The organism is Anabaena cylindrica UHCC 0172 (genome assembly GCF_034931625.1).
In the GTDB taxonomy this organism is placed as follows: Bacteria; Cyanobacteriota; Cyanobacteriia; order Cyanobacteriales; family Nostocaceae; genus Anabaena; species Anabaena cylindrica_A.
This window is the reverse complement of sequence record NZ_JAYGGY010000015.1, coordinates 1-57,396: the sequence shown is the minus strand read 5'-3', so window position 1 is coordinate 57,396 and position 57,396 is coordinate 1. Positions and strand designations below refer to the sequence as shown.

59 protein-coding genes and 6 pseudogenes (1 of these 65 only partly in view) are annotated in these 57,396 nt (G+C 38.4%); 45 read left to right on the top strand and 20 right to left on the bottom strand.

The genetic code is table 11. The features are described 5' to 3' along the window. The 5 genes in view from VB713_RS06640 to VB713_RS06620 are tightly spaced (at most 52 nt apart) and all read left to right on the top strand, a layout consistent with a single transcriptional unit that may run on beyond the window. On the top strand, nt 1-1,319 hold the 3' portion of the coding sequence (locus tag VB713_RS06640; RefSeq protein ID WP_323310785.1) for an ABC transporter ATP-binding protein. 457 nt of this gene lie to the left of the window's left edge; only the last 1,319 of its 1,776 coding nucleotides appear in the window; its start codon lies off the left edge, out of view; its stop codon occupies nt 1,317-1,319. Nucleotides 1,320-1,371: 52 nt separating this feature from the next. Then, nucleotides 1,372-2,715, top strand: a complete 1,344-nt coding sequence (locus tag VB713_RS06635) for a nucleotidyltransferase family protein (RefSeq protein WP_323310784.1) — start codon at nt 1,372-1,374, stop codon at nt 2,713-2,715. Then, a complete protein-coding gene (locus tag VB713_RS06630) occupies nt 2,687-4,108 on the top strand; it encodes a tetratricopeptide repeat protein (protein WP_323310783.1) in 1,422 nt (473 codons plus the stop codon). Before VB713_RS06635 ends, VB713_RS06630 begins: the two co-directional genes overlap by 29 nt. Beyond that, a complete protein-coding gene (locus VB713_RS06625; protein ID WP_323310782.1) occupies nt 4,108-4,809 on the top strand; it encodes a glycosyltransferase family A protein in 702 nt (233 codons plus the stop codon). Before VB713_RS06630 ends, VB713_RS06625 begins: the two co-directional genes overlap by 1 nt. 17 nt (nt 4,810-4,826) lie before the next feature. Next, on the top strand, nt 4,827-5,609 hold the full coding sequence (locus VB713_RS06620) for an NAD(P)-dependent oxidoreductase (protein WP_323310781.1): 783 nt from the start codon (nt 4,827-4,829) through the stop codon (nt 5,607-5,609). Here VB713_RS06620 and VB713_RS06615 read toward each other — a convergent pair. The 9 genes and pseudogenes from VB713_RS06615 to VB713_RS06575 all read right to left on the bottom strand — a co-directional run. After that, nucleotides 5,569-6,261, bottom strand: coding sequence for a glycosyltransferase family A protein (locus VB713_RS06615; protein ID WP_323310780.1), 693 nt, complete (start codon nt 6,259-6,261; stop codon nt 5,569-5,571). The genes VB713_RS06620 and VB713_RS06615 overlap by 41 nt on opposite strands. Nucleotides 6,262-6,383: 122 nt before the next feature. Beyond that, nucleotides 6,384-7,094 carry a class I SAM-dependent methyltransferase gene (locus VB713_RS06610; protein ID WP_323310779.1) on the bottom strand — a complete coding sequence of 237 codons (711 nt, stop codon included), beginning with the start codon at nt 7,092-7,094 and terminating at the stop codon, nt 6,384-6,386. A 161-nt stretch (nt 7,095-7,255) separates the two neighbouring features. Then, nucleotides 7,256-7,894: a hypothetical protein gene (locus VB713_RS06605; RefSeq protein WP_323310778.1), complete on the bottom strand. Its 639-nt coding sequence runs from the start codon at nt 7,892-7,894 to the stop codon at nt 7,256-7,258. Between the two features lie 132 nt (nt 7,895-8,026). Beyond that, on the bottom strand, nt 8,027-9,490 hold the full coding sequence (locus tag VB713_RS06600; RefSeq protein WP_323310777.1) for a tetratricopeptide repeat-containing sulfotransferase family protein: 1,464 nt from the start codon (nt 9,488-9,490) through the stop codon (nt 8,027-8,029). Between the two features lie 158 nt (nt 9,491-9,648). Further along, nucleotides 9,649-10,365 carry an FkbM family methyltransferase gene (locus tag VB713_RS06595; RefSeq protein WP_323310776.1) on the bottom strand — a complete coding sequence of 239 codons (717 nt, stop codon included), beginning with the start codon at nt 10,363-10,365 and terminating at the stop codon, nt 9,649-9,651. 31 nt (nt 10,366-10,396) lie between these two features. Beyond that, nucleotides 10,397-11,512, bottom strand: coding sequence for a serine kinase (locus VB713_RS06590; RefSeq protein WP_323310775.1), 1,116 nt, complete (start codon nt 11,510-11,512; stop codon nt 10,397-10,399). Nucleotides 11,513-11,539: 27 nt separating this feature from the next. Continuing rightward, nucleotides 11,540-12,556, bottom strand: coding sequence for a nucleotidyltransferase family protein (locus VB713_RS06585; RefSeq protein ID WP_323310774.1), 1,017 nt, complete (start codon nt 12,554-12,556; stop codon nt 11,540-11,542). Nucleotides 12,557-12,672: 116 nt separating this feature from the next. After that, entirely contained in the window at nt 12,673-13,122 is a 450-nt protein-coding gene (locus VB713_RS06580; protein WP_323310773.1) for a PqqD family protein, read from the bottom strand. Between the two features lie 140 nt (nt 13,123-13,262). Continuing rightward, nucleotides 13,263-13,490 (bottom strand): annotated as a pseudogene (locus tag VB713_RS06575) (hypothetical protein); the annotation flags it as partial. A gap of 71 nt (nt 13,491-13,561) precedes the next feature. On the opposite strand from VB713_RS06575, the gene VB713_RS06570 reads away from it, so the two are divergent. The 11 genes from VB713_RS06570 (at nt 13,562) to VB713_RS06520 (ending at nt 23,808) form a co-directional block, all read left to right on the top strand. Further along, on the top strand, nt 13,562-14,875 hold the full coding sequence (locus VB713_RS06570) for an FAD-binding oxidoreductase (RefSeq protein WP_323310772.1): 1,314 nt from the start codon (nt 13,562-13,564) through the stop codon (nt 14,873-14,875). A 95-nt stretch (nt 14,876-14,970) separates the two neighbouring features. Next, nucleotides 14,971-16,323: a (Fe-S)-binding protein gene (locus VB713_RS06565; RefSeq protein WP_323310771.1), complete on the top strand. Its 1,353-nt coding sequence runs from the start codon at nt 14,971-14,973 to the stop codon at nt 16,321-16,323. A gap of 389 nt (nt 16,324-16,712) precedes the next feature. Beyond that, entirely contained in the window at nt 16,713-16,940 is a 228-nt protein-coding gene (locus tag VB713_RS06560) for a hypothetical protein (RefSeq protein ID WP_323310770.1), read from the top strand. A 345-nt stretch (nt 16,941-17,285) separates the two neighbouring features. Continuing rightward, complete coding sequence (locus VB713_RS06555; protein ID WP_323310769.1) at nt 17,286-18,503, top strand: acetate kinase; 1,218 nt, start codon at nt 17,286-17,288, stop codon at nt 18,501-18,503. 26 nt (nt 18,504-18,529) lie between these two features. Next, a complete protein-coding gene (locus tag VB713_RS06550) occupies nt 18,530-19,315 on the top strand; it encodes a hypothetical protein (RefSeq protein ID WP_323310768.1) in 786 nt (261 codons plus the stop codon). A gap of 67 nt (nt 19,316-19,382) precedes the next feature. Next, nucleotides 19,383-20,174 carry an aminotransferase class IV gene (locus tag VB713_RS06545; protein WP_323310767.1) on the top strand — a complete coding sequence of 264 codons (792 nt, stop codon included), beginning with the start codon at nt 19,383-19,385 and terminating at the stop codon, nt 20,172-20,174. A gap of 127 nt (nt 20,175-20,301) precedes the next feature. Beyond that, complete coding sequence (gene ftsH3, locus VB713_RS06540; protein WP_323310766.1) at nt 20,302-22,143, top strand: ATP-dependent zinc metalloprotease FtsH3; 1,842 nt, start codon at nt 20,302-20,304, stop codon at nt 22,141-22,143. A 130-nt stretch (nt 22,144-22,273) separates the two neighbouring features. Continuing rightward, complete coding sequence (locus tag VB713_RS06535) at nt 22,274-22,519, top strand: AbrB/MazE/SpoVT family DNA-binding domain-containing protein (protein WP_323310765.1); 246 nt, start codon at nt 22,274-22,276, stop codon at nt 22,517-22,519. After that, nucleotides 22,506-22,892 (top strand): type II toxin-antitoxin system VapC family toxin, encoded by a 387-nt coding sequence (locus VB713_RS06530; RefSeq protein ID WP_323310764.1) that lies wholly within the window; start codon nt 22,506-22,508, stop codon nt 22,890-22,892. Before VB713_RS06535 ends, VB713_RS06530 begins: the two co-directional genes overlap by 14 nt. A 141-nt stretch (nt 22,893-23,033) precedes the next feature. Further along, nucleotides 23,034-23,348, top strand: a complete 315-nt coding sequence (locus VB713_RS06525; protein ID WP_323310763.1) for a hypothetical protein — start codon at nt 23,034-23,036, stop codon at nt 23,346-23,348. 13 nt (nt 23,349-23,361) lie between these two features. Further along, on the top strand, nt 23,362-23,808 hold the full coding sequence (locus VB713_RS06520; RefSeq protein ID WP_323310762.1) for a hypothetical protein: 447 nt from the start codon (nt 23,362-23,364) through the stop codon (nt 23,806-23,808). Between the two features lie 680 nt (nt 23,809-24,488). Here the strand turns inward: VB713_RS06520 and VB713_RS06515 are convergent. Then, on the bottom strand, nt 24,489-25,460 hold the full coding sequence (locus VB713_RS06515; protein ID WP_323310761.1) for an NAD(P)-dependent alcohol dehydrogenase: 972 nt from the start codon (nt 25,458-25,460) through the stop codon (nt 24,489-24,491). A gap of 1,107 nt (nt 25,461-26,567) precedes the next feature. On the opposite strand from VB713_RS06515, the gene nifB reads away from it, so the two are divergent. The 10 genes and pseudogenes from nifB (at nt 26,568) to VB713_RS06465 (ending at nt 34,422) form a co-directional block, all read left to right on the top strand. Beyond that, nucleotides 26,568-28,007 (top strand): nitrogenase cofactor biosynthesis protein NifB, encoded by a 1,440-nt coding sequence (gene nifB, locus VB713_RS06510; RefSeq protein ID WP_323310760.1) that lies wholly within the window; start codon nt 26,568-26,570, stop codon nt 28,005-28,007. A gap of 102 nt (nt 28,008-28,109) precedes the next feature. Further along, the gene (locus VB713_RS06505) at nt 28,110-28,448 is read left to right on the top strand and encodes a DUF362 domain-containing protein (protein ID WP_323310759.1); all 339 of its coding nucleotides are present in this window, start codon (nt 28,110-28,112) and stop codon (nt 28,446-28,448) included. Between the two features lie 270 nt (nt 28,449-28,718). After that, nucleotides 28,719-29,924: a cysteine desulfurase NifS gene (gene nifS / locus VB713_RS06500; protein ID WP_323310796.1), complete on the top strand. Its 1,206-nt coding sequence runs from the start codon at nt 28,719-28,721 to the stop codon at nt 29,922-29,924. 94 nt (nt 29,925-30,018) lie between these two features. Then, nucleotides 30,019-30,921 (top strand): Fe-S cluster assembly protein NifU, encoded by a 903-nt coding sequence (nifU, locus tag VB713_RS06495; protein ID WP_323310758.1) that lies wholly within the window; start codon nt 30,019-30,021, stop codon nt 30,919-30,921. A 237-nt stretch (nt 30,922-31,158) separates the two neighbouring features. Then, nucleotides 31,159-31,596: pseudogene (locus tag VB713_RS06490) on the top strand (AAA family ATPase); the annotation flags it as partial. 289 nt (nt 31,597-31,885) lie between these two features. Then, nucleotides 31,886-32,413, top strand: coding sequence for a hypothetical protein (locus VB713_RS06485; RefSeq protein ID WP_323310757.1), 528 nt, complete (start codon nt 31,886-31,888; stop codon nt 32,411-32,413). After that, complete coding sequence (locus VB713_RS06480) at nt 32,400-32,999, top strand: hypothetical protein (protein ID WP_323310756.1); 600 nt, start codon at nt 32,400-32,402, stop codon at nt 32,997-32,999. Before VB713_RS06485 ends, VB713_RS06480 begins: the two co-directional genes overlap by 14 nt. A 359-nt stretch (nt 33,000-33,358) precedes the next feature. Further along, nucleotides 33,359-33,619, top strand: a complete 261-nt coding sequence (locus VB713_RS06475; RefSeq protein ID WP_323310755.1) for a hypothetical protein — start codon at nt 33,359-33,361, stop codon at nt 33,617-33,619. Continuing rightward, the gene (locus VB713_RS06470) at nt 33,612-34,031 is read left to right on the top strand and encodes a retroviral-like aspartic protease (protein ID WP_323310754.1); all 420 of its coding nucleotides are present in this window, start codon (nt 33,612-33,614) and stop codon (nt 34,029-34,031) included. The genes VB713_RS06475 and VB713_RS06470 overlap by 8 nt, the downstream gene beginning before the upstream one ends. Nucleotides 34,032-34,179: 148 nt before the next feature. Beyond that, nucleotides 34,180-34,422, top strand: a complete 243-nt coding sequence (locus tag VB713_RS06465; protein ID WP_015214234.1) for a type II toxin-antitoxin system ParD family antitoxin — start codon at nt 34,180-34,182, stop codon at nt 34,420-34,422. On the opposite strand, the gene VB713_RS06460 is transcribed toward VB713_RS06465, so the two are convergent. Further along, on the bottom strand, nt 34,415-35,842 hold the full coding sequence (locus tag VB713_RS06460) for an integrase (RefSeq protein ID WP_323310753.1): 1,428 nt from the start codon (nt 35,840-35,842) through the stop codon (nt 34,415-34,417). The genes VB713_RS06465 and VB713_RS06460 overlap by 8 nt on opposite strands. A gap of 110 nt (nt 35,843-35,952) precedes the next feature. Here VB713_RS06460 and nifH point away from each other — a divergent pair. From nifH to VB713_RS06435, 5 genes and pseudogenes are all read left to right on the top strand, one after another. Continuing rightward, nucleotides 35,953-36,414, top strand: a pseudogene (nifH, locus tag VB713_RS06455) (nitrogenase reductase); the annotation flags it as partial. A 158-nt stretch (nt 36,415-36,572) separates the two neighbouring features. Then, a pseudogene (locus tag VB713_RS06450) lies at nt 36,573-37,487 on the top strand (nitrogenase component 1); the annotation flags it as partial. Between the two features lie 97 nt (nt 37,488-37,584). Beyond that, a complete protein-coding gene (locus VB713_RS06445) occupies nt 37,585-38,994 on the top strand; it encodes a site-specific integrase (RefSeq protein WP_323310752.1) in 1,410 nt (469 codons plus the stop codon). A gap of 262 nt (nt 38,995-39,256) precedes the next feature. Further along, nucleotides 39,257-39,745 (top strand): annotated as a pseudogene (locus tag VB713_RS06440) (nitrogenase component 1); the annotation flags it as partial. Between the two features lie 249 nt (nt 39,746-39,994). Next, nucleotides 39,995-40,570: a Uma2 family endonuclease gene (locus tag VB713_RS06435; RefSeq protein WP_323310751.1), complete on the top strand. Its 576-nt coding sequence runs from the start codon at nt 39,995-39,997 to the stop codon at nt 40,568-40,570. Nucleotides 40,571-40,716: 146 nt separating this feature from the next. Here VB713_RS06435 and VB713_RS06430 read toward each other — a convergent pair whose 3' ends face one another. The 5 genes from VB713_RS06430 to VB713_RS06410 form a co-directional block, all read right to left on the bottom strand. Then, nucleotides 40,717-41,136: a retroviral-like aspartic protease gene (locus tag VB713_RS06430; RefSeq protein ID WP_323310750.1), complete on the bottom strand. Its 420-nt coding sequence runs from the start codon at nt 41,134-41,136 to the stop codon at nt 40,717-40,719. Further along, complete coding sequence (locus tag VB713_RS06425) at nt 41,129-41,353, bottom strand: hypothetical protein (protein ID WP_416242412.1); 225 nt, start codon at nt 41,351-41,353, stop codon at nt 41,129-41,131. The genes VB713_RS06430 and VB713_RS06425 overlap by 8 nt, the downstream gene beginning before the upstream one ends. Before the next feature lie 117 nt (nt 41,354-41,470). Continuing rightward, entirely contained in the window at nt 41,471-42,247 is a 777-nt protein-coding gene (locus VB713_RS06420; RefSeq protein WP_323310749.1) for a hypothetical protein, read from the bottom strand. Beyond that, nucleotides 42,240-43,394 (bottom strand): AAA family ATPase, encoded by a 1,155-nt coding sequence (locus VB713_RS06415; protein ID WP_323310748.1) that lies wholly within the window; start codon nt 43,392-43,394, stop codon nt 42,240-42,242. The genes VB713_RS06420 and VB713_RS06415 overlap by 8 nt, the downstream gene beginning before the upstream one ends. A gap of 159 nt (nt 43,395-43,553) precedes the next feature. Beyond that, nucleotides 43,554-44,075 carry a hypothetical protein gene (locus VB713_RS06410; RefSeq protein WP_323310747.1) on the bottom strand — a complete coding sequence of 174 codons (522 nt, stop codon included), beginning with the start codon at nt 44,073-44,075 and terminating at the stop codon, nt 43,554-43,556. Nucleotides 44,076-44,240: 165 nt separating this feature from the next. Here VB713_RS06410 and VB713_RS06405 point away from each other — a divergent pair, with 165 nt between their 5' ends. Next, nucleotides 44,241-44,933 carry a hypothetical protein gene (locus tag VB713_RS06405; RefSeq protein ID WP_323310746.1) on the top strand — a complete coding sequence of 231 codons (693 nt, stop codon included), beginning with the start codon at nt 44,241-44,243 and terminating at the stop codon, nt 44,931-44,933. 40 nt (nt 44,934-44,973) lie between these two features. On the opposite strand, the gene vapC is transcribed toward VB713_RS06405, so the two are convergent. The 4 genes from vapC to VB713_RS06385 all read right to left on the bottom strand — a co-directional run bounded on the left by vapC (nt 44,974) and on the right by VB713_RS06385 (nt 47,384). Further along, complete coding sequence (vapC, locus tag VB713_RS06400; RefSeq protein WP_323310745.1) at nt 44,974-45,372, bottom strand: type II toxin-antitoxin system tRNA(fMet)-specific endonuclease VapC; 399 nt, start codon at nt 45,370-45,372, stop codon at nt 44,974-44,976. After that, nucleotides 45,357-45,632: a hypothetical protein gene (locus VB713_RS06395; RefSeq protein ID WP_323310744.1), complete on the bottom strand. Its 276-nt coding sequence runs from the start codon at nt 45,630-45,632 to the stop codon at nt 45,357-45,359. The genes vapC and VB713_RS06395 overlap by 16 nt, the downstream gene beginning before the upstream one ends. A gap of 103 nt (nt 45,633-45,735) precedes the next feature. Beyond that, entirely contained in the window at nt 45,736-46,077 is a 342-nt protein-coding gene (locus tag VB713_RS06390; RefSeq protein WP_323310743.1) for a UPF0175 family protein, read from the bottom strand. 5 nt (nt 46,078-46,082) lie between these two features. Next, nucleotides 46,083-47,384, bottom strand: a complete 1,302-nt coding sequence (locus VB713_RS06385; protein ID WP_323310742.1) for a site-specific integrase — start codon at nt 47,382-47,384, stop codon at nt 46,083-46,085. A gap of 208 nt (nt 47,385-47,592) precedes the next feature. On the opposite strand from VB713_RS06385, the pseudogene VB713_RS28220 reads away from it, so the two are divergent. From VB713_RS28220 to VB713_RS06325, 13 genes and pseudogenes are all read left to right on the top strand, one after another. Then, nucleotides 47,593-47,751: pseudogene (locus VB713_RS28220) on the top strand (nitrogenase molybdenum-iron protein alpha chain); the annotation flags it as partial. 221 nt (nt 47,752-47,972) lie between these two features. Continuing rightward, nucleotides 47,973-49,508, top strand: a complete 1,536-nt coding sequence (nifK, locus tag VB713_RS06380) for a nitrogenase molybdenum-iron protein subunit beta (RefSeq protein ID WP_323310741.1) — start codon at nt 47,973-47,975, stop codon at nt 49,506-49,508. 212 nt (nt 49,509-49,720) lie between these two features. Continuing rightward, a complete protein-coding gene (locus VB713_RS06375) occupies nt 49,721-50,059 on the top strand; it encodes a Mo-dependent nitrogenase C-terminal domain-containing protein (RefSeq protein ID WP_323310740.1) in 339 nt (112 codons plus the stop codon). Between the two features lie 405 nt (nt 50,060-50,464). Beyond that, nucleotides 50,465-51,829, top strand: a complete 1,365-nt coding sequence (gene nifE, locus VB713_RS06370) for a nitrogenase iron-molybdenum cofactor biosynthesis protein NifE (RefSeq protein WP_323310739.1) — start codon at nt 50,465-50,467, stop codon at nt 51,827-51,829. Between the two features lie 41 nt (nt 51,830-51,870). After that, entirely contained in the window at nt 51,871-53,199 is a 1,329-nt protein-coding gene (nifN, locus tag VB713_RS06365; protein ID WP_323310738.1) for a nitrogenase iron-molybdenum cofactor biosynthesis protein NifN, read from the top strand. A 192-nt stretch (nt 53,200-53,391) separates the two neighbouring features. Next, the gene (gene nifX / locus VB713_RS06360) at nt 53,392-53,811 is read left to right on the top strand and encodes a nitrogen fixation protein NifX (RefSeq protein WP_323310737.1); all 420 of its coding nucleotides are present in this window, start codon (nt 53,392-53,394) and stop codon (nt 53,809-53,811) included. Further along, the gene (locus VB713_RS06355) at nt 53,808-54,284 is read left to right on the top strand and encodes a NifX-associated nitrogen fixation protein (RefSeq protein WP_323310736.1); all 477 of its coding nucleotides are present in this window, start codon (nt 53,808-53,810) and stop codon (nt 54,282-54,284) included. The genes nifX and VB713_RS06355 overlap by 4 nt, the downstream gene beginning before the upstream one ends. A 195-nt stretch (nt 54,285-54,479) precedes the next feature. Then, nucleotides 54,480-54,680 (top strand): CCE_0567 family metalloprotein, encoded by a 201-nt coding sequence (locus VB713_RS06350; RefSeq protein ID WP_323310735.1) that lies wholly within the window; start codon nt 54,480-54,482, stop codon nt 54,678-54,680. After that, complete coding sequence (gene nifW, locus VB713_RS06345; RefSeq protein ID WP_323310734.1) at nt 54,677-54,994, top strand: nitrogenase-stabilizing/protective protein NifW; 318 nt, start codon at nt 54,677-54,679, stop codon at nt 54,992-54,994. The genes VB713_RS06350 and nifW overlap by 4 nt, the downstream gene beginning before the upstream one ends. Before the next feature lie 10 nt (nt 54,995-55,004). Then, entirely contained in the window at nt 55,005-55,787 is a 783-nt protein-coding gene (locus tag VB713_RS06340) for a HesA/MoeB/ThiF family protein (protein WP_323310733.1), read from the top strand. Between the two features lie 68 nt (nt 55,788-55,855). After that, nucleotides 55,856-56,230, top strand: a complete 375-nt coding sequence (locus VB713_RS06335) for an iron-sulfur cluster assembly accessory protein (protein ID WP_323310732.1) — start codon at nt 55,856-55,858, stop codon at nt 56,228-56,230. 111 nt (nt 56,231-56,341) lie between these two features. Next, nucleotides 56,342-56,638 (top strand): 2Fe-2S iron-sulfur cluster-binding protein, encoded by a 297-nt coding sequence (locus VB713_RS06330; protein ID WP_323310731.1) that lies wholly within the window; start codon nt 56,342-56,344, stop codon nt 56,636-56,638. An 87-nt stretch (nt 56,639-56,725) separates the two neighbouring features. Further along, nucleotides 56,726-56,977 (top strand): FeoA family protein, encoded by a 252-nt coding sequence (locus VB713_RS06325; protein ID WP_323310730.1) that lies wholly within the window; start codon nt 56,726-56,728, stop codon nt 56,975-56,977. Nucleotides 56,978-57,396: the final 419 nt, after the last annotated feature.

Here is a 57,396-nt window from a genome sequence, read left to right as displayed (position 1 = left end):
CAGTAATCTCTGCATTATTAATCTCATTAAATTGGAGGCTATTTGTAATTTTATTAGTGGTTTCAATACCGACAATATTTATTCGGTTTCGGCAATCAAAATCAATGTATAAATGGCAGCGTCATCAAACTGAAATAGAACGTAAAGCCAACTACTTTGGACATTTATTATTAGGAGATCAACCTGCAAAAGAAATTCGATTATTCGGTTTAGGTAATGCATTTATTCAAAGGTTTTATCAACTTAGGCAACAACTATTTAAAGAAAAACTTGCGATTACACTCCGACAATCTCTAACGCGATTATTTATCCAGGGTTTCATTAGCTTATTAATGATAGCCACATATCTATTTATTATTCATCAAACAATTTATGGTAAGTTTCAATTAGGTGATTTAGTTTTGTATGGTCAGGCATTTCAGAGGGGACAAAACTCACTTAAAGAATTGATTTCTAGTGTAGGAGGACTACATGAAAACAATCTATTTCTCTCCGATATATTTGACTTTCTAGCTCTCCCAAATGGGATGAATGAAACTATCAACCCGCAGCCTGTTCCATCTATGGAAAAAGGGATTGTTTTTAACAATGTCAGTTTTCAATATCAAAATTCGTCAAGGAAGGCGATTAAACAAGTCAATCTTAAAATTGCCCCTAAAGAGGTGGTTGCACTGGTCGGTGAAAATGGATCTGGAAAAACTACCCTAGTGAAATTGTTTTGTCGTCTTTATGATGTGACTAGCGGTAGTATTACTATTGATGGCGTTAATATTCAAGATTTTGCGATCAATGATTTACAGCGTCAGATTAGTGTAATTTTTCAAGACTATACCTGCTATCAACTAACAGTAAAAGAAAATATCTGGGTTGGTAATATTGAGTTATCACCTAATTCTCCGAAAATTATGGAAGCATCTCAATATTCCGGTGCTGATGCTGTGATTAAAAGTTTGCCTGGAGAGTATGAAACTTTGTTAGGTAAATGGTTTAAGGGCGGAGAACAATTAAGTGGTGGTCAGTGGCAGAAAATTGCCCTAGCTCGTGCTTTTTTGCGAGATGCTCAGTTAGTAATATTAGATGAACCGACTAGTAGCATGGATGCTTATGCAGAGGAGTCCGTATTTCAGAAGTTTCGTGAAATCATGCACGATCGCGCAGTCTTGCTAATTAGCCATCGACTTGCTACTGTGAGAACGGCAGATCGGATTTATGTGTTGCATAAGGGTGAGATTGTAGAAAGTGGAACTCATGATCAACTAATGTCTTTAAATGGTAAATATGCTGATTTATTTACAACTCAAGCCAAAAATTATCAATAATATGTAGCACTCTGTGCTACTTTAAAAAAATGTTTTTTTGTGTTACAAAATCATGTATCAGATAGTATCTAAAACTCCTGAAAGTCTTTTATTTCCAGAAGTAATTGCTTTACTTGCTTGTATAAAATTCCATTTTCATAGAATAACGGTTAAAGAAGTCAGCGACTCATTAATAGAAGATATCAACTGGGATAAATTAATAGAAATTAGCATCGATCAAGGTGTAATGCCTTTGCTGTATCAAATTCTTAAGGAAGTTGATTGTGTACCGCATTCAGTAAGGCTGAAATTGCAAAGACTCAATCGCATGAATGGATTGAATAACTTATCTCAAACTAAAGAATTATTAAGAATTTTGACCCAATTAGAAAAGGCAGGAATTGAGGCGATCGCTTTTAAGGGAGCAGTAATTGCAGCATCAGCCTATGGTAATGTGACTTTACGCCAATTTAATGATCTTGATATTTTGGTGCGGCGACAGGACTTTTGGCAAGCCAAAGCAGTTTTAATTAGTCAAGGCTATCAGTGTACTTTCTCAGAAGATTTTGAAGTTGATGGATTCGAGAGAAGTTTGCAACTTTCGATGTCTTACAAAGCCCCAGAAGCAGAGATGTTTAACGCTAGATTTGAGCCATCATTGTTGCATAGCAACCCGCAACGTAGTATTGACCTACATTGGGGTATCCCACCCAGACGGACTTGGAATCCGAACCATTACGATCGCCTTTGGGAACATTCTCAGCCCATGACACTTATGGGTCAATCCATCACAACCTTCACTCCTGAAATAGCCTTAATTATTCAAAGTGTGAATATTGCCAAGGATTATGGATGGTTGCGATCGCTTAAACAAATTTGTGATCTTGCTCAAGTGATCCAAGCATATCCTGATTTAGATTGGGAATTAAGCCTACAACTATCTTCAGAGTTGCGATGTGAGAGACTATTTTTATTGGGAATCCATATAACCCAAAATCACTTACATATTTCTATACCAGATTATATTGGAGCAAAATTTATTCAGATTAAATCCCTGGACACACAAATTGCACTGTTTAATTCCCTAGAGAGTAAGACAGATAGCACTTTACACCAACCATTACATCAAAGTAGAGTAATATCGGCTTTCCGCAATTTGTATTTAGTATATATCTCACCATTAAAAACACTAGATAGGTCATTAAATCGTTGGGGACTTGATCAAATAATTTCAATGAGTTTATTGTATTTGTATTTTCTGATGAGGAGATTATGTGTACCTAATGAACGCGATCGCCAATTGTTGAGACTTCCTCAGCAATTATTTTTTCTGTATTACGTTGTTCGTCCCATCCGCTTATTATTAGAATATATCCTACAAAACAGCTATGAATCTGGAAATAAACAAAAACAATAACCAGGAAAACCTAGCTTTAACACAATTTAAATTAGGAAATGCTTGGCAACTGCGCGGTGATTTAGAAAATGCCTTGATTCGCTATCAGGAAACCCTAAGATTACAACCGGGCTTCTTACCCGTCTATCAACAATTGGGCAATTTGATGCTGAAGCAAAGACGGATAGCCGAAGCGATTGATTACTATGATCAAGCCTTAAGTATTGACTTTGAAAAAACGGATCTTTCTTTTTATTATCAATGTTTGGGCTGGCAAAAACCAACCAGTTCTACACAAGTTCTTCCAGATGCAAAAGCAGAAAATATCTCTTTTAATAATGAAAAACTACAAAGTATAGCCAGAGGAAAAATTAACCTCGGACAACAAAGAGTTTTCGCTTCTCATCGTAGTGGTTGGAATTTTGCAATTCAGGCAATTAGCTCTTTACACAACCCTCAAGGTGTTTTGTTTGATGGCTTTCTAGAACATACATTTCTCTTTCCAGATGATCAATTTGGTAGCAGATCGCCCCGGATATTAGCAAAAATGCGGGCTGATGGAGTTTTTGAGAGTTTAGCGAACTCAGAAGAAAAGGGCATCGTACCTTATAAAACTCCTTGGGTGGGATTTCTGCACAATCCCCACAGAATGCCCATCTGGTTCCATTATCACAGATCACCTCAAAAACTATTTGAGAAGCAAATTTGGCAAGATAGTTTGCCTCAGTGCGTGGGATTGTTTGCACTATCTCACTATTATGGCGATTGGCTGAGGAAAGAAACAGGCAAACCAGTTTCGGTATTAATCCATCCCACTGAGATTCCCGAAAAACAATTTGATTTTAATCAATTTATTGCCAATCCCCAGAAAAAAGTGGTGCAGATTGGCTGGTGGTTACGGAAATTACATTCGATTTATCAATTACCTCTAGCCAAAGGTAACTCTCTTGGTTATGAAAAAGTCAGATTAGGTTTTCTATTTCCATCATCAGAGACAATATTAGCTCAATTGATGAAAATCGAAGGGAGGATTTATAAAATTGAAGTTGATCCAGCTTATGTTGAGAATACAACTGTTATTAAATATATTCCCGACGATACCTATGATGATCTGCTCTCAATGAATATCGCCTTTGTGGATTTGTATGACTCCGGTGTAAATAATGCCATTATCGAATGCATTGCTCGTGCTACACCACTGTTAGTTAATCCCATTCCTAGTGTAATCGAATATTTGGGTGAAGACTATCCGATGTATTTCCATAGTCTAGAAGAAGCAGCAGAAAAAGCATTGGATACGGCGCTCGTTTTAGAAACTCATGAATATCTGAAATCCTGTGAAACTCGCCATAAACTATCAGCAAATTATTTTCTAGATAGCTTTTGTAATAGTGAAGTATATAAATCAATCTGATGAATTTACCTTTAGTTAGTGTTATTATTCCGTGCTATAACCGCGATCGCTATTTAGCTGAAGCTATCGAAAGTGTTCTAGGTCAAAGCTATCCTAACATTGAGTTAATTGTAATTGATGATGGATCGAGCGATCGCAGTGGCGAAATTGCCCAAAGCTACCCCCTAAAATATCATTATCAAACCAATGGCGGCATCGGTGCTGCTAGAAATGCCGGAATTGCGCTGGCTAGTGGTGAATTTCTCGCCTTTCTCGACTCTGATGATATTTGGGTTCAGGACAAGCTAGCAAAACAAATGGCAGTCTTTGATACTAATCTAAATATAGAAGCAGTCTTTGGCTATGCTCAAAATTTTTATAGCCCCGAATTAGATGAAAGCTTTAGAAACAGGATTCGCTGTCCAGAAAAACCAATTGCGGCGCATCTACCTAGTGCTATGTTAATCAAGAGATCGGCTTTCTTGGGAGTGGGAAACTTTGATACCAATCTCAAAATAACTCCTGAAATTAGTTGGTATATCTCAGCCCTCGAACATCAACTGCAACAAATTACAATTCCAGATGTGGTCTATTACCGCCGACTACATGAAAGCAATAATGGAATTACAGAACGTCAATACGCAAATGAACGACTGCACCTCATCAAAGCCAAGTTAGATAGAGAACGTGCTAAACAGGGAGTTTTAAACCAAGAATCTTAGGTATTGAAATCACTACTATGTTTGACTTTTTGAAAACCCGTCAATCGACAACAAAGAAATTAATTTTATTAACCGGTGCTGCTGGAAACATTGGCACATCTCTACGGCATGAACTGGATGGTGATTATGAACTTCGTTGTATTGATCGCCGTCATATTCACCAAGCCAAAGATTTCCGTCGTCTGGATATCACCAACTTTAAAGCTATTCTGAAAGTTATGGCTGGTGTGGATGCGGTAATTCATCTAGCGGCAAATCCTCAGATTAATCAATCTTGGAAAGATGTCTATACTAGCGGTATCAATGGGACTTACAACATATTTGAAGCCGCCCGTCAACTGGGAGTCAAAAAGATTATCTATGCCAGCACCTGTCATGTTTCAGGATGTCGGGAAGTAGAACAGGAATCTCACATTATCCCTGAACAGCTTGTGCGTCCTGATTCTCTGTATGCAGTGGGGAAAGCATTTGGTGAAGCTTTAGGAAAATATTTTAGCGATCGCTATGGAATGACGGTGATCTGTTTACGAATTGGCTGGTTTACCACTGAACCGAAACTTTTTGTTACCAATGATCGGATATTATCAAATTGGTGTAGCCCTAGAGATTTAGCACAAATAGTCAGGCGATCGATAGAGCATGACAATCTTGGCTTTCAGATATTTTATGCAGTTTCTGGCAACACCCGCCGCTATTGGGATATCAGCAATGCTCAAAAACTGTTAGGGTACGAACCTCAAGATAATGCTGAAAATCTGCTCAACGAGGTTCGATCGATTGACGAGCAATGGAGTCCTTAATAATTTTCAACATCCGAGGTTTGTGAGTTGCTGCCATCTCCCACGATAAATTAGAGCCATGAAATCGTCTTAAGGTCAGAATTTCATTGATCTTAAACATGGGTATCTTTGCATCTTTGGCTCGCCATTGCCATTCTGTATCTTCGCTGACACGATAATCAGGAGAAAAATTTCCAACTTGACTAAAAACAGATTTGTGAACCACCATTGTGCTGGGAATGATCACTCTATCCTCTTCCCAATTGGGATCATCTTTCAGCCAAGGGGGAAGTTGAGTATCTGATTCTAAAAAATTTATCGCCCTTGTACCTGTGATCCCAATATGAGGATTTTCCAACATATAGGCAATCTGAAGACTGAGTTTATCAGGTTTCCAGAGATCATCTGCATCCAAAAATGCGATAAACTCACCTTTAGCCGCAGCGATCGCCATATTGCGAGCAACGGACACACCTTGATTTGATTGATACAAATACTGTACTTCTGGATAACCAAGCATAATTTCCGCACTGTTGTCTGTTGAGCCATCATCCACAACAATGACTTCGATTGGGCGATAGGTTTGAGCAAATACACTGTCAAGTGTTGCGGCTATATAATTAGCGTAATTATATACAGGGATAATGACAGTTACTAAAGGTAAGTTATTCATTATTCTTTTCTGGGGATGTTTTTTACTTTTTTCTATTGATATGTATCTCGTGCCAATTAAATTGTTGTGAAAAGTGCTGTAATTACACTGACTAAGATATCTATATTAGTTCCCATTATCTACTAAAAATCTTCATAAAAATGCCAATTACGGTAATCTTCAGCTTCTTTTCTAAAAGCTATACATCGATTCTGTGGAACTGCCTGTGATTTAATTAGGATATGCATCATTTTCAAAAAGGTTGGACTACGATCGTCTCTAGATGTTAAGACGTGGGAAACACTATAGGCACGATTTGTAAGTATAAACCGACAGACTTTGGCAACACTAGGAAAATTTGTATCGTCGATCGCCAAGATGCCCCCAACATTTAATAATCTATCAACATTAAAGAAATCAACTAATGTATGGTCAAAGGTATGCATACCATCAATAAAAGCAAAATCAATCTTTACACCTTGACTTTCTAAAAGTGGTAAAACTATATGGGATGGCTGATCGTGAAATTCAATTATGGCTTCATAACCAGCTTTTTTTAAGTTATTTAAGCCAATATTTTGCCAATCTCTTAATTGATATGGATCAATAATAATATGGCGTTGATTATTATGATTTTTCTCTGTTTGGTTAGACTTTAATTGATCGCAAATAAATAAACCAGAAATTCCATAGGCAAGTCCAACTTCAAGGGTTACTTTTGGCTTTAGTTCGGCAATAATTTGTTGTAAAAACTCACCTTGCAATCTAGGGATATGAGAATGCAGTGGAATTATTTCTCCGTTCTCATTCTTGACATGATCTGTGGTTAAAGCTTCTTGTAAAATTGGATTCATGTAATCGGTTTTAAATTGGTTTGAATAATTTCAAAATCACATTAGGAATTTGTTTAATATCCGTATGTTTTAGTAAACACACTATCAAGTGTTGCGGCTATATAATTAGCGTAATTATATACAGGGATAATGACACTAACTAAAGGGGAATCTTCCATAACTTATTTGGATAGTTCTGCTAAAAAACCGCGCTTGATTAGATGTTGAACACCTGCTGGAAAAAATTGATTGTGTCTTGCATCTGAAATATAATGAATTAAAGCCGTCCCTCTCATAATTGGACTATTCGCAAATTGGTGAAAATCGGCGAAGAGTAAATCTAATGGTTTATTAGACCAATGTTTTAAAACTTGCCGTTGGGGTTCACGTCCCAATAACAATGCATAAATAGTTTGCTCCATCACCCACCAACATAATGTTTTGTTAATATCTTCTGAATGAATATCTATATGACCATCGTTATAACCGATGCTTTCTATGATAGACTCTTTGGGAATATAAACCAATTTCTGAATTGCTGATTCTATAAATTCTAGGTCTAAAAATTTTGATTTTTGATAACCGACTATCCCAGCATTAACACTATTCGCGGGGTATAATCCCAACTTATCTTGCATAAATTTTTGATTACGGACATAAGCTCCATCATCACCACCACCACCACCAACATAAAATGGCAAACCTTTTTTGACACACTTTGCAATAGCCTTAGATTGCTTAAACCAGAGAATATCAGAGTCCATAGTCATTACATAATCAGTTCTAGAAAGTAGTAATGGAGGAAATAATTTTTTGGACATCGCATGATGTCCTATAGCAATCCTGAATAATATATGAGAGTTCAATAAGCCTCAAACGCCTATAAAATAAGAGTTTTTATCTCAGTATTTTCTCATAAATCGTTCCAGATTGCTATATAGGGTTGTATATATTTAGTGCCAATTTAATTTTTGACCTAAAAATTGCTCTAGTTCTTGGTTATAAGGATCAAAGAATACGCTTAAATCTTGACGTATAGATTCCGAAACAGGTTGGTAATAGCGTTGATTTTCAATGGGATAACTGGGAAGCTCATAGGGCTTTACGCCTAGAAACTCAAAAGTCTGATTAACAGTAGTATTCGGGTCATTAAAAAAATCTTCACTTTTTAAGATCAAAAATTGCTCTCTGGGAAACCATTTTAACCATTGCTGGATAAACTTTAAATACATACCACCCCTAAGGTAATTAGTTATGGGCATCTGAGGATTTGCCCAATCTCTTTCAGGTTTAGTCTTCAAAAAATTTAGTTCTGAAAGTAGCGCCATCTTTAAAGAACGATGTTCTTTTCGTTCTGCCACATACATATAGTAGTGGGAAACTGCACGATCAATAGGGTTACGCAGCAGCAAAATCAGTTTTGTCTGGGGAAAAACTTGAGCTAGTTGTTTAGCTGCTCTGGGATAATACAAATAAGATGGTGTTGCTTCTCCAGTAATACAAGTTTGCTCTGGGGAAATTTTTGGAAAGTGAGAACAGTACCAATCTAAACCTCTGTCAAAACTTCCCTGATGATTAGCCCAAAAATCAATTTCTTTATGAACAGCAGGTAAAATTTGTGGATGTTTTGTTAAATAACTATAGAGAGAAGTCGTTCCTCCTTTCGTAACCCCGATGATGATGAAATTGGGAGGAGTCAGGGTTGTAATGTTTTGGGAAGATGTTTTAATGTGAGGATGGGATACTTGGATCAACATTTGACTAGCTTGACGGTAAGCCGCGATCGCTTCAGGAATCCGATTTTGTTGTGTAAAAACATCGCCTAATCCTCTATAAAACTCGGATACTTCAGGGTTATATTGAATCCCCTTTTGCCATGCTTTAGCATCCTCCTCATGCTGCCCCGTGGCCTGATAAGCCTCAGAAAGATATTGAGAGGTGTAATAGTAACAAGGATCGATTGAGATTGCCCGTTGAAATGCTTGAATTGCCTCTTCCCAATGCTTTTGTCTCAGTAAAGCTTTACCCAAATAATAGTGAACCCAAAAAATATGCGGATCGATTTGAATTGCCTTTTGGCAAGCTATGACAACCATATTCCATTTTGAGAGTTGCAAAGCTGACTCAGCCATTTCTTGATAAGAATAGTAAAATTCTGGGTTGATTGCCACTGAATTTTGATAGGCAGAGATCGCTAATTGAAAGCGCCGTAATTTTTTGAGTGTAGTTCCCAAGCGATAATAGACTTTCCATAGTTGAGGGTGGTTATGGGTGATGGCATTTTCGTAACAAGCGATCGCACCTTGCCAATCTTCTTCTTCAGACAGTAATTTTCCTAGCTGAAAGTAAGGGTCTGGTAATGTTGGATTTTGTTCGATGAGTGTGCGAGCATGGAGGAGTTTTGTTTTGTTTTGCATAATCCGCAATTTCTACTTGATTGTATTGAGAGAATTTATGACAATAACTTGTTTTTTTAAGGGAAGCACTTTAGCACTTTAGCTGATTACTTGTGTCTTGCACAATATTAATAATCCAGACCGTTTTTTAGGAACTTAAAACCCTGATTATAAGATTGCTAGTAAACACTCTGGTGTAACCAATACATTTCCCAAGGTTTATCCCGATTAAATGGATTTTTAGCTGGTCGATAGCCATGAGATTTTAATAACTGAGAAATGGGTAAACGGATAGAAGCATCACATTCCAAACTCAGGGCTAGGAATACATAAAGCTCAAAGGGAAAAACTTCTAAAACATCCAATTCACTTCCCTCAATATCAAAAGCAGCATAATCAATCACTTGAGGAGCATGATATTTTTTGAGAAGAGCCTCTAAAGTTACTGCCTCTTTCTCAACGGCCTTGCCCTTTTCCACAACCTCTTTACCCTGATATTTCACCGTTTCCAAGTTGGATTTTATGCCACTTAAATAAGGGCTAACGGTGTCATCACTGCCTTCTATATAAGTTACAGTTCCCGCTTGATTGGATAAACAAACTTGTTCACAAATACTATTTGGACGATTGCGAACTAATTGATCAAAAAAGTAATCACTTGGTTCAACACAAATTCCTGTCCATCCCAACTCTTTTTCAAGGACATAACAACTACTTGCTTGTTTGCCATTTGCGGCTCCAACTTCTAAGAAGTAACCATTCTGTTTGTTGGGAAAGACATATTCAGTAATCCATCGATCATTCTTGGTTTCGTTATAGTATTGTCTTTGGGGGGGAAGAATTGCTGGCAGAAATCGAGTTAATACCTCAATCATTTTTCGCCGTAGATATCCCATGTTATCGACTCCTGTTTTCAATGACCCAGATTTAAATTTGTGATAGCAGACGTTGAATTACATCGGGAATTTGTACCATATCTGTGCCAAGTTCCAAAACATAGCAAGGAACCTGTTTGACTAAACTTGACATGATTTGTAATGCTGTTTGTCCACTACCAGCTAATTGAAAGATGGTACTGGGGGCTAGGGCGCGTAAGGCTGCTCCCCCACTAATGGGACGGAGATGGGTATCTAGTTTCCCTGTGACTTGAGGGACTAGGACTGCTTTCAGGGGAAATCCTTGTACGACCTTTTGAGGATGGTGTTGATGCAAAAATAGCATTGCTTTTTCGTTCTCTAGGCGATCGCAATTATCAACTAGATCGGCTAAATGAGGAAATCGCTCTAGATCCGCTTGTCCTTTTAATTTGGCGGTGTTGTAGAGGCTATAAACATAGGGTTTAGGATCGGTGGAAACCAAACAATAATCATCACTAGCATAGAGGAGGGGACTATTGATACAGGTGAGCGCCGTGGAAGATTTGCCAGATCCGCTTTTTCCCGCTAACAAAACTCCACCATCAAGATTACCAATTGCACCTGCATGAACATATTGATTTTGGTGCAACCCTGTCCACCAGTTTAAGATGGTTTGTAGGGGTGAACCTTTTTCCCAATAGGGTATATCTTCAGCATTGTCAATCCAATAACAAGCTAAATTTTGCTGTTGATCTAGGACGCTGAGGATGTTGGGACCAATATGAAAATTGCTGCGAATGCGATCGCCATCATAGGCTTTGATCTCTTTGCGTGGACCGAGATAATCTGTCCAATGCAATCGAATCAGAGTTAATAGGCTATCAATTAATAATGGTAATTGTGTTTTAGTTGAGGCATTATCCCACAGACAAATCGTCAGATCCGGCTGAGGAACTGGTGCGATACCTTCGGTCAGCGTAGCTATCGCCAGATGGGATAATGCCGGTGTAATCTGGGAAATTAACCCCTCTCCAGCAAACCTCAGACAGATATTATACTGACCGATGGTATAAAAATATTTCACCTCTCCGGCGATCTGAGCAGCTCTCTCAAAGCCTGTATATATCAATTGAAAATAAGCCAGGCGATCGCTCTCAATCATACTCAGATCAGCTTTAGGGTACATGACAATCAGTTGATAGTTAAGAAACAATTACTTAGAAACAGTCAACAGTTGTAGTGATTGCACAATCGTCGAACGTATCCGAGAGCGGCGATCGCCCGACAGCACTCGATATTTTAGCCACTCACTATTGGCGATCGGCATTTGCCAAAGCGCCGGCCATACCCAAGTTGGTAATTCTACTGCCAACAAATGCTGCAAAAGCTGCAACATATTCCGTACAGGCAAAATCATTTGATATCGCTGTGCTTGTGTGATTAACCTGTTCCAATCCTTGTTTCCCAGGTTCTCAATTAATCGGAAAGCATCTACAATTCTGTGTATTTGCGGACTCGATGATTTGGGTAATCGCTGTTTAAAAAACATTCGAGCGCATCCATCCAGAAACTGATCCGTTGGACTCAACCGCCAGCCCGCCTCACTGCTCCAATCCGCAGTCGCATAATGCCACACCTGCTCATCCGTATAGTCTTGGGGAATTGCCCAAAACAGATGTCTTTGCAAATAAAGCGGTAAACTCCTCGATGAATCACAGCGTAGTTTCCTAAATTCCTGGGTAGTACCATCGACGCTATGCCAATTCAGCGAGATCAAATGCTGGATAGCTGTTTCTAAATAATTAGCATCAAGTAAGAGATGGAAGCTAGAAATCGAGCGGTAATTCTCGATTTTAGTTTTACCTACTCCAGCATAACCAGCATTTCCTAATACTATCGCCTCAATGCCAATTTCCTTGAAACTAGATAAAACTGCTGTCAGAGATTTGAGGTGCAATTGATTAGCATACCAATTGCGGCGATAGATCCCCTTGAGCCTGGCCATTTCAGAGTCATCAACCCCATGAGCTAATAAATTTTGGTAAAGTTGTGGCAGCAATAAATAGCTACTATTATCCAAATTTTCTATATCAACGGAATAACGCCAATTTTCCCAAGCCGTTAACATGGGCTGACCTATTAATAGCGTGGCTTTGAGTAATTGTTGATGGGACAGTTCTAGTCGATAACTATCAAAGTAAGCCAGGCGACCGCTCAAATCCAAACTCATAGTAAAATCAATATCTTGTATTCACTATCAATACTATTGCCAATTTTCCAAAATAGGTCTGAAACCTAATCGTGACTATATCAATAGGATTTCAGGGTTTTGGTTACAGTATTGCATTATGAAACTGGTTTCACATTTGGCCATCCAGCATCTACATCTACTTCATGAATAGGATCAAGTAGCAGTAAATCTTCCATATCTGTGAACTTTTCTAAAATCGGTTTCTCAAATTTGGGCTTTTCATTACCGGTAGCTGATTCCTGATGATTAATAGCTCCAGATGTAATAATACTATTAGCAATAATCAAGTCTTCATGTTGCAATTTGTCTAGAAACTCATCAACTGCCGCAGTTATCTCTTCGATACTGCCATCATACTTTTTTCCTATTTCTTGGATTATACTATGCGAATCAAGATGACCTTCGATACAACTCCACAAATCTGCACCAGTTTTTAGGAGACTGTAATAGTAACCTCGATCAGTATTAACAACTACAACTTCTCCATCAATAGTTTCAGACACAATTTTAGGACTATTGACTTGAAATACTTGGTTTTTATCCATATAAATGCCTACAATTTGATTACTTTAGAGTTTAACCCAAATTCTCAAGGGTAAAGCATCTAAATTATGTTGACAGCGATAATTTTTTCTCACTTGTGAGAAATCGGGGGTTGCAGCAGATGACGTTGGACTAATTTTTATATAGTTGTTGATGCTGTAGCACAGGTAACACCAAGATGATCTGCTACTTCAGACAAGGAAGCACCGGGATTACGATTGAGAAATGCCAGCGATCGCAACTGTGGTATAGATAAAGAGCCGAAATGCGATCGCATTTCGGCTCGGATCAACTGCATCAATAAGGGGACTGTTTCCATCACCCTAGCGGCTACATCACCTCGTTCCCAGTCTCCGACTGGGAATGCCATCTAGAGACTCTGCCTCCCATATTTGTTCACCATAACCAGTACATTAGTAAAGAGGATATAAAAATAAACTGATGAATGCGATGTCTAACGAAAAGACACAAAGTGTCTACGCATCTACCCTAGCATCTATTCTAGACGCAGAAAACGCCATCTTACCTTGGGAAAATCTCGAAACCAATCAGCAACAACGCATCCAGCAAGCGATGGACTCCAAAAGCCATCCCGGTTGTATCGTTTATCCCCACACCCAAGCAGAATTAGCCGCAGTCATAGCCACCGCCAATCAGCATAAATGGCGCGTTCTCCCCTGCGGTAGCGCTAGTAAAATCAACTGGGGTGGTTTGGCTAAAAATATTGATATTGTCGTTAGTACTGAACACATTAACCAACTTATAGAACACGCAGTTGGTGATTTAACTGTCACCGTTGAAGCTGGAATGAAATTTGCCCATCTTCAGGAAATTTTAGCAAAATCTCGGCAAACATTAGCCCTAGACCCTGCCACACCCACATCAGCCACCATTGGGGGTATCGTCGCAACTGCTGATACAGGTTCTCTGCGTCAACGTTATGGGGGTGTCCGTGATCAACTTTTAGGTATAACTTTTATCCGTGCAGATGGACAAATCGCCAAAGCTGGAGGAAGGGTAGTAAAAAATGTTGCCGGTTACGATTTGATGAAATTGTTTACCGGTGCTTACGGTACTTTAGGAATTATCAGCCAAGTCACTTTTCGAGTTTATCCACTACCAGAAACATCGGCAACAGTAATATTAACTGGTAAAGCTGAAGCCATATCCCAAGCTGTGACGATTCTCCAAGGTTCTGAGTTAACACCTACTCAAGCAGATTTATTATCGAATAAGTTGGTGTCTAATTTAGATTTAGGTGAAGGATTAGGATTAATTACCCGTTTTCAAAGTATTAATGAAAGTGTAAAAGAACAGTCAAATCGACTTTTTGCAATTGGGCAACAATTAGGTTTAAATGCGGTAATTTATTCAGCAGAAAATGAATCTATTTTATGGCAAAGATTACCAAAACAGATTCACTCTGATGTTATAGATGCTCTAATTACTTGCAAAATAGGAATATTGCCGACTATGGCAGTTGAGGTGATTAATCAGATAGAAATAGGTTTGATTCACTTGAGTAGCGGTTTGGGTTTGGTAAGAGTTGCAGATGAAAAGCAAGTTTTTTCGTTGCGTCAGTTATGTCAATCTAATTATGGCTTTTTAAGTGTTTTGGCTGCACCAGTGGAAATAAAGGAAAGGTTAGATGTTTGGGGTTATACTGGGAATGCTTTACACCTGATGCAGGGAATTAAGAAACAGTTTGATGGTAATTATATTTTAAGTCCTGGTCGGTTTGTGGGTGGAATTTAAGAGAATGAATCGCGTTCGTGTAGCGTCCCGTAGGGATAGGCGCGTTCACGAAGTGTCTCGTAGAGAAGAAAGCGAAGTTAAGAGGGGAAAGAGAAATGCAAGTTTCAGATGGTGCTGTTAATAATAATATTGCTAGTATTAAGAATTTAAAGGGGTTTGATGAAATTCATCCTCCAGATCCAAAGTTGATTGATAGTTGTGTTCATTGTGGGTTTTGTCTCTCTACTTGTCCCAGTTATCGGGTATTAGGTAAGGAAATGGATTCACCAAGGGGACGCATCTATTTAATGGATGCTATTAATGAGGGTGAAATTGCTTTAAATACGGCAACTGTGGAACATTTTGATTCTTGTTTGGGTTGTCTGGCTTGTGTATCAACTTGTCCTTCTGGTGTGCAGTATGATAAGTTGATTTCGGCAACTCGGCATCAGGTTGAGAGGAATTATCACCGCAGTTTACCTGATAAGTTAATCCGGCAATTGATTTTTTCTCTGTTTCCCAATCCTGATCTTTTAAGAATTTTACTTTTCCCATTATTGGTTTATCAAAAGCTGGGAATTTCTAAGTTATTGCAAGCTACTGGGTTAATTAAAGCTATATCTCCTCGGTTAGCAGCAATGGAATCTATTTTACCAAAAATTACCCTCAAATCTTTTCAAGATAATTTACCAGATGTGATTTCGGCTAAGGGTGAAAAAAGATATCGCGTTGGGGTAATTTTAGGATGTGTGCAAAGGTTGTTTTTCTCTCCTGTTAATGAAGCAACGGTGAGGGTTTTAACTGCAAATGGTTGTGAAGTGATAATTCCTAAATCTCAAGGTTGTTGTGCTGCACTTCCTGAACATCAAGGACAAACTGAACAAGCGAAAGTGTTAGCAAGACAAATGATTGATAGTTTTGCTGATACTGATGTGGATTTTATCATTATTAATGCTGCTGGTTGTGGTCATACTTTAAAAGAATATGGTCACATTTTAGCTGATGATCCAGAATATGCTGAAAAAGCCAAAGCATTTGCAGCGAAAGTGAAAGATGCACAAGAGTTTTTAATGAATGTAGGTTTAACTGCTAAACTTTCACCTTTAACGGATAAAAATCTAACTTTAGTTTATCAAGATGCTTGTCATTTATTACATGGACAAAAGATTAGTGTCCAACCTCGGCAATTATTAAAAAAAATTCCAGGTGTGACTTTAAGAGAACCATTAGATGCGGCTTTATGTTGTGGTAGCGCAGGTGTTTACAATATGCTGCAACCAGAAATTGCTGAGGAATTGGGTAAGCAAAAAGTACAAAATTTATTAAATACTGGTGCTGAGTTAATTGCTTCTGCAAACCCTGGTTGTACTTTGCAAATTAGTAAGTATTTAGAGGATAGTAAAATTTCGGTAATGCACCCAATGGAGTTGTTAGATTATTCAATTCAGGGTGTGAAATTGGAGATTTAGGAATTTATAAAAAACAAATCACCCAATTTCGTAGTTTAAAATGATACGTGCTGCAAAAATATCTAATTATTAGTTGTTTGCAGCATACCAATAATTAAAAAAATCTATAATTTAATACAGGAAATTAAATAATGATTTTTGTTTACCAAAATCAGGGGATTGAGTTTGAATGGGATACAAAGGGTAATTGGTAATTGGCGATCAAATCCCAAACTTCATCCTGTTCATCCTTAAATCCTGGAAATCCTGTTCGCAAAGCGTGGCGTAAGCCATATCAGACAGTTTCCCTAACTAGCAACTTACGTTATTATTAGTTATTTATGTAGAACGACAAAGCCGAAACAGGATTATTTCTGCTCGTTTAGCAACAAAAACCGAAAGGAGATTATATGAGCAATAATGAAGAAATAAAATTACAACTGCGTCCTCGTGTTACAGAAGTTGTTTCCATTAAAATACCCATAGATACTTTAGCTTCTCTAGAAGAAATAGCTGCTAATAAAGATATGTCTATGGAAGCTTTGCTAAAATTCTATATTGGACAAGATTTACGAGAAGATATAGCCAAATTATTTAATGAACGATTGTTAAATATAGCAATCCGATTTGATTTCTGAATCACTCGTAGAGGCAAGGGACTGGGGACTGGGAAGAAGGAATAAAGGTGTACTGAGTTTTGTTCAAAAATCAAATATGAGTCCTATACAACTGTACAAGTTCTGTTACGTCATATTGAATCGGAGGAAGAAGTTTCTAAAATTATACAAGAAATTAAGGCTGAAACAATTAAATAAAAAAGATATAAAAATCGACTTAAGTGAGTAAAAAATAGCTCATTTTTTATAAAATATGACGGTCATGTAAATTTTACAATGTGGAAATTTTTCTACCCAGTGGCAGACTTTTATGAGCGATTGTAGGATTATAAAGTCATTAGACCAGGTGAGGTTTCCCATTATCCTATGAAAATATTAGTACTTAATGCCGGTTCTAGTAGCCAAAAAGGTTATGTGTATGATATCCCTGATGAAAATCTACCTAACCAAGCACTCCAACCCCTGTGGGAAGGAAAAGTGAACTGGACTCAAGACCGGGGTGTGGCAGAAATTGAGGTGAAAACATCGACGGGTGAGGTATTGCGTGAATCTATTTATGGGGACTCGCGGCAGGCACACGTAGCTTATATGCTGTATACTCTCAGTCGCGGTGCTACTAAGGTAGTTAGTAATTTGTCAGAAATTGATGTGGTGGGACATCGGGTAGTACATGGTGGGCAAAAATACCGTGATAGTGTGGTAATTACAGATGATGTCAAAAAAGAGATTAGTCGTCTTTCCACCCTAGCTCCAGCACATAATCCAGCCGCTTTAGATGGCATGGAAGCCATTGAGAAAAGCCTGGGAAATGTTACCCAAGTGGCAGTATTTGATACTGGATTCCATAGCACTTTACCTGATGCAGCCGCAATTTATCCTGGCCCCTATGAATGGGTAGAGCAAGGTATCCGTAGATACGGGTTTCATGGCATTAGTCATCAGTATTGTGCTAATCGTGCAGCGCAAATTCTAGAACGAGATTTAACATCACTGCGATTAATTAACTGCCATTTGGGTAACGGTTGCTCTTTAGCAGCAATTAAAAATGGTCGCAGTATTGATACAACTATGGGATTTACGCCTCTTGATGGCTTGATGATGGGTAGTCGTTGTGGTTCAATTGATCCAGGGATTTTAATTTATCTGCTCCGACAATCTGATTACTCAGCAGAAAGGTTAGATTATGTGTTAAATAAAGCTTCTGGCTTAAGGGGGATTTCGGGTGTTTCTAGTGATGTACCTCAAGTCATGGAAGCGATCGCCCAAGGTAATCATCGCGCTCAACTAGCATGGGATATGTATATACATAGTTTGCGGTCTGGAATCGGTGCTATGCTGGCTAGTCTGGGGGGATTGGATGTTTTAGTCTTTACCGCTGGAGTTGGTGAAAAATCACCAGAAATTCGTCAAGCTGCCTGTGATGCATGGGGCTTTTTGGGGTTGAAAATAGACTCAGAAAAAAATCAACAGCATCTGCTTGATGTAGATATTGCTACCCCTGATTCAACAGTACGGGTATTAATTATAGATACTCTCGAAGATTGGGCGATCGCTCAACAATGTTGGCAAATTCTGCAAAAATAACAATTGTGCGTTTGAATGTCTAAATTATGTTTTTATCTCGTGAAGCTATTACTACGCCTTTGGTAGCCTGTTTGTGTATTTTAGGAATTAGTTTAAGTCAATTACCTAGACTGCAAAAACTATTAATTAGCAAACAAACTGCATCTGTAGAAACCCTAGAAAAAGACCAGCAAAAAGAAAATCTGCGCCTGAATTTACTCAAACAAATTCCCAGCTTTAGTTATGATAATGTCATTGCTGATTGGGCTTATATAGATTTTTTGCAATATTTCGGCGACAATGAAGTTAGAGATAAAATTGGTTATAGTTTAAGTCCAGAATATTTTGAAGTTATTCTCAAACGCGACCCAAGATTTCTTGCAGCTTATCTAGGTCTTTCTGTGAGTACTTCTTTATATGCTGGTATGCCAGAAAGGTCTATTGGTTTAATGGAGAAAGGTTTAAAATTTCTATCTCCTCAAGTACCTAAAAAATCTTATTATGTCTGGCGCTATAAAGGAACTGATGAGTTATTATTTTTAGGTGACTCTCAAGCTGCAAAAGAATCTTTCTTACAAGCTGCTAGTTGGGCTAGTAGTTCTGCTGATGATGAAAGTAAAAACGTAGCTTTCCTTTCTGAAAAAACTGCCGAATTTCTCAAAAATAATCCTGAAAGTCAATATGCTAGAATTGCTACCTGGACAATGGTTCTACAAAATAATATTGATGAAAAAACTCGCAAAAGAGCAGTTGAAGAAATAGAAAAATTAGGAGGCAAGGTAGTGATTAATGCTGATCGCACACCTACTATTACTTTCCCTACAAAAGATTAAAATAATTGGTAATTCGTAATTTATAGTTGGGGAATAGTGATAATACCTCTGCTCCCTGCTTCCCATTATGTATTGGTATTGTGGAAAATTAATTGCATCTCAAACTCTGGAATTGGATATTAATGATCCAGGGTTACTTTATGGAGCGACAGTTTTCACTACTTTGCGGGTGTATAATAACTCCCTTGATCATAGTTTAACTAACTGGCAAGCACATTGTTCCCGGTTGAAATTGAGTTTACAAAGTTTTGGTTGGCAAGAACCTGATTGGAATTTTGTCCGTCAGGGTGCGGAAATCCTTTTGCAAGATTTTCCTATTCTCAGAATTACTATCTTTCCTGATGGCAGAGAATGGATAATTGGTAGATTATTGCCACCTAACTTGACAGAAAAGCAAAATAATGGCGTTGTCTGCGCCCTTACTAAACCGGAATTTGCTCGTTCTCTCCCTCAGCATAAAACTGGAAATTATCTGAGTGCTTGGTTAGCAAGAAATAGCGTGCAATCTTTACAAGCCGAAGAAGCGATTTTAATAGATGCTCTAGGAAATTGGTTAGAAACCAGTACCGGCAATCTTTGGGGGTGGTGCGATCGCTGTTGGTGGACACCACCTTTAGAAGTGGGAATTTTGCCGGGAATAGAGCGATCGCACATCATCAACCAACTAAAAAACCACCAAATCACTGTTCGCCAAGAACCCTGGACACCAGAACTAGTCAAAAAATTTGAAGCGATCGCCTACACTAATAGTGTGGTCGAGATTATTCCCATCCATACCGTACAACAGCCCACAGGGTCGCTACAATATAATCCCCACCATAAATGTTTTATGCAACTTAGAGGATTATTTGTATCATGACACGAACACCACCTTGGTATACGTTAAGATAAGTTAACATAATTCTAATAAAGCCTCTCTGAATTTTAGAGACGTGATGCGTCTGCTAGAAACAAAACGAACAAAATATACAGGAGAATAGACCTCTGTGAATAAAAGATGGAGAAATGCGGGGCTGTATGCACTGCTTTTTATTGTTGTAATTGCTTTAGGAACTGCGTTTTTTGACAACCAACCCCCTCAAGTAGAAACCTGGCGCTACAGTGAATTTATTCAAGAAGTTGACAAAGGCAGAGTAGAAAAGGTCAGTCTCAGTTCAGACCGTTCTACAGCAATGGTTACACCTAAATACGACCCTAATAAAAAGCGCGTCACCTTAGTTAACGACCCAGACTTAATTAATACTCTGACAGCTAAAGGTGTTGATATTGCGGTATTACCCCAAACCGACGAAGGATTTTGGTTTAAAGCACTAAGCAGCTTATTTTTCCCTGTATTACTTCTGGTTGGTTTATTTTTCTTGTTACGTCGCGCTCAAAGTGGTCCTGGTAGCCAAGCCATGAACTTTGGTAAATCTAAAGCCAGAGTGCAAATGGAACCCCAAACCCAAGTTACCTTTGGTGACGTTGCTGGTATTGACCAAGCCAAATTGGAATTAAACGAAGTCGTAGACTTTTTGAAAAACGCCGATCGCTTTACCGCAGTTGGTGCCAAAATTCCTAAAGGTGTACTTTTAGTCGGCCCTCCTGGTACTGGTAAAACCCTCCTCGCTCGTGCTGTAGCTGGGGAAGCAGGTGTACCCTTCTTCTCAATCTCCGGTTCTGAATTTGTGGAAATGTTCGTCGGTGTGGGTGCTTCCCGCGTCCGCGATTTATTTGAACAAGCTAAAACCAACGCTCCCTGTATCGTCTTCATTGATGAAATTGACGCAGTAGGTCGTCAACGGGGTGCAGGTTTAGGTGGTGGTAACGATGAACGGGAACAAACCCTCAACCAGTTGCTCACCGAAATGGATGGGTTTGAAGGTAACACAGGTATCATCATCATTGCTGCTACCAACCGTCCTGACGTATTAGATGCAGCTTTATTGCGTCCAGGTCGTTTTGACCGTCAAGTTGTTGTAGACCGTCCTGACTACGCTGGACGGAGTGAAATCCTCAAAGTTCACGCACGGGGTAAAACCTTATCGAAAGATGTGGACTTGGATAAAATTGCTCGTCGTACCCCTGGTTTCACCGGTGCAGATTTATCCAACTTGTTGAACGAAGCCGCAATTTTAGCAGCACGTCGCAACTTAACCGAAATTTCGATGGATGAAATCAATGATGCCATCGACCGCGTATTAGCTGGGCCAGAGAAGAAAGACCGAGTAATGAGCGAAAAGCGCAAAACCTTGGTTGCTTATCACGAAGCTGGTCACGCTTTAGTTGGTGCATTAATGCCCGACTATGACCCTGTACAGAAGATTAGCATCATTCCCCGTGGTCGCGCTGGTGGTTTGACTTGGTTTACTCCTAGCGAAGACCGCATGGATACAGGTTTATATAGCCGTGCTTATCTAGAAAATCAGATGGCTGTGGCTTTAGGTGGTCGTTTAGCTGAAGAGATTATCTTTGGTGAAGATGAAGTTACCACAGGTGCTTCCAATGACCTGCAACAGGTAGCCAGAGTTGCTAAACAGATGATAACTCGGTTTGGGATGAGCGATCGCTTGGGTCCCGTGGCTTTAGGTCGTCAACAAGGCAATATGTTCCTCGGTCGAGATATCATGTCTGAACGTGACTTCTCCGAAGAAACCGCAGCCGCAATTGATGAAGAAGTCCGTAAACTAGTCGATACAGCTTACCTCCGCGCTAAAGAAGTGTTGCTAAACAACCGTCACATTTTGGATGAAATCGCGCAAATGTTGGTTGACAAAGAAACCGTAGACGCTGATGAATTGCAAGAAATTCTCACAAATAACGATGTCAGAACTGCTGCTTTTGCATAGTAGTTAATCAGTTTTTAAGGTTGGGGTAATTCTGGGTTTTCTGGAATTACCCCAATTTTTTTATCTCACACAGAGGCGCAGAGAGGTTTGTTATCCTTAAAATAAGGAAATTAGGTAAGGAGAATAAGTAATGACTAGTGCAACAATTACCACAAAAGGACAAGTTACTATACCTAAAGAAATTAGAGATTATTTGAATTTGGATACAGGAAGTAAGGTTGATTTTGTGATTGATGAAAATGGGATAGTTAAACTTATTCCCCTGAATATACCTATCAAAAAATTATCTGGGATTCTGCATAGAGAAGGGATGAAGTCTGCAACTTTAGAGGAAATGGAAAGAACAATTAGTGAGGCTGCAAGTGATTGGACTTGATACAAATATTTTAGTACGCTACCTCACAAAAGATGATGATCAGCAATGGGAAAAAGCTGTTAAGATTGTAGAAGGCGGAGAACAGTGTTTCGTTGCTAATGTTGTTATCTGTGAATTAATCTGGGTTTTGCGTGGTAAGCCTTATTCTTTTAGTAAAGAAGAAATTAGTAATACTATAGAAATGATGTTGCAATGTGCTGTTTTTGAATGGGAAAATAGGTCTGTGATTTATCAATCTTTGCAACGATTTAAACAGGGAAATGCAGATTTTTCAGATTATTTAATTGGTGCAGTTTCTCAACAATCCGGTTGTACTATAACAGCAACGTTTGATAGAAAATTGAGAAGTGAAACAGGTTTTGATTGCATTTAGTTATTTCATCATCCCCAAAAATCGCTCTTTTCTACCCTTTATTCTCAAATCGCATTTTTTTCTCAATACACTTGCATGATATGATTATGTAATTATTCGATTCTATAAAGGCATCAGTAGAGCCGTAAATTGTTAGATATCATGGAAGTTTTACCATTACCCAATAATTGGCAAGATATTAAACCTGACGTTATATATTCTTCAACTTATGATTTGCAAGTTTCATTTAGCGATGAACAAATAAAATTAGGTATAAGATATGATAGTAAAGGAAAGCATTTCAAGGCAATTACAAAAGGGTTAGTACACCCACAGGGTAGTAGTGGGCTTGTTGATTCTCAAGAAAAAGGATATAATTTAAAATCTAAAGTATTAGGTAACGGTGGTGATAGACGGTTTCACGCCAAATATATTAATGGTATATTACATTTTCCTGGTTTTGTAACACAACATTAATCCAGAATAGATTATGACTACACTTCAATTAAAAAATCACCAAGTCTGGCAAGATTTAACTGAGATATTAGAAAATTTAGATCCTAATTCTCTTGTTCAAAAACATCTTGAACAATGCTTTTATACAATCAATGGTTATTGGGATGAACAGGATGAATATTATGACTCAATTAGTTTACCTCGCACTATAGAAGCAGAATTAGTCAGCAGTTTTGTGGGTGTTACGCAAGATAATCGGTTTCTAAAACTCAAATTTTCTCTTATTGGTACTACTACTATTCATGCTAAGATGATCCCTCATGATCCTCATGATAAATCTTATCCATTCGGAAGTCCGATTATTCAGAATATAGGTGAGCTAGTTCTTATCTATAATGAAAATCTAGAATTAGTTGATGAAAATTGGCTTTTAGATATAGATTCTCCTCTGCTTAATAAAAGACAAGTTACTAATACCTAACTCGTAATTCATCAAATCAATTAAATAAATTCTCTGAAAAAAAACGTAAAAAAATATCTAACTTCCCATTAAAGTCTAGATTACTTTCAGCAAGGTGTAGAGGATATTGCTGTTCAACTTATTCTGTTTTTGATAGCATGAGCCGCACCTGCGATTCCCTTCATAATAATGCTAGTACAAGCGGCTCGTGGCATTATGTTCTTAATTGATTCTATCAAACGCTTAACTACCTCCTTAATTAAACTTGGCATTTGAGTAAGCGGTCTCCAAAATAAATCTGACACCAATAGCAACACGAGAACAAAGGCAGTGAATGAAGGTTCCAACGAGGTCATGATCGGCCATACACTTTCTCCCGAAGAGAAAGAAAGTATTTTCAGCTTATATATAGCATTATTGACTCCTATTATAAGACAAGTTTGAAAATTATTCAAAAAATTTAGTTTTTTTCAATATTCTTTCAAGTTGTCGTGCTTTAGATTTTTATCTCGTTCCCAGTCAGAGACTGGGAATACCATCTTGGAGGTTCTACCTCCGAATACAATAAATAGAAGCAGAACTCAGACATTCAATTCCCTAAATATACAGTAGTATAATTAAAAAAATGGGTAGTGGTAAATATGTAGTGAAATCTCATATTTACCACTACCAAAGATTGTACTTTCTAGAGAGCGTGGTGTTTATGTGGAAGTTTTCACACCGATGCCTGCGGTAAGCGTGGCGATCGCAATTTTTCCCACCGCACGCTCTCCTTCACTATACCGATGAGCTTCTACTAATTCTTGTAAAGGATAGGTGCGATCGCATACTGCCCGTATTTTACCCCCTTCAATCAAGTCTTTTAAATAAACCAAATCCTTACTGTTAGGTTTCTCTAACACAAATTTTACCTTTTGACCAGGCAGAAACATTGTTAAAAAACTCTGCACAATCACATCTGGAGTAGGTAACGTGGAAATAAAAATCCCATCTGGCTTGAGAACTCTTCTGCAATTAGAAAATGTTCTTTTGGCAACAGCATCAAAAATGATATCGTACTGCACATTACCTTCTGTAAAATCCTGTTGCGTATAGTCAATTACTAAATCTGCATTCAAAGATTTTACCAAATCCAAATTTCTGGTACTGCAAACACCAGTCACCTCAGCCCCCAACGCCTTAGCAATTTGCACCGCAAAAACGCCCACACCGCCCGAAGCACCATTAATCAATACCCTTTGACCTAATCTGATATTTCCTAAGTCTCGCAGGGCTTGTAGAGCCGTTAGCGCCGCTAAAGGTACAGTGGCTGCTTCCTCATAACTCATATTTTTGGGTTTGGGAACCGCAAAATTTTCCGGGATAGCTGCAAATTCTGCATAAGCACCTCCAGGAAAACTAGTGCTGCCATAAATAGCATCTCCTACTTTGAAGCGCGTCACTTGCGAACCAACTTCTACCACTTCCCCAGCCACATCAAACCCCAGAATCATGGGGAAATTGTTTCCCGTCAATAAACTCAACATTCCCTGGCGAATTTTCCAGTCAATGGGATTAACACTACTAGCGTGAACCTTTACAAGTAACTGCTCAGGCTTGATTTTCGGCTGTTCCACCTCTTCATACTGCAACACTTCAGCAGAACCATAGCGACGGATAACAACAGCTTTCATTACATTTCCCTCTGTTTGACTTGTTCGCCATATATATAGTGTAGCGATGCCAAAAGTTCAGAACGATTAATTTTTTTGTTTGCTATTCCCTATTACCTAATTTGACATTATTTATCATTCCCGAACAGCTTTAAGAACGTGAAACCAAGAAAAACCGCCTTAGAAAATTAAATTTATTGCAAATAATCTGCATTAAGAGTTATCATCCTATTAGAGCTAGAATGCTGATTCAACATAGGTTAGAAGTACAATTCACATCATTAATCATTGAAAAGTTAAAAGAATATGAACTGCATTTTTATCTCAAAAAAAATGATATGTTGGATACAGAATATAAGTTGGCAGATATCTGGACTATGACAACGTTTTCGATTCCAGATTTACACCTCAAATCTCTTGCGAACTAAGGCTTTTAGGAGGATTTGAGGATCGTTTGAGTACATGGGTAATGTAGCCCAAATTAAACTAAATTATTACTCAATCCCTTGCAGGTATTGGGTTTTGACTGAGTACAAAGAAATCCTGAACCCCACTCGAAAAATACTCGTACCCCAACTGAAAAATACTAGAACCTCTACCCGAAAAAATTTTATTTAATTTTTGTAACCCTGGCAAAGATTGGGGTTTATAGATTTGAGTACAAACATAATATATCCAATAAATCCTATCCTAGACAGCCCAAGCACCAATCTAGAAACGGCTGCTATAAATCATTTATCGCCAATCACTTAACGCTCCTTAACAAAGTTAGAAGCCGAAAGTGAGTGGAGGGATGAGATAGCACCATGCCTAGAGTGAATGGAAGTCGCGGCTGTACACACAAAGTCTACCCAAGACCCAAACGTTGACACACACCAGCCGAACCCCAATAATTTTCTGCCCACCTTTGTATCAATTTTAGATTTTAGATTTTAGATTTTGGATAAAAAGCCTTGATTAATAGGCTATTTCCAGAATTGTCAATCTTCATACTTGTCTAAAATTGGTATCAATATCAGGTTAACCCCTGGGGCAAGTGAGTAAGACGCGACTTCAGTTCATAGGCATTGGCAGTAGTAAAAGCATCTCCCACAGTGGCTCTCAAGTCCACCGATTTTGCGAAATTAAATGACACTACCTGCTACAAACATTCTCACCTCCTCCAATCAGGAATCCATTATCACCCCAGCTAAATCTGGTAATTGCGGTTGCGACAGCACCACAACTCCAGAAATGGACGAAAAACTCATAGAACGCATCGCCAAACATCCCTGCTATAGTGAAGAAGCTCATCATCACTACGCCCGGATGCACGTTGCAGTTGCACCAGCTTGTAATATTCAATGCAACTATTGTAACCGCAAGTATGACTGCGCTAACGAAAGTCGCCCTGGAGTGGTAAGTGAGTTGCTCACACCTGAAGAAGCCGCACATAAAGTGTTGGTAATTGCGGGTAAAATTCCCCAAATGACAGTTTTGGGAGTTGCGGGGCCTGGTGATCCTTTGGCTAATCCAGAAAAAACCTTCCGTACTTTTGAATTGATTGCAGACAAAGCACCAGATATTAAACTGTGCTTATCGACTAACGGTTTGATGTTGACAGAACATATTGATCGCATCAAACAATTAAATATAGATCACGTTACTATCACCCTTAACACCATCGATCCAGAAATAGGCGCACAAATCTATTCTTGGGTTCATTACAAACGTAAGCGTTATAGAGGCGTGGAAGGAGCAAAAATTCTCCTAGAAAAGCAGTTGGAAGGTTTGCAAGCTCTCAAAGAAGCTGATATCTTGTGCAAAGTTAATTCCGTGATGATTCCTGGAGTTAATGATCAACACTTGGTAGAAGTTAACAAAGCAATTCGTGAGAGAGGGGCATTCTTACACAACATCATGCCGCTGATTTCTGCACCAGAACATGGTACACACTTTGGTTTAACCGGTCAACGGGGACCCACAGGTAAAGAACTCAAAGAAGTTCAAGATAACTGTTCTGGCAACATGAAAATGATGCGTCACTGTCGTCAGTGCCGAGCAGATGCGGTAGGATTATTAGGAGAAGACCGTAGCCAAGAATTTACCAAAGATAAGTTCATGGAAATGGCTCCCGAATATAACTTTGAAACCCGCCAAGAAGTTCACGAAGGTATTGAGAAGTTTAGAGAAGAAATTAAAGCAGCCAAAGATAAAGCCAGCAATGGCAAAAAACCTGCCAATGGTCCTAAAATCCTAGTTGCAGTAGCCACAAAAGGTGGTGGATTAGTTAACCAACACTTCGGACACGCCAAAGAATTTCAAGTGTATGAAGTTGATGGAAACGAAGTGCGCTTTGTCAGTCATCGTAAGATTGACCAATATTGTCAAGGTGGATACAGCGAAGAAGCTACCGCAGACAATATAATGAAAGCGATCGCAGATTGTAAAGCGGTCTTGGTATCCAAAATCGGCAACTGTCCTAAAGAAAAGCTAGAAGCAGCCGGGATACAAACTGTTGAATCTTACGACGTAATTGAAAAAGTTGCTTTAGAGTTTTACGAGCAATATGTAGCGACTGGGGAATAGAGACTGGGGACTAGGGACTGGGGACTAGAAAAGAAACTTTTCCCAATACCCAGTACCCAGTACCCAATCACTAATCACCAATTCACACAAAGACAAATAATTATGGCTTACAAAATTACTAGCCAGTGTATTTCCTGCAAGCTTTGTCTGTCTGTTTGTCCTACTGGTGCAATCAAAGTAGTTGATGGTAATCACTGGATTGATTCTGAACTTTGCACAAACTGTGTTGGCAGTATTTACACCGTACCTCAATGTAAAGCAGGTTGTCCCACTGCTCATGGTTGCGTTAAACAACCAAGCGATTATTGGGAAGGTTGGTTTGCTAATTACAATCGCGTTTTAGCAAAATTGACAAATAAACAAGATTACTGGGAACGTTGGCGGAATACTTATTCCCAGAAGTTCTCAGAACAGTTGCAGAAGCATCAAGTAGTGGTTTAGGGGACTGGGGATTGGGGACTGGGGATTGGGGACTGGGGACTGGGGACTGGGGATTGGGTACTGGGTACTGGGGACTGGGGATTGGGGACTGGGGATTGGGTACTGGAAAGAAGTAAGTTTTTACTAATTACCAAATACCAATGACCAATGACCAATTACCAAATGACCAATGACCAATGACCAATGACCAATTACCAATGACCAATGACCAATAACCAATTACCAATTACCTATTCCTAATAAGTAATAACTAATAACTTAATGACTAAAATGCAAAAGAATTGCATCTATCTTGACAACAATGCTACCACCAAAGTAGATCCAGCAGTTTTAGAGGCAATGCTGCCTTACCTGACGGACTATTACGGTAATCCTTCTAGTATGCACAGTTTTGGTGGACAACTTGGCAAAGGTGTGAAAATAGCCAGAGAACAAGTTGCGGCTTTACTAGGTGCAGAAGAATCTGAAATCGTCTTTACCAGTTGTGGAACTGAGGGAGATAATGCTGCTATTCGTGCGGCATTGTTAGCTCAACCAGAAAAACGCCACATCATTACAACTCAGGTAGAACACCCCGCAGTTTTAAATGTCTGCAAACAACTAGAAACCCAAGGCTATACTGTTACCTATTTGTCAGTAAATGCCAAAGGACAGTTAGATTTAGATGAATTGGAAGCTTCTCTGACAGGTAACACCGCTTTGGTGAGCGTGATGTATGCCAATAACGAAACCGGCACTATCTTTCCAATTGAAGAGATTGGTGCTAGAGTTAAGGAATACGGCGCTATCTTCCATGTCGATGCAGTCCAAGCGGTAGGTAAATTACCCTTGAACATGAAGACCAGCACCATAGATATGTTAACTATATCTGGTCACAAAATCCACGCACCTAAAGGCATTGGTGTTCTATATGTGCGTCGTGGTGTGCGGTTCCGTCCTTTCCTCCTTGGTGGACATCAAGAACGGGGACGCAGAGCAGGTACAGAGAACGTTCCGGGAATTATTGCTCTGGGCAAAGCTGCGGAACTAGAAATGCTAAATTTAGAAGAGGCAACCAAGAGAGAAAGCCGGTTGCGCGATCGCTTAGAAAAAGCTCTGCTTGCGAAAATTCCCGACTGTGAAGTCAACGGCGATCCTAGTCATAGATTACCAAACACCACAAATATTGGTTTCAAATATATTGAAGGTGAAGCTATTTTGCTCTCCCTAAATAAATACGGTATTTGTGCATCATCTGGTTCTGCTTGTACTTCTGGTTCACTAGAACCTTCCCACGTTTTGCGGGCTATGGGTTTACCATACACCACTTTACATGGTTCGATTCGTTTCAGTCTTTGTCGTTACACCACAGAAGCTGAAATTGATCAAGTAATCGCAGTGATGCCAGAAATTGTTGAACGTCTCCGCGCTTTATCTCCCTTCAAAAATGATAATGCGGGTTGGTTACAACAACAATCATTAGTTAGTAGTAAATAGGTAAGGGTGATAGGTAATAGGTAAATAATCTTTTACCAATCACCAATTACTAAAAATCAATCTAAGAACAAAAATCTAACATCTAAAATTAGCTATGTGGGACTACACAGATAAAGTATTAGAACTGTTTTACGATCCTAAAAACCAGGGTGCAATTGAAGAAACTGGCGAAGCTGGTGTTAAGCTGGCAACTGGAGAGATAGGCAGTATTGCTTGCGGTGATGCTCTGAGATTGCACCTCAAAGTTGAAGTTGAATCAGATAAGATTCTCGATGCTCGGTTTCAAACTTTTGGTTGCACCAGTGCGATCGCATCTTCCAGTGCTTTGACCGAAATGGTAAAAGGCTTAACATTAGATGAAGCCTTAAAGGTTTCTAATAAAGACATTGCCGATTACCTGGGTGGTTTGCCAGAAGCGAAAATGCACTGTTCAGTTATGGGTCAAGAAGCTCTAGAAGCTGCTATCTATAATTATCGAGGTATTCCTTTAGCTGCCCACGATGATGATGATGAAGGAGTACTAATTTGTAGCTGTTTTGGTATCACTGATACCAAGATTAGAAAGGCAGTTACACAAAATAATCTCCTCAGTGCAGAACAAGTAACAAATTATGTAAAAGCTGGTGGCGGATGCGGTTCCTGTTTAACGAAAATTGATGATATAATAAGAGAAGTAAAGCAGGAAACCGCCAATCAAACTCTCAACACCAACGGCGTGAAAGCTACTACAGAAATTGCTAATTCAGGGACACAAAGACCATTAACTAATGTTCAAAGAATAGCCCTGATTCAAAAAGTATTAGATGAAGAAGTCCGACCCGTCTTAATTGCTGACGGTGGAGATGTAGAACTCTACGATATAGAAGGCAATAAAGTCCAAGTTATTCTCAAAGGTGCTTGCGGTTCATGTTCCAGCAGCACAGCCACTTTGAAGATTGCGATTGAAGCGAGATTACGCGATCGCATCAGCCCAGAAATCATCGTCGAAGCAGTTTAAAAATTAGTCCTTAGTCAGTGGTTATTAGTCATTAGTAAATGATCAAGAACAATTGATAAATGGCACACCAGTAATCCTCACAACCTAATAAATACAATGCTCTCAACACTAATTCTATTTTCTGTAGAGCGATCGCCTCCATAGCGACGTTCTACACACGCTCACCGCCGTAGAACTTGGCCGTGAGAACCAAAAAAGACAAACACCCAATCAACCAACTCTAGGAAAAAACAAACAATGGCTACTGACGCAAATATCAGACAAATAGCATTCTACGGCAAGGGCGGTATCGGTAAATCTACCACCTCTCAAAACACCCTTGCAGCAATGGCTGAAATGGGTCAACGCATCATGATCGTAGGTTGCGACCCTAAAGCTGACTCTACCCGTTTGATGCTCCACTCCAAGGCTCAAACCACCGTTCTTTCCTTGGCTGCTGAAAGAGGTGCAGTTGAAGATTTAGAACTCCACGAAGTCATGTTGACCGGTTTCCGTGGTGTTAAGTGCGTAGAATCTGGTGGTCCAGAACCCGGTGTAGGTTGTGCAGGTCGTGGTATTATCACCGCTATTAACTTCCTAGAAGAAAACGGTGCTTACACAGACTTAGATTTCGTATCTTACGACGTATTAGGTGACGTTGTATGCGGTGGTTTTGCTATGCCTATCCGTGAAGGTTAAGAGAGGTTGTTTAGGGTTTTTGTTGGTGCAATTGGTTGGGAATTTTGATTTTTTTGTTCCCTATTTTTGCCCTGGGAAATCTTGGTAAAATGGGGTTTTTGTTAGGGTTTATTCTTTTGTTTACCCTATTTTTTACCTTGTGTCAAGAGAGATACATGATTTTTGATAAATGGGTTACTGATTTGGTGATTTATAATTGCCTAGTGGTAAAATAAAGAGATTATTGACAATCCGTGTAATAATGCTTAAATAGTATCTTCATTAAGAATAGAGTATGAGGGAGGAAATGGACGATAGAGAAGTAAAGCAAACAGGGAAGATCACGTTACCATCGGATCAACCTCAAAGTGGATCAATAATAAAGCAGGAAATTAAATCTGATATCCAAGTCTATAAAGAGGTTTTAGGTAATCACTTTATGGAAGCAAAAACAGTAGATGAATTTGAGAAAATATTAAATTTAAGACAGAAAATTCAAGAATTAGATACAAAAGATAGACGATTAAATTATGCACAAAAATCGGCTGAAGTTCATCTGCAAGAAGTAAAACAAAAGGCACTTTTTCAACGTGGTCAGCAAACTATAGCTATTATTATTTCGGTTAGTGTTGGATTGTATTTCTTACAATATTTTCCCCTGGCTGGTTTGTTGTTTCTAATTTTGGGTTTAGCCAGACCTTTAGGTTATTCTTTAGGAGAGATAAGTGTTCTTGTAGATGGATTAAAGGGATTTCCCAAAAACTCAAATGAACTTCTGTCTGATGCTAAAGAAAAAGATAATCAATCTGAGGAGTCTATAGATGCAAGATCCTAAGTTAGACATAATTAGTGTGTTTAGATTTGAAAAACGGCTTAAGGTTTTTATTGCTATTTATCTTTCACTAATCCTTCTTTTAATCACACTAGTCTTAGTTAAATTGGAAATGGCTAGTGAGTTACAGCAGGTTTTAATAATTCTTTTAGGACTGATTACAGTTGCTACTCTTGATGCATTCCGAAAAGCTCTAGAAAACAGTCCATCATCTTTTATTAATGAATTCAAGCAAATTGTTGTCCAAGAAGGTGCTTCTTATTCTGGTGACATTGATAAGCGTGTAATCGTAGAACATGGTAATTATCTAGTAGATGGAACTATTAATTATGGAGGATTTGAAAAAAGGCAAACTCTTGCAGAAGCTGCTATTGAAATCCAGGAACTTCTACAACAGCTAGAGAAGTCTAACCCTACTGCTACTGAAGCTGAAAAAGTTGCCTATGTTAATGATGAGGCTGAACCTGATTTAAAGTCTCGTGTGATTAAGGCATTGAAGTCTGGTGGAGAAACTGCAATCGAAAGCTTAGATAGTCACTACATTAATATTATTAAGGCTGTTATAGAAGGTTGGCAGTCTTCACGATAGCTTCTTATTTTTGAGCCATATTATCTATCTATGAGCGATCGTATCTCGGCTATGTCATTGATACTCCTTTCCCAGTGTAAGAATACTAATCTTCTTCCTTCTTTCTTCGCGTCCTTCGCGTCTTCGCGGTTCATTTAATCGGTATTCTTATGGTGTTGTAGGTTGTGGAGGTGCGATACTTGCGGTGAGGTTTGCGATAGCGAAGCGCTCCGTAGGAATCGCATTTTCGGTGTTGTGGGTTTGTAAGAGCGATATCTGCGGTCAGGGTTGCGATCGCATTTCTGATGTTGTGGGTTGTGGAGTGCGATTAAAATGTTGTTATCTTAGAATTATTATCCAATTTTTCTATAACTTGCGATATGCCTTTAAATGAATTACTACCTACTGTTAGTCAGCTATCTCACCAAGACAAATTGCGTCTCATCCATTTTCTATTATTAGCCGTAGCAAAAGAAGAAGGATGTAATTTAGAATTACCTGATCATCAAAAACAAGAAAACTTATTACTAGAGCAACTAGCATCTACTGAAGCTGTTGTCTGGTCTCCCTATGATGCCCATGAAGCTGCTCAAATATTATCTGATATGCTAACAGCAGCAAAGGAAGAAGGCTATGCTTGAGAGTAAAAGATTTCCCTTTATTGAGCGAAGTAATACTCCTGGTGTATCTAGCAATATGCCTTATTTGCCATTAACATTGACTCACAAAAACCGTTCTATTGAAGTTATGGCTTTGCTAGATACAGGTGCAAGCGTTAATGTATTACCCTATGAACTAGGTCTGCAACTAGGAGCAATTTGGGAACAGCAAAAAGTTCCAATTCAATTAACCGGGAATTTAGCTCATTTCCAAGCACGGGGATTAATTATATCAGCTACCATTGCTGAATTTCCGCCTGTTTTGCTTGCATTTGCTTGGACAGAAACTAGAGAAGCACCTGTGATACTTGGACACATGAATTTTTTTGCAGAGTTTGATGTGTGTTTTTATCGTGCAGATTTAGCTTTTGAGGTACATCCAAGAAGAAAATAAATAATAAAGCGATCTAATCGTATTTCCGATGTTGTGGGTTGTTAGTGCGATGGTATTTAGTGGGTCAAAGTAGGTAATTTAATGCTAAAATTAACGTTGAAGAGATAATTTCGAGAATTTTTATCAATTCAAAGATAAGGAGATAAAGATGCAAATTCCAGTCAAGCCAGATCAAGAAAAATACCTTCTTAAAAAACTACAAGAAGGTAAATATAAAAGCATTCATGAGTTATTATCTGTAGCTTTTCAACTTTTAGAGCAACATGAAGAGAAAGAAAAGCAACTAATTGAATTAAGGCGAAAAATTGCTGAAGGAACAGAGCAACTTCGTCAAGGAGAAGTAGTTGAAGGTGAATTAGTTTTTCAACAACTACAACAGTTATTTAATTAATCATTCTCATCAATTCTTGATTTCCTATCTGCAACCTCAACCTTTCATTCTCAATTCTCAATCTCTCATTTTCCTGTTCCAGATTAATCACCATATCTTGTAAATCTTCCACCTTCGATTTTTTCTTAATCGCTTCCTCAATTGCAACCTTGCGATTTTCCAAACTAAACCACTTTTGATAAATGGATGTGTGCATATTCACAGAATGACCCAAATTATCAGCAGCAGCTTTGATGGGAATCCCCATTAAATGCGCTCTAATTGCCCAACCATGACGTAAATCATAGGGTTGAAAAGGAATCCCCACAAATCTAAACCATCTATCTGTACCATGTCGTGCAGAGTTAATTTCTCGACTTGTAACTTTATCTTTAATTTTCGCCTTTAATAACTCAATTGCTTCTGTATCTGTTGTTAAATTAAAAGTTTCTACCCAACGGGGATATAAGGGTAAAGCTTCCCTTTGTCCAGTTTTACACTCTTCATTTACCCGCCATGTATTCATGACATTATCTGATGATAGCCACCAATTTAAATCAGGATTAACAAAAATTTCAATTGGTCGTAATCCATAAGTTGCTAACATCCCATAAACCCAACGCCAAAGTTTCCAATTATTTCTATCTTCCCTAGTTGTCAACTTACTAGAACGATTAATAGCATAATTTTCAAACTTCAGATATTCTTGTTCTATCTCTGCATCTGTAGGAATATCACGTTTACGTTGAGAAATAGCTTTAATTTTTAAATTACTCAATTCTGGAACTTCTACACCAGAACATTTACACAAAACCCTAATTACCTTAATTAATTCATTTTTCACACTATCCGAAGATGAGCAAAATTTCACAGCATCAATAAAATTAGCCTCTATAGCTATTTTATCTTTTGGCAAATGTGTTTTAGCAATATAGAAATAACTATTAAAAGTATTATTACTCTTGAGGGTGCGTTTTCTAGTTTGAAAATAGTTTTTCTCAAACTCAGAAATCAACTCTCCAATTGTTATAAATTTAGCCTTAAATCTAGTTTTACCTAAATATTTATCAGTCCAGATAAATTGTTTTCTAGCAATTAATGTTCCTAACTCATTAGCTTCTTCTTCAGCAGTATTTAAACCATCAAAACTGAATGGTATCCCCAAAGAAATATCATATTGCTTTGTTCCTATACCGTTTTTATCAATATCACCTGGTTTAATAGGTAGGGTAGTTCTCAACTGTAATGAATTACCAGACTTTCTAACAGAAACACTCACTCTTGCGGCTCTTAGTCTAGCATTAATTGCTTTTAATTCTGTTGTCAGTTTTGCCGTTAGATGATTTTCTTGATTTTCTACTGCTTGCATTCTGCCCAAATATCCCCCATCGGTAATAGCTGTTTGGTGAAAATCGGCAAATGCTTCCTGTGTTCTGTCCATACCCTAGATTTACCCTAATAAAAAAGCTGTTCATCCCAGACAATGATTGCAGTAAACATTGTTGAAAATAAACATTTTCCGGCTATGAGAATAATATTATTACTCTTTTCCGTGAAGGTAAAGCACAAGAAATCTACATCGTTACCTCTGGTGAAATGATGGCGATGTACGCTGCAAACAACATCGCTCGTGGTGTACTTAAATATGCTCACTCCGGTGGTGTACGTTTAGGTGGTTTGATCTGTAACAGCCGTAAGGTTGACCGTGAAATCGAATTGATCGAAACCTTGGCTGAACGTTTGAACACTCAAATGATTCACTTCGTACCCCGCGACAACATCGTTCAACACGCAGAATTGCGTCGGATGACTGTTAACGAATATGCACCTGATAGCGATCAGGGTAATGAATACCGTGCATTGGCTAAGAAGATCATCAACAACAAGAACCTCACCATCCCCACACCAATTGAAATGGATGAATTGGAAGCATTGTTGATTGAATTCGGTATTCTTGATGATGACACCAAGCACGCTGAAATCATCGGTAAGCCCGCAGGTGCTACCAAGTAGTAATTAAGATTTTAGGAACAGGAAAAAGGAAAACACTACATAATTTCCTTTTTACCTTCCTTTCCCTCCATTCCCCACAGGGGACATTAAGTCCCCAAACCCACAGGGGAAAACCCCAAATCCTTATCCCCGTTCCTTAGGAGCAAGAGAGACAGAATATGACTCCTCCAGATGACAAGAATATCGTTGAACAAAGAAAAGAACTAGTTAAAGAAGTTCTTAAAGCTTATCCCGAAAAAGCTGCTAAAAAGCGCGAAAAGCACTTAAACGTATTTGAAGAAGGTAAGGCTGATTGTGGTGTTAAATCTAACATCAAATCCCTTCCTGGTGTAATGACCGCTCGTGGTTGTGCTTACGCAGGTTCTAAAGGTGTGGTTTGGGGTCCTATTAAGGACATGATCCACATCAGTCACGGTCCCGTAGGTTGCGGTTACTGGTCTTGGTCTGGTCGTCGTAACTACTACATTGGTACAACAGGTATTGATACCTTTGGTACCATGCACTTCACTTCCGACTTCCAAGAACGCGACATCGTGTTTGGTGGTGACAAAAAACTCACCAAATTAATTGAAGAATTAGACGTATTATTCCCTTTAAACCGTGGTGTTTCTATTCAATCTGAATGTCCCATCGGTCTAATTGGAGATGACATCGAAGCAGTAGCTAAGAAGACATCTAAAACCATCGGTAAGCCAGTTATTCCTGTACGTTGCGAAGGTTTCCGTGGTGTATCTCAGTCTTTAGGACACCACATCGCTAACGACATGATTCGTGACTGGGTATTCCCCAGATCAGATCAAGCTAAGAAAGACGGTACATTGAAGTTTGAAGGTACTCCTTATGATGTAGCCATCATTGGTGACTATAACATCGGTGGTGATGCTTGGGCGAGCCGCATCTTATTAGAAGAAATCGGTTTGCGCGTTGTTGCTCAATGGTCTGGTGACGGTACTATCAACGAAATGTTGATGACCCCCAACGTGAAGATGAACCTCATCCACTGTTACCGCTCGATGAACTACATCAGCCGTCACATGGAAGAAGCTTATGGTATTCCCTGTCTAAACTATGATAATGTGTCTTAAATCTACCAAAGTTTAGTCTATATAAAACTTTGTTCAATTTGATCATTGTTCTAAATGGACTAAATTTTAATCCAAATTTAAGACAATGCTAGAAAAAGAGTTACAGGAAATTTTCGGCGATTTCACACCACCAGCATCTACCGATGGCAGCTATTTAGGAACGCAGACACAAATGAAAGCTACTCGGCAACATCTGGAAGAGAAATTTCAACAAGGTTTGGTAGATGTCAAATCTCGATTAAAAGCAGCTAGGATAAAAGTTGGACTAGTTATAAGTGGAGGAACTATTCAATTACAAGCTTCTCTACCTGTAAAACCTGGAGAAATTGATGTTAGAAAAACTGGTAGAAAGCAATACAAAATTTCTTTAAATATTCCTGCTAATTTAGATGGTTTAAAAACAGCAGAAGAAGAAGCCAATGAGTTAGGTAAATTAATTGCTCGTCAGCAGTTTATATGGAATGATAAATACTTAGGACAAACTGCTCATCAAGTTGAAGATACAGTCAAAACTGTTGGCGAGATATTAGAACAATTTGAAATTGAGTATTTTAAAACTCACAAACTAACAGAAAAAAGTAAGCATACCTTTTCTTATTATACCAGTTATTTAAAAAGGTTAGTAGGAATAGATACAGTTTTGACGCAATCAGCAGTAGATCAAAAATTGCAAGAGTTAAATAATGAGTATGCAAGTTATAGTGCGATTAAAAGCTTAAAGGTCTTAAAATCAACACTTGACTTAACTAGCTTCACTTTAGAAGGAATTAAAAATAAACAACCAAAAAGTCAACCGAGAGATATTCCTAGTGATGAGGATATAGTCAGATATTATCAATCCTTTGCAAATTATGCACTTACTAGAAAAGGTACAATTAAAAGAGACTGTTTAAAAAGTTGGAAAATGTGGCAATGGGTTTATGGAATGTTAGCAACTTATGGTTTACGTCCCAGAGAGTTATTTGTAAATCCTGAGATTAGTTGGTGGTTTAATACTGAAAATAAAGATAATACTTGGAAGGTACACCCTGATACTAAAACTGGTTATCGGGAAGCTTTACCACTACATCCTGAATGGGTAGATTTGTTTGATTTGAAAAATTTAGAATGTTTGGAACTTTTAAATAGTCAAGTTGCTGGAAAAAGTAGTTATACAGAAATTAACACTATTCGAGTTAATTGTTCTTCATGGTTTCGGCGTGTGAGTATTCCTTTTAGTCCCTATGATTTGCGTCATGCCTGGGCAATTAGAGCGCATATTATGGGTGTGCCAATAAAGGCTGCTGCTGATAATTTAGGACATTCTGTAGAAATTCATACAGAAATTTATCAAAGGTGGTTTAGTTTAGAAAACCGGAAACAGGTAATTAAGCAAGCAGTGGATAAAAAGGATGATATGGAGGTTTTAAAAGCGGAAAATGTCGAGTTAAAGGCTGAGATAAAACAATTAAAACAAACTTTAGCAAAATATCAAATTGCTGAAGTATTGAAATAGAATAATAGTAGAGACGTTTCAGGAAACGTCTCTACGTTGGAGTTAACATTATTCATCTATCAAGATTAAAAACTGTTGGAGATAAACAATTTTATTGATTTGGGAATTTTAAGCCACTATTAAGCAAATTTTGGGAATCAATTTCTAGTTATTATTGGTGTTTAGATGGAAAAAAAATATTTTTTAATCTATAAATAACCTGATTTATAAATACCAAAATAAAAGATCTTATATATCGAGGTTTTTTAGAATATAGATTTATATTCCCTGGTTAGAATATAACTTCTTTGGACCCACCAAGATTGCTGCATCTTTACGTGAAATCGCTTCCAAGTTTGACGAAAAGATCCAAGCAAATGCTGAGAAGGTAATTGCTAAGTACCAACCCACAATGGATGCGATCGTTGATAAATATCGCCCCCGTTTGGAAGGTAAGACTGTAGCAATGATGGTTGGTGGTCTACGTCCTCGTCACGTTGTTCCCGCTTTCCAAGATTTAGGAATGAAGATGATTGGTACAGGTTATGAGTTCGGTCATAACGACGACTATAAACGTACTACCAACTACATCGAAAACGGAACCATCGTTTATGACGACGTTACCGCTTACGAATTTGAAGAATTCATCAAAGCATTGAAGCCAGACTTAGTTGCTTCTGGTGTGAAAGAGAAGTATGTCTTCCAAAAGATGGGTCTTCCTTTCCGTCAAATGCACTCTTGGGATTACTCCGAACCTAGTAATATGGGTTGAAACGTGCGTTAAATTTGGGTTTGTTTATTGGTGAATAAAGATAAGTTAGTTTTTAGTCTAAATGTAGTTAATTATGTTATATAATAACATTGTTTGTTGGTAACTGCAAATAATTAAGTTCTGATTTTAACTGGGTTTGAGATAGATATTAAATTTTGATTATCGGTAATTCTGTTATGTAAGATAACTTTATTAAAGATGGATTTTTAGACTAAATTTATCTAAATAAAAAAACAGGAGTAATATTTTATGTCAATCATGACAATCAAAGATGTAGAACAAGTCCAAATCGCTTTTAGTGAAGCAGGTTTAGATTATGATGTCGAATTAACAAACGGGAGAATTTCTATTGTGGGTCCTTCGGATATTGTATCTAGTGAAATTAGTAGTCGGTTAATTGCTTTTCTCTTTGCTTGGATAAATCCGCGTCGTTTAGGAAGAGTGTTTGATTCTGCGGGTGGTTTCATTTTACCTGATAGTAACCTCACAGCACCAGATGTTTCTTTTGTTCGGGCTGCACGTCTGCGTCAAAGTCCTCGTTATTTTGGGGAACTTGTACCAGATTTAGTAGTAGAAATTAAATCTCAAAGTGATAGAATTAAACCTTTAGTGACTAAAATTCTCAATTTTATAAACTTAGGTGCTGTTATTGGAATTTTAATTGATCCTGATGAAGAAACGGTAACAGTTTATCGCCATCAAGGTGAACCAACTGTTTTGATAAATGGCGATATTTTAACTATACCAGAACTTTTTTCTGGTTGGGAATTAGCCATTTCAGAATTATGGCCACCTATCTTTACTGAGGAAGAAACTCAAGGTTAGTAAATAAAATAGAAATTGGGAGGGTTCAGCAAGTATAGTTGTCATTGATGGATGATGTTGACTTCTCTTGATTTTATCATTGGATATTCGGAAAAGTGCGATGGCGCAAGCTGTCCTCATGAATCGTACTACGCTATAAAATTATATTATTTTTTTCTTGAATGTACATCAAAAGCCAAATCTGCACGGTAAAAACACACATCAAACGTTAAAAAGAAGTTCATACGCCCTAATAATAAAGGTACATCATCAGATAAGCACCACGCAAAAACTAAGCGAACAGGCTCAAATGATCCAATCTGGGCAGATACCAGTAAACCTCTTGCCTCGATTGGTGCTAAATTGCCAGCCAATATCACAGAAGTAGTTTGTTCCTCCCAAATTGCACCTAGCTGAATACCTACACTGTATGGCAGAACGTTAACACTTGCGCCAGTATCCAATAAACCGGAAATATCTACTGATGAGTTACGGTAAGTAAGTGTTAATGGTAACTTTGGTAGGGCATCAGGAACACCAAAGGTATCATATCCCTCTATGAAGGAAAATCTTTGAGTTTTAGTCATTATGCTTTTGTTCGTCCGCTTCTAGTAGTTGAGCAAGTTGATGTGCGGCTGCATGGGAATTAAGCGGTGATAAAATAGGATAGGTTGCTCCCTGTTCTAATGATGGTTCTTCATCCCTAGATAATTCGGAAACTAGAAACTGCATTACTTTTAGTTTGTCTGCACGATTTAGATTTCGCAGGGTAGGAAATAGTTCTATGGCGTTCATAATTGTCATAATAGAGGGAATTTCATATTTCTATTTTTCCACAAGTTTCATAATTGTGCATTAGTGAAGCTTACCGTGCGATCGCGTAGCTGACTGAAGGTATCGCTCTCACATCTATAATAGTTTTCACTCAGACACAATAATTGCAGCTAATCGTTCCTCAACTTCACAGATATAATCTGTCAACCCTGTATCAACTCCTCTTTCTCGTAGATGTTTTAAATTTGTATCTTCCCAACACTGCTTTTCCCGTTCCATATTGTTTCCTGTTAGCTGTTCAACTACTACTTTTACATTTCTGATGCGTTCAGGTTCTTTCTCAGAAGTAGCACGTAATCTGTGCGACTCTATGCAAGGATCAAAACTCAATTTATTTTTGATTTCTTCGAGAATTTGTTCCTCTTGTTGATTAGATGGAATAAACCCATTTAAAACCCATGCTTCACGTTTTGGATCAGCCGCACCAATGATAATTTCTAATTTCGGTGTTTTATTAATATGTTCTGAACGTGCTTGTTTAATTCCTTCTTTACGTTCTGGTTGATTATCTAAATCACGGATAAATATAACAGCTTTAATCTGTCGTGTTTTTTGCAGAAAACGTACCAAATTGAGAATCTTGATAGATGCTGCACCATCGGCTTTTAAAGGTACACTCTTACTATGATGACCTATAAATCTGGAAGGTTTATATTTTATTTGTGATTTTGCATCATCAATAATTTTGATAATGTCTCTCCAACAGGAATATTCTTTTCTTGACTCTAAACCAGTCCACTGAAAACAATGTTGCAGAATATCATCATCTAACCAATCGAATTTTTCTTTTAAAACTCGCTCGGCTAATTTAGTCGCTGTTCTGGCATCTGCACCACTTTCAACTATAACAATAAACTCAATCACTGACTTCTCCTTCTACCACCCAATCTTCACCTTCAGCATCCCAAAATTCACCAGTTGTTAATGTTTCCTTTGCCCATTCTACATCAGGATGTTCATCTAAGCGTTTAGCAATTGTAAAACCTGATTTACTGTTATTTAATATGTGGACTTGAGAAGGAGCAAGTGCATCAATAATATAAGGAGAATGAGTAGTGAAAATAATTTGCAGGTTGGGATTTTCAGCAATTATTTCTTTAAAAACAGTCATTAACTCACGTTGTGCTTTAGGATGAAGTCCCTGTTCTACATCATCTAATAAAACTAAATTAGGTTGATTAGGATTCATTAGTACAGTTAATAATCCTAAAGTTAACATTGTTCCTTCGCTAATGGCATGGGCTGGAATACGTTCACCTGTATTCATGTCTAATACAACTTCTTGCCCTGTCATTTCCTGAGTTTCTTCATAGGAAATAGATTTACCATCTACTTCAATTAAACGATTACGAATAACAGGAACTTTTGCTCGTCTTATACCAATTTTGCGTACATTTGGCACAATTCGACTCAGCTTTTCTTCTATTAATTGAAATTTATCTGGAGATTCATCACGGAGAAAATCTAAAGTAGGTGCTAATCCTGAACCATCAAACTCAACTCTTGGGGTTATTTCATTGCTGTAAGCTGGTTTAGCAAGATTACTTCCAACTAATTTTAAATAAATAGTATTTTTGAAAGATTCATAAATTGGTTCTACTTCTTTATTTTCATATAAACTTCCTCTGTCTCCATGTAACGTCAACGAATTTTTGTCTGTATTACATGATAAAACTATATCATCTGATTTAGTACCTAATTCACTAGTTTTTTTACCCCAACTCAAGATAACTTCCCAGTGTCTTTTTCTGGTAACAGATTCCCAAAAACCACTAGCCGTTACAGACATTTTTGATTCCCCAATTGTTGTAATAATTTGATGTGATATTTCATGCTGAAATATTTTTCTAATTGGTAACTTGGTTAGCATACTTAGATAATATAACGCCTGTAAAACAGATGTTTTACCAGCACTATTTTTTCCTACAATTCCATGTAATCGGGAATTATCGAAATTGAGTTCTGTTGATTTATGGCTTTTGAGATTATGAAGTATTAGTTTTTCTAGCATATTTTTATAGATCACAATAATTCAGGAATATGTTCATTTTCATAGTTTTGAATTAGTCAAGTATTCATATTCTGCTTCTGTGTGAGGGACATCAAGAACACTAAAGGTTTATACGACTATAATATCAAGACTAAATGTACTTCACCAAAATTTAATTTACTAAATAATATTAGACTTAGTAGCTTCTTGAGTAATAACTTTTAGCATTTTTTCTGTTTCTTGTGAAAACTTATTTTGTGCAGCTAAAAATGGAGCTACTAAATTTTTACCATCTGTATTTCCTTGTAAACACTGATTTCTAAAATTCATCATTATTTCATTAGCTTTACCACGTGCTTTTATAACATCATCATAAGCAGGTTTGACAACAGGAAAGTATAAATTAATTAACATTTCAAGGCGAGAAAAATCAAGGTTATTTTTATTATTTATTTCAATTTCTAACAAGGTTTTAAAATCTATCTGACCATCCATAGCTCTAGTATTGTTAAGATAAAATATATCTATATTGGCAGCCCATTTTTTACTCAAAAGATATATTTCTTCTAATTTTTCGCGCATTAACTTCTGTTGCTTTATTTTTTTCTCATTTTCTAGTTGTAAAGTTAGTCTTTCATTATTTGCTTTATTAGTTAGGAATATACCCATTAAAGTCATTCCAGAGGAAACTAATGCTGTCATAAAAGCTACTCCTATCGTAATAGGGATTTGGTGTTCATTTATGTTCATCATGTTAATCTCTATAAAAATAGATACACTATAGCTAAATATATCATCACAAGACAAAAATTAATTGAATTGCTAAATCTATCAGAATTAAATTAATACTCCATCCAGTGAGAAGATATGATAGATAATTTAGTTGTTGTAGGTTTTATTTGGTGGAAAGTTATGCTTATGAGCGCTTATTTGCAAGAAATTGAACACGCTGCAAGTTCAGTCATTAATCTAATATGGGAAGAACGTCAAAAACTGGAACTTTTAATGAAAGAGATTAATAAACTAACTGTAACTGTTGAAAGAGGATACCAGACAGCAATGACTTTGCAGTTAACAGATGATGATCATGACGCTTACATGATGGGAGTTGCTACCTATTGGGACACATACTGGGGAGAAGAGAATGAAGCATTACAGGATAAAAAAATTGTCTTCCAAGAATTACAAGAAAAAATAGCAGCACAAAGCTTTTCCATTGCCTCTTTATCAGGAAGTTTGCTGCAATATGCAAAGCAAGGAATCTCTACGGTTTACAAGAAACCAAATATCTGTCCTAATGGCCGCTTAATTAAAAGTCAATCGCTTAAAGTTATTATTTGGGAGGGAAGAAATCAAGCTCTCCACTTTGAAGTTGGAGAGTTTAGAAGGGCAGCAGAAGAATGTTTTGAGACTCTTGCCAAAGAAGTTGATACAAAGTTTTCTGATTATAACAAGCGAAATATGGCTTTTGATATAATTGAGTTATTGGGATGGAAAAAAATTGAGGATTTCAAAAATGATTTGATGCTACTCGAAAAAATAGTTACTAAATTTACATAACTAAGAGCAAATATTTACGAATGTTAATGGATCAAAGATATTATTCCCAATCTTCATATTTCAAACCATCAATACGGCTAAATTCGCGGGTATTATGAGTAATGAGTGTGAGATCATTTGCTAATGCAATTGCCGCAATTAACAAATCATTAGGACCAATGGGAGTACCCAAAGAATCAAGACGAGCGCGAACTTGTCCAGCAATTTTAGCGGCTTTACAATCTAGTGGTAAATCGGCAAATTCAGCCAATAAATTTTCTAAATGAGATAAGTTTCTATTAGTATTTGAACTCTTGTAAGCTCCGTAATACAATTCACTATACACAACTGTACAAATATAAATTTCTTTAACAGGAATTGATAAAAGACGTTGGGTAACAGGTGAATTTTTTGAATTGAGAATTTGAATACAGGCATTTGTATCTAGGAGATAGGCCATTGAATTTCCTCCCGTTCTTCAAAATGAAGCTGTTCTGGACGTTCAATCGGCTCACCTTCCCAACTACCTATCACTTCTTCCAAAAACCTACGAGAATATCCTAATTCTTCCGGCGTTTTGGTTGTAGATTGTAATGATTTTTCTGCAATACGTTGAAATACAATTACAATTTCTAATTCTTCATTGGCAAATTCATCAGGAAGTTCAATTTTGAGAATTTTATCATTACCAATGTGCGTCTTAATTTTCATACTTTCCATAGACTGACCTCCTGGTTGATCATGTTATCATTTAACTAAATATATTTTAACAATTCTTTGCCTAAAACGAGGTAGTTGATAGGAGAAGTATCGGAAACAATAATCATTTATTACCTAACAGATTACCAATTGCTTGAATATCTTCTTCTAAGTCTTCTTCTGTGTAGGGTAAGTAAGCCTTTTGATCTTTGAGAAATTGATATGTTTCCCATCGAGAAGAAAAATTTAACATTTTGTGAACTTCTCCCGCTCCAATAAGACCTTGACGATAATTATCAGCTACAATAAGCTCCAACACCTTTTGGGAAATTTGACTCGGTTGTAGTTGTAATTGATTGGCAAGATGATCAGGAATTTCAATCATTATTTGCATAATTTCTACTCCTTGCTTAACTTTAACTTTTAAATTATACCACATCACACAAAAATGATATTCTTGATTCACTAAAATTAACTCCGTTTATAAACCATTTCCATCCTCAACTTCTCTACCTCAATCTTCAACCTTTCATTCTCCATTTTCAACCCTGTATTTTCATCCTTAATCAACTCAATATCATTCCGTTTACTCAAAGCCTGATTAATTGCCAACTTCCGCATATCTAAAGAAAACCAACGTTGATAAGTTTTCGTATGAATCTGCACACTATGCCCCAAATTATCCGCCGCAGCTTTAATAGGAACTCCCAAAATATGCGCTCGAATTGCCCAACCATGACGTAAATCATAGGGTTTAAAATCTAAACCAATTTTTCTAAACCACCAACTCACTCTTTGAATTAAAGCCGTGATTTCTGCATGATTATTTTGGTCTTTTTTACTAATTGCTATAGCCAACATTTCTAAATACTTCGGATTTCTTAAATCGAACTCATTAATCCATTCCTTATATAAAGGTAAAGCTTCCCTTTCACCAGTTTTACAATCTTTATCAACCTGCCAAGTTAAATCTATATTTTCATCACTTAACCACCAATCAATATGAGGATTAACAAAAAGCTCCCTGGGACGTAAACCAAAAACTGCTAACATTCCATAAGTCCAACGCCAAAGTTGCCAACTATCTTTCACATCTTGATTAACTTGTTTACCGCGATTATGCAGATATTCATCAAATTTGTAAAATCCTGTAACTATTTCCTTGTCTGTGGGAACATTCCGAGAATTACTTTCAGGTACTTTAGAATAATTAGTTAAGTTAATTTCAATTTTGAAAAGTTGGCAAAATACAGAGATAGCCCTAACAGCATTATATTTAGCCCATTCTTTATCTATTTTTTCAATTGCATTAATTAGAACTCCCCCAGTTGCTAAATCATCAGCATTTGTATAACGCTTAATTCTAGTAAAATAATAAAAAAAAGTATGTTCACTTTTGCTTGTACGTTTATGGGTTTTAAAATATTCTGATTCAAATTTTTCTAACAAATCACCAATAGTTAGCAAATCTTTTTTAATTGCATCCTGTCCTAAATATTTATCATTCCAAACAAAACTTTTTCTAGCAATTAACTTTCCTAATTCATAAGCTTCCTCCTCAGCAGTTTTCAGTCCTGGTAAATTTGCCGGAATATTCAAACTAAGATTGTATTGTTTTTTGCCAGTTCCCCTGATATCTTCATCTCCGGGTTTAATGGGTAAAGTAGCCCGCAATTGCAGACATCCATTTGATTCTCGAATTGTTACTCTAGTTTTTGCAGACTTCAAATGCAGATTTACTTGCTCTAATTCCAGTGCTAACTTTGTTGTCATGTTGTGCTTTTTGTTGAGGCGATCGCAAAACAAAATCTAGGAAAGCAATAACGATACAATCATGAGAGGTTACTGTAAGCCTCATTATCTCTATTTATTGCTGTCTGTTTAGCCTATATTTAGACTAAAAATCAATGTGTTAAGTGCAAACATAGTTTATTGCTGACATTGCTCACCGCAAACATAGCGAAGTTAAAAGCTATTAAACCATCAAAAGAAATACTCCGGTCCTTATCACGGTTACGACGGATTCGCAATCTTTGCTCGTGACATGGATTTGGCACTCAACAGCCCAACCTGGGGATTAATTGGCGCTCCTTGGAACAAGAAAGCTCAAGCTAAAGCTAAGGCTAAAGCTTCCGTCTAGAAACACCAGAGAGTAGGGGCAACCCTGCCCGTACAGGGATAGCCTGGGGTGTTTACCCCAGGGGGGAGTTGGAAATTCAAAATTCAAAATTAAAAATTCAAAGTTTCGGATTTTGGATTTTGCATTCTGAATTTTGAGCCACATTCCCGACTTCCCCCAAAGGTGGGAAAACCCCCGCCCCAAAAACAAACACAACACACAGCAAGCTTGGAGATATAGAAATGCCTCAGAATCCAGAAAATATTAAGGATCACGTTGAGTTATTCCACGAGCCAGAATACCAACAACTGTTTGAAAACAAGAGACAGTTTGAAAACGGTCATACTTCCGAAGAAGTAACACGGGTTGCAGAATGGACAAAAACCTGGGAATACCGGGAAAAGAACTTTGAACGTACAGCTTTAACCGTTAACCCAGCTAAGGGTTGTCAACCTTTAGGTGCAATGTTTGCGGCTGTAGGTTTTGAAGGTACTCTTCCCTTCGTTCAAGGTTCTCAAGGTTGCGTGGCTTACTTCCGTACCCACTTAACCCGTCACTATAAAGAACCATTCTCCGGCGTTTCTTCTTCCATGACTGAAGACGCGGCTGTGTTCGGCGGTATGCAGAACATGATTGATGGCTTGGCTAACTCCTATAAGTTGTACAAGCCAAAAATGATCGCTGTCTGCACCACCTGTATGGCAGAAGTTATCGGTGATGACTTACAGTCATTTATTGGTAACGCGAAAGAAGCTGGTTCAGTTCCTCAAGATTTCCCAGTACCTTTTGCTCACACACCTAGCTTTGTTGGTTCCCACATCACTGGTTACGACAACATGATGAAGGGAATTCTGACTACCTTGACTGAAGGTAAGAAGAAAGCTAAGAGCAATGGTAAAATCAACTTCATTCCTGGTTTTGATACCTACGTAGAAAACAACCGCGAAATCAAGCGGATGGCTAACTTGATGGGTATTGACTACACTGTTTTATCTGATAACAGTGACTATGTTGATTCACCTAACACTGGTGAATTCGATATGTACCCAGGTGGTACTAAGTTAGAAGATGCAGCAGATGCTATCAACGCTAAGGCTACTGTGGCTCTCCAAGCTTACTCTACTATCAAGACCCGTGAGTACATTGCGAAGGATTGGAAACAAGACGTTTGTGTTTCTCGTCCTTGGGGTATCAAGGGAACTGACGAGTTCTTGATGAAACTCAGCGAATTGACTGGTAAGGCTATTCCTGAAGAGTTGGAAATTGAACGTGGTCGTGCAGTTGACGCAATGACCGATTCCCACTCATGGTTGCATGGCAAACGCTTTGCTATCTACGGTGATCCTGACTTAGTTTTCAGCGTCGTTGGTTTCATGTTAGAAATGGGTGCTGAACCTGTACATATCTTGGTTCACAACACCAACGAAGTATTCGAGAAAGAATTGCAAGCATTGTTAGATTCTAGTGTCTTCGGTAAGACTGCTAAAATCTGGGGTGGTAAGGACTTGTGGCACATGAGATCACTCTTGTTCACAGAACCCGTAGACTTGTTAATTGGTAACTCCTACGGTAAGTACCTGTGGCGCGATTGTAAGGTTCCCCTAGTTAGAATCGGCTATCCTATCATGGATCGTCACCACTACCACCGCTACGCTACTGTTGGTTATAAAGGTATCATCAACCTCCTCAGCTGGATTGTTAACACAATCTTTGAAGATATCGACCAACACACCAATATTCCTTCTAAGACAGATATTTCCTACGACTTGATTCGTTAAGAATGTCTTTGCGGGGAAAGGGGGAAACCCCACCCCGATAATGTTCATTAGATAACGAATTGTAGTAATTATCACTTGTCAATCAAGGGTCAGGAAAAGGTAAATCAATTCAAAAATCAAAATTCACAGTTATGAGTTTTGCAAGTTGAATTAGTCCTAACTTTTCCTTTTCCCTTTTCTTTTTTTCATGGCATTTACCTGAGATATCTAATATGGAAACAACTCACAGCCACACTCATCCACATCCACAGCCTAATTACCATCCACCTAATAATCAAGAAGATTCTGGTTCTTTCGGTCTTCTTAAGCCTTTGCGACGATGGGTGGATGGCATTAAAGTTACAAATTTCCGCATTGCTCATATACTTTGTCAAGTAATTCCCTGCTGTTGTCCTTTTGAGAGAGATGTTAATTTATTTGGGTGGACTTTACATATTCCCCCACTGTGCAAACTCAATCCGTTGTATGATGAGTTTGTTTATTTAAGGTTTCGGGCTTTATCTTACCTTGCTGATGAATGTGGTGAAGATATCACAAGGTACATTTGCTAGATTTTCTGATTACTCATTTCATCTACAAATAATAGGGTATTGTTGAATTAAGATGAAAAGATATCACACGGAATCGCAACATAAATGGTGAGCTTTTTATACTTGAATTCAGCAATACTAATAATAGAGTAGGAATTTGTACTTGATGATTGGTTTGTTTTTAGTCAATAGAAGAATATGGATTTAATGAACCGCGTTCACGAAGTGTACCGTAGGGATAGGCGCAAAGGGCGCGAAGGAAGAGGGAAGAAGGAAGAAAGAAGAAGAAAATTTAGGGACGGCTAAATAGATATCTTTTCTGAAACTTTATCTGTGTAAATATTGTGTAAAGAGGAATTTTGCGGGAAGTCTATTCAGGTTTGCTCATATTTCAATTAATAACTTCCATCTAACGCGAGAAGACAGATGAAAATTACCCAAGGCAAAATTAACGAGTTACTTAGTGAGTCAGGATGCGAACATAATCAAAAGAAACAAGAAAAGAAAAATAAGTCTTGTACACAACAGGCTCAACCAGGTGCGGCTCAAGGGGGTTGTGCTTTTGATGGAGCAATGATTGCTTTAGTACCTATTACTGATGCTGCTCATTTGGTGCATGGACCGATCGCTTGTGCTGGTAATTCTTGGGGTAGTCGTGGTAGTCTCTCTTCTGGCCCGATGCTTTATAAGACTGGTTTTACCACTGATGTTGGTGAAAATGATGTGATTTTCGGTGGTGAGAAAAAGCTCTATAAGGCGATTTTGGAGTTAAAGGAACGCTATACACCCGCAGCGATTTTTGTTTATGCTACTTGCGTAACTGCTCTGATTGGTGATGATGTTGATGCAGTTTGTAAGGTTGCGGCTGAGAAGATTGGTATTCCGGTGATTCCGGTGATTGCTCCTGGTTTTATTGGTAGTAAAAATCTGGGTAATCGCTTTGGTGGTGAAGCTTTATTAGAATATGTAGTTGGCACGGCTGAACCAGAATATACTACTCCTTATGATATTAATTTAATTGGTGAGTATAATATTGCTGGCGAAATGTGGGGCGTTTTGCCTTTATTTGAAAAGTTAGGTATTCGTGTCTTATCGAAAATTACTGGTGATGCTCGTTATGAAGAAATTCGTTATGCTCACCGGGCTAAACTAAATGTAATGATTTGCTCACGGGCGCTATTAAATATGGCGCGAAAAATGGAGGAACGCTACGGTATTCCTTTCATTGAGGAGTCTTTTTACGGTATTAATGATATTAACCGCTGTCTGAGAACTGTTGCTAAAAAGTTAGGTGATCCTGATTTAATGGCACGGACTGAAAAGTTAATTGCTGATGAAACTGCGGCTTTGGATATTGCTCTTGCTGGCTATAGAGAACGTCTGAAAGGTAAGCGAGTGGTTTTATATACTGGCGGTGTGAAAAGTTGGTCAATTATCTCGGCAGCTAATGATTTAGGAATTGAAGTTGTTGCTACTAGTACTCGCAAAAGTACAGAGGAAGATAAGGCCAAAATTAAGAAGTTGTTGGGCAATGATGGCATTATGCTAGAGAAAGGTAACGCCCAAGAATTATTAAAGTTGGTGCGAGATACTAACGCAGATATGCTTATTGCTGGGGGACGGAATCAGTATACGGCTTTGAAGGCGCGGATTCCTTTTCTGGATATTAACCAAGAACGTCATCATCCCTATGCGGGTTATGTGGGCATGGTGGAGATGGCGCGGGAGTTGTATGAGGCTTTATACAGTCCTGTCTGGGAACAAATACGTAAGCCGGCTCCTTGGGAATAGGAGGCTCACGCAAAGGCGCAAAGACGCAAAGGAAGAGGTTTATGGCGATTGTTAATACTCCGAACAAGTCTCTTACGGTTAATCCGCTGAAACAAAGTCAGGCTTTGGGTGCTTCTTTGGCTTTTTTGGGGTTGAAGGGGGCGATGCCTCTGTTTCATGGTTCCCAAGGTTGTACGGCTTTTGCTAAGGTTGTGTTGGTGCGACATTTTCGGGAGGCGATTCCTCTGGCTACTACGGCTATGACGGAAGTCACTACTATTTTGGGTGGTGAGGAAAATGTTGAGCAAGCTATTTTGACTTTGGTGGAAAAGGCGAAACCGGAAATTATCGGTTTGTGTACGACTGGGTTGACGGAAACTAGGGGGGATGATATTGAGGGTTTTTTGAAGGAAATCCGCAAACGTCATCCTGAATTGGATTATTTAGCGATCGCATTTGCACCTACTCCAGATTTTAAAGGTGCGTTGCAAGATGGTTTTGCAGCAGCGGTGGAAAGTATTGTCAGGGAGATTCCCAAAGCGGGGGGAATTAAACCGGAACAAATCACCATTTTGGCTGGTTCTGCTTTCACTCCCGGAGATGTGCAGGAAGTTCGAGAAATTGTCACCGCTTTTGGATTTGAACCCATTTTTGTACCCGATTTGGGTGCTTCTCTAGATGGACATCTGGAGGATGAATATAGTGCGGTGACGGTAAGTGGGACAACTCTCAAACAGCTGCGTTCCTTGGGTAGTTCGGCTTTTACCTTGGCTTTGGGTGAAAGTATGCGCGGTGCTGCCAAGATTCTGCAAGAGCGTTTTGGCACAGATTACGAAGTATTTAAGGATTTGACGGGTTTAGAACCTGTAGATGAGTTCCTGCAAGCGTTAGCGGTGTTAAGTGGTAATCCCGTACCGGAAAAATATCGCCGTCAACGTCGTCAGTTGCAAGATGCAATGTTGGATACTCATTTTTACTTCGGTGCAAAACGGGTATCTTTAGCACTAGAACCAGATTTACTTTGGTCTATGGTGCATTTCTTGCAGTCAATGGGGGCTTCTGTTCACGCCGCTGTCACCACAACGCGATCGCATTTATTAGAACATCTTCCCGTCAAAAGCGTTACTATCGGCGACTTGGAAGATTTGGAAGGGTTAGCAGTAGGTTCAGATTTGCTGATTGGTAACTCCAACGTGAATGCGATCGCAAAACGCCTCAAAATCCCCTTCTACCGTCTCGGAATTCCCATTTATGACCGTTTAGGAAATGGCTTATTCACCAAAGTAGGCTATCGCGGCACAATGGAAGTTTTATTTGGTATGGGCAACCTGTTTTTAGAACATGAAGAGTCATTAATGATCAATCATTGGTCATCAGTAATTAATAAATGACATCTGACTGCCCTGGCGACTGGAAGTCGCGGCTATACAAACAAAGTCCGCCTGCGCGGACTAATGAAAAATCAAGGGTTTGTAACCCACGCAGGTGGCCTTCCCTACGGGAAGCCGCTACGCGCCATGCCTGTGTAGACGCGGTTTCTAACCGCCGATTTAGCTCATGAACTGAAAACCGACAAAGGACAAATGAACGTGAAAATTGCCTTCACCACAACAGACCGAATTCATGTTAATGCTCATTTCGGTTGGGCTAAAGAAATTGACGTTTATGAAATTTCAGACGATGGATATGAATTCCTAGAAACTCTGAAATTTGAAGGCGACCTCAAAGAAGATGGTAACGAAGATAAAATCACACCTAAACTTGACGCATTAAATGATTGTACAATCGTTTATGTAGTCGCTATTGGTGGTAGCGCCGCCGCTCGTTTAATCAAAAAAGGTGTGACACCAGTCAAGGCTAAATCAGAAGAAGAAAAAATCGAAGAAATTCTGAACAAATTAGTCACAACACTCAAAGGCAACCCCCCACCTTGGTTGCGTAAAGCCTTGAACAAAACCAATAAAAACTTTGCAGAAGAAGTAGAAAACGAAGCAGCCGTATGAGTGAAAATAATAGTGTCAAACCAACCGCTACAAGCACACCAATCACTTCACCATTTCTGAAAGCATTAGTTCAACAAATCCGGGCGCAAGATACTTATGGAACTTACCGGAATTGGGCTGATGAATTAATCCTCAAACCCTTTGTTGTCACCAAACAAAAGAAACGAGAAATTTCCATTGAAGGTGAAGTTGACTTAGCCACAATATCCCGCATCAACGCCTTCTTCAGGGCTGTAGCCTTCAGTATTGAGAAAGAAACCGGATTGATTTCTCATGTTGTAGTTGATTTAGGTCATGAAGGATTTGGTTGGGCATTAGTTTTTTCAGGTCGTTTATTGTTAGCTGTAAAAACCTTACGTGATGCCCATCGCTATGGGTTTGATTCCCTAGAAAAACTGGAAGAAGAAGGAACATCATTCGTCAACAAAGGCATTGACTTAGCCAAACGTTTCCCCGAAGTAGGAAATATTTAAAAAATTGGTAAGAATTCAGGAGTCAGGAGTCAGGAGTTAGGAGAAGAAAGAAAAATATTTTTCTCTTCTGTTAAGAGTTCCCTGCTATATCAAACATTCTGTATCCTGAACCCTTACGAATTATCCTACTTCCTTCTTCTCCTCTCTTCCTTCGCGTCCTTCGCGCCTTTGCGGTTCAATAAAATCCAATTCCCAATGACCATCGAGGAACTCACAACAAAAATCAGAAAGCTAAACAGCAAAGCAGGTCAAATGAAAATGGATCTGCATGACTTAGCTGAAGGACTACCAACAGACTACAAAACCCTGATGGATGTTGCCGCTGAGACTTACGAAATCTACCGACAGTTAGATGAACTCAAGCAGCAACTCAAACAACTGGAGAGTGTAAAATGACTGGAACCATTCAAGAATTCAACAAACTCGCAGATGCAGAAGAATATTTTATATTTTTTGAACTGCCCTACGACCAACAATTTGTAAACATAAATCGTCTCCATATATTGAAAAAATTCTCTCAATATATGCAAGAGATTGATAAGACTTCTCCTAACTTAAGTGATGCCGAAAAATTAGCTCAATATTCTTTAGCTTTGCAAAAAGCTTATGAAGTTTTTATTGAGTCAACACCCCATGAACAAAAACTGTTTAAGGTGTTTAACGATAAGCCAAAGAATGTAGTCACGCTGACAGAAATCACTTCTGATTAGGAGGTATAAATTGATCAACCTAACGCCTACCGAATTAGAACGCTATAGTCGCCAAATGATGCTCCCAAATTTTGGCGAAGCGGCTCAAAAGCGCCTCAAATCAGCGACTGTTCTGGTGTCGGGTGTGGGGGGATTAGGCGGTACGGCGGCGCTTTACTTAGCAGTAGCGGGCGTTGGGCGACTAATCTTAGTCCGGGGTGGTGATTTGCGGCTGGATGATATGAATCGTCAGATTTTGATGACTGACGACTGGGTGGGTAAACCGAGAGTATTCAAAGCCCAAGAAACACTCAAAGCCATCAATCCTGATGTCCAAGTGGACGTGGTTCACGATTACATTACCGCCGAAAATGTGGATGAGTTGGTGCAATCGGCGGATATGGCTTTGGATTGCGCTCATAATTTCACCGAACGCAATCTGTTAAATGAAGCCTGTGTGCGATCGCGGAAGCCAATGGTAGAGGCCGCTATGGATGGGATGGAGGCTTACCTCACCACGATTATTCCTGGTGTCACACCTTGTTTATCCTGTCTATTTCCAGAAAAGCCTGATTGGGATCGGCGCGGTTTTTCAGTTCTAGGGGCTGTATCTGGGACTTTGGCTTGTTTAACAGCCTTAGAAGCCGTGAAGCTGATTACCGGGTTTAGTCAACCGCTATTGTCAGAACTGTTGACGATTGACTTAAACCGAATGGAATTTGCTAAACGTCGTTCTCACCGCGATCGCAATTGTCCCGTCTGCGGTAACACAGCACCTTGGAGATACTCCCAATCCCAACCATTAACGGTATGAAATTCCGTCCCGCCAAGCAATAACCCACATCTCAAAATCAGAATAATCGCTACAGAACAGGAAACAACATGGCTGTTACTTTAACAGAAAAAGCAGAATTTCGTCTCTGGGCATTTTTAAGAGGTTCCGCAACCGACGAACCTAATAAAGCCACAAAAGGTGTCCGCATCTCCGTCAAAGATGGTGGTTGTAGTGGTTATGAATATGGAATTGACATTACAAATAAACCCCAACCAGACGATATCGTCACCCAACAAGGAAACGTGTTGCTTTACGTGGACGCTAAAAGTGCGCCGTTATTAGAAGGTGTTGTCATTGATTTTGTTGAGGGAGTAATGGACAGCGGTTTCAAGTTCACCAATCCCAATGCAACTGATACCTGCGGTTGCGGAAAGTCTTTTAAAACAGATGATGGTACGCCTACTGGTGTACCTTGCAGCTAAGAAATTCAAAATTCAAAAATTCGATCCTTTATTTTGGATTTTGACTTCAGCCAGGGAGACTTAAGGAAGCCAAAAAAGCTAACTTTATTAACGTTTGAGGAGAATCGAAACATGGCTTATCAAGTAAGATTGTTGAACAAAAAAGACAACCTTGACACCACAATTGAATGTGACGAAGAAACTACAATTCTAGATGCAGCAGAAGAAGCCGGTATTGAATTACCCTTCTCTTGTCACGCTGGTTCTTGCTCTAGCTGCGTCGGTAAGGTTGTAGAAGGTGAAATCAACCAAGATGATCAAAACTTCTTAGATGACGATCAAATGGCAAAAGGATTCGCTCTATTGTGCGTTACATACCCTCGCTCTAACTGCACAATTAAAACCCATCAAGAACCCTATCTCGTCTAGATTTTGATGTCTTAGCTTGTACAAAGATGAAGGATGTTAATCATCCTTCGTTACTTTTAAATTTTAACCTTTTATTTTTATTCTGCAATGTTTACTTCTTTTAGTTTTACAGGTTGCTCTTTAGAATTGCTAAAACCAGGAGAAAAAGGAATCATCATTTCTTGTAAAACTCAGGATGAAGGCATTCGCAAAAAACTCATTTCTATGGGTATAAAAACCGGAAATAGTATAATCTTAGAACAGCAATTTCCTTCTTTAATTGTTATATTTAATAATATATCTATGACAATAGACCGACAAACAGCCCGCGCTATTTATGTTCGTTTAGTTGATGCTTAAGAAGATAGCTAGTAGTCTGTCAAGAATTAATTGACGGGCAAATAAATTTTCCTTCTTCCTTCTTCCTATCCCTACGGGACTAGATATTTGGCATTTTGGCAGTTGTTTAGTATAGTATCTTGATATATTGCAGGGATTACCAAGATGTTTTTACTAATTATAGCGCAGACGGGTTGAACCCCGTCTTTTTTGTTATTTACCATTTGGCATTTTGGCAGAAAATGAAAAACCATCTATGTTAGATTATTACCAATGGCAGGAATTAATGATGATTAAAACAAGCAGTATGGACTAAATTCCCGTTCTTATTGTTGGTTTCATTTACAATCCTGACAACTTATTGAATTTTATTCCTACTATTTTTTTCATCTAAACCTCCAGGAGACCCCCACCAAAACTGTACTCAGTTTGGTGATGGG

What these genes read in the sequence shown, in the direction of transcription:
- VB713_RS06635 (WP_323310784.1), top strand. Translation starts at nt 1,372, where the DNA reads ATGTATCAGATAGTATCTAAAACTCCTGAAAGTCTTTTATTTCCAGAA.
- VB713_RS06630 (WP_323310783.1), top strand. Translation starts at nt 2,687, where the DNA reads ATGAATCTGGAAATAAACAAAAACAATAACCAGGAAAACCTAGCTTTA.
- VB713_RS06625 (WP_323310782.1), top strand. Translation starts at nt 4,108, where the DNA reads ATGAATTTACCTTTAGTTAGTGTTATTATTCCGTGCTATAACCGCGAT.
- VB713_RS06620 (WP_323310781.1), top strand. Translation starts at nt 4,827, where the DNA reads ATGTTTGACTTTTTGAAAACCCGTCAATCGACAACAAAGAAATTAATT.
- VB713_RS06615 (WP_323310780.1), bottom strand. Translation starts at nt 6,261, where the DNA reads ATGAATAACTTACCTTTAGTAACTGTCATTATCCCTGTATATAATTAC.
- VB713_RS06610 (WP_323310779.1), bottom strand. Translation starts at nt 7,094, where the DNA reads ATGAATCCAATTTTACAAGAAGCTTTAACCACAGATCATGTCAAGAAT.
- VB713_RS06605 (WP_323310778.1), bottom strand. Translation starts at nt 7,894, where the DNA reads ATGTCCAAAAAATTATTTCCTCCATTACTACTTTCTAGAACTGATTAT.
- VB713_RS06600 (WP_323310777.1), bottom strand. Translation starts at nt 9,490, where the DNA reads ATGCAAAACAAAACAAAACTCCTCCATGCTCGCACACTCATCGAACAA.
- VB713_RS06595 (WP_323310776.1), bottom strand. Translation starts at nt 10,365, where the DNA reads ATGGGATATCTACGGCGAAAAATGATTGAGGTATTAACTCGATTTCTG.
- VB713_RS06590 (WP_323310775.1), bottom strand. Translation starts at nt 11,512, where the DNA reads ATGTACCCTAAAGCTGATCTGAGTATGATTGAGAGCGATCGCCTGGCT.
- VB713_RS06585 (WP_323310774.1), bottom strand. Translation starts at nt 12,556, where the DNA reads ATGAGTTTGGATTTGAGCGGTCGCCTGGCTTACTTTGATAGTTATCGA.
- VB713_RS06580 (WP_323310773.1), bottom strand. Translation starts at nt 13,122, where the DNA reads ATGGATAAAAACCAAGTATTTCAAGTCAATAGTCCTAAAATTGTGTCT.
- VB713_RS06570 (WP_323310772.1), top strand. Translation starts at nt 13,562, where the DNA reads ATGAATGCGATGTCTAACGAAAAGACACAAAGTGTCTACGCATCTACC.
- VB713_RS06565 (WP_323310771.1), top strand. Translation starts at nt 14,971, where the DNA reads ATGCAAGTTTCAGATGGTGCTGTTAATAATAATATTGCTAGTATTAAG.
- VB713_RS06560 (WP_323310770.1), top strand. Translation starts at nt 16,713, where the DNA reads ATGAGCAATAATGAAGAAATAAAATTACAACTGCGTCCTCGTGTTACA.
- VB713_RS06555 (WP_323310769.1), top strand. Translation starts at nt 17,286, where the DNA reads ATGAAAATATTAGTACTTAATGCCGGTTCTAGTAGCCAAAAAGGTTAT.
- VB713_RS06550 (WP_323310768.1), top strand. Translation starts at nt 18,530, where the DNA reads ATGTTTTTATCTCGTGAAGCTATTACTACGCCTTTGGTAGCCTGTTTG.
- VB713_RS06545 (WP_323310767.1), top strand. Translation starts at nt 19,383, where the DNA reads ATGTATTGGTATTGTGGAAAATTAATTGCATCTCAAACTCTGGAATTG.
- VB713_RS06535 (WP_323310765.1), top strand. Translation starts at nt 22,274, where the DNA reads ATGACTAGTGCAACAATTACCACAAAAGGACAAGTTACTATACCTAAA.
- VB713_RS06525 (WP_323310763.1), top strand. Translation starts at nt 23,034, where the DNA reads ATGGAAGTTTTACCATTACCCAATAATTGGCAAGATATTAAACCTGAC.
- VB713_RS06520 (WP_323310762.1), top strand. Translation starts at nt 23,362, where the DNA reads ATGACTACACTTCAATTAAAAAATCACCAAGTCTGGCAAGATTTAACT.
- VB713_RS06515 (WP_323310761.1), bottom strand. Translation starts at nt 25,460, where the DNA reads ATGAAAGCTGTTGTTATCCGTCGCTATGGTTCTGCTGAAGTGTTGCAG.
- nifB (WP_323310760.1), top strand. Translation starts at nt 26,568, where the DNA reads ATGACACTACCTGCTACAAACATTCTCACCTCCTCCAATCAGGAATCC.
- VB713_RS06505 (WP_323310759.1), top strand. Translation starts at nt 28,110, where the DNA reads ATGGCTTACAAAATTACTAGCCAGTGTATTTCCTGCAAGCTTTGTCTG.
- nifS (WP_323310796.1), top strand. Translation starts at nt 28,719, where the DNA reads ATGCAAAAGAATTGCATCTATCTTGACAACAATGCTACCACCAAAGTA.
- nifU (WP_323310758.1), top strand. Translation starts at nt 30,019, where the DNA reads ATGTGGGACTACACAGATAAAGTATTAGAACTGTTTTACGATCCTAAA.
- VB713_RS06485 (WP_323310757.1), top strand. Translation starts at nt 31,886, where the DNA reads ATGGACGATAGAGAAGTAAAGCAAACAGGGAAGATCACGTTACCATCG.
- VB713_RS06480 (WP_323310756.1), top strand. Translation starts at nt 32,400, where the DNA reads ATGCAAGATCCTAAGTTAGACATAATTAGTGTGTTTAGATTTGAAAAA.
- VB713_RS06475 (WP_323310755.1), top strand. Translation starts at nt 33,359, where the DNA reads ATGCCTTTAAATGAATTACTACCTACTGTTAGTCAGCTATCTCACCAA.
- VB713_RS06470 (WP_323310754.1), top strand. Translation starts at nt 33,612, where the DNA reads ATGCTTGAGAGTAAAAGATTTCCCTTTATTGAGCGAAGTAATACTCCT.
- VB713_RS06465 (WP_015214234.1), top strand. Translation starts at nt 34,180, where the DNA reads ATGCAAATTCCAGTCAAGCCAGATCAAGAAAAATACCTTCTTAAAAAA.
- VB713_RS06460 (WP_323310753.1), bottom strand. Translation starts at nt 35,842, where the DNA reads ATGGACAGAACACAGGAAGCATTTGCCGATTTTCACCAAACAGCTATT.
- VB713_RS06445 (WP_323310752.1), top strand. Translation starts at nt 37,585, where the DNA reads ATGCTAGAAAAAGAGTTACAGGAAATTTTCGGCGATTTCACACCACCA.
- VB713_RS06435 (WP_323310751.1), top strand. Translation starts at nt 39,995, where the DNA reads ATGTCAATCATGACAATCAAAGATGTAGAACAAGTCCAAATCGCTTTT.
- VB713_RS06430 (WP_323310750.1), bottom strand. Translation starts at nt 41,136, where the DNA reads ATGACTAAAACTCAAAGATTTTCCTTCATAGAGGGATATGATACCTTT.
- VB713_RS06425 (WP_416242412.1), bottom strand. Translation starts at nt 41,353, where the DNA reads ATGACAATTATGAACGCCATAGAACTATTTCCTACCCTGCGAAATCTA.
- VB713_RS06415 (WP_323310748.1), bottom strand. Translation starts at nt 43,394, where the DNA reads ATGCTAGAAAAACTAATACTTCATAATCTCAAAAGCCATAAATCAACA.
- VB713_RS06410 (WP_323310747.1), bottom strand. Translation starts at nt 44,075, where the DNA reads ATGACAGCATTAGTTTCCTCTGGAATGACTTTAATGGGTATATTCCTA.
- VB713_RS06405 (WP_323310746.1), top strand. Translation starts at nt 44,241, where the DNA reads ATGATAGATAATTTAGTTGTTGTAGGTTTTATTTGGTGGAAAGTTATG.
- vapC (WP_323310745.1), bottom strand. Translation starts at nt 45,372, where the DNA reads ATGGCCTATCTCCTAGATACAAATGCCTGTATTCAAATTCTCAATTCA.
- VB713_RS06395 (WP_323310744.1), bottom strand. Translation starts at nt 45,632, where the DNA reads ATGGAAAGTATGAAAATTAAGACGCACATTGGTAATGATAAAATTCTC.
- VB713_RS06385 (WP_323310742.1), bottom strand. Translation starts at nt 47,384, where the DNA reads ATGACAACAAAGTTAGCACTGGAATTAGAGCAAGTAAATCTGCATTTG.
- nifK (WP_323310741.1), top strand. Translation starts at nt 47,973, where the DNA reads ATGCCTCAGAATCCAGAAAATATTAAGGATCACGTTGAGTTATTCCAC.
- VB713_RS06375 (WP_323310740.1), top strand. Translation starts at nt 49,721, where the DNA reads ATGGAAACAACTCACAGCCACACTCATCCACATCCACAGCCTAATTAC.
- nifE (WP_323310739.1), top strand. Translation starts at nt 50,465, where the DNA reads ATGAAAATTACCCAAGGCAAAATTAACGAGTTACTTAGTGAGTCAGGA.
- nifN (WP_323310738.1), top strand. Translation starts at nt 51,871, where the DNA reads ATGGCGATTGTTAATACTCCGAACAAGTCTCTTACGGTTAATCCGCTG.
- nifX (WP_323310737.1), top strand. Translation starts at nt 53,392, where the DNA reads ATGAACGTGAAAATTGCCTTCACCACAACAGACCGAATTCATGTTAAT.
- VB713_RS06355 (WP_323310736.1), top strand. Translation starts at nt 53,808, where the DNA reads ATGAGTGAAAATAATAGTGTCAAACCAACCGCTACAAGCACACCAATC.
- VB713_RS06350 (WP_323310735.1), top strand. Translation starts at nt 54,480, where the DNA reads ATGACCATCGAGGAACTCACAACAAAAATCAGAAAGCTAAACAGCAAA.
- nifW (WP_323310734.1), top strand. Translation starts at nt 54,677, where the DNA reads ATGACTGGAACCATTCAAGAATTCAACAAACTCGCAGATGCAGAAGAA.
- VB713_RS06335 (WP_323310732.1), top strand. Translation starts at nt 55,856, where the DNA reads ATGGCTGTTACTTTAACAGAAAAAGCAGAATTTCGTCTCTGGGCATTT.
- VB713_RS06330 (WP_323310731.1), top strand. Translation starts at nt 56,342, where the DNA reads ATGGCTTATCAAGTAAGATTGTTGAACAAAAAAGACAACCTTGACACC.
- VB713_RS06325 (WP_323310730.1), top strand. Translation starts at nt 56,726, where the DNA reads ATGTTTACTTCTTTTAGTTTTACAGGTTGCTCTTTAGAATTGCTAAAA.